The organism is Sphingomonas beigongshangi, from assembly GCF_016820445.1.
Taxonomy (GTDB): Bacteria; Pseudomonadota; Alphaproteobacteria; order Sphingomonadales; family Sphingomonadaceae; genus Sphingomonas; species Sphingomonas beigongshangi.
On the sequence record NZ_JADHDT010000006.1, the window covers coordinates 1 to 52680 of the forward strand.

Annotated in this window: 68 protein-coding genes and 1 tRNA gene (1 of these 69 only partly in view); 47 read left to right on the forward strand and 22 right to left on the reverse strand. The window is 65.6% G+C overall.

Translation table 11 applies throughout. The features are described from left to right. The 3 genes from IQ292_RS17670 to IQ292_RS11420 form a co-directional block, all read left to right on the forward strand. Window positions 1–220, forward strand: a 220-nt coding sequence (locus tag IQ292_RS17670) for a hypothetical protein (RefSeq protein ID WP_238941030.1), incomplete at its 5' end; no start/stop codon positions are given. Window positions 221–855: 635 nt separating this feature from the next. After that, window positions 856–1515 carry a peptidylprolyl isomerase gene (locus tag IQ292_RS11415; protein ID WP_203310454.1) on the forward strand — a complete coding sequence of 220 codons (660 nt, stop codon included), beginning with the start codon at window positions 856–858 and terminating at the stop codon, window positions 1513–1515. Window positions 1516–1598: 83 nt separating this feature from the next. Further along, window positions 1599–1997: a glycine zipper 2TM domain-containing protein gene (locus IQ292_RS11420; protein ID WP_203310455.1), complete on the forward strand. Its 399-nt coding sequence runs from the start codon at window positions 1599–1601 to the stop codon at window positions 1995–1997. A gap of 73 nt (window positions 1998–2070) precedes the next feature. Here the strand turns inward: IQ292_RS11420 and IQ292_RS11425 are convergent, their stop codons facing one another. Then, window positions 2071–2901: an HpcH/HpaI aldolase/citrate lyase family protein gene (locus tag IQ292_RS11425; protein ID WP_203310456.1), complete on the reverse strand. Its 831-nt coding sequence runs from the start codon at window positions 2899–2901 to the stop codon at window positions 2071–2073. A 98-nt stretch (window positions 2902–2999) separates the two neighbouring features. Here IQ292_RS11425 and IQ292_RS11430 point away from each other — a divergent pair, with 98 nt between their 5' ends. Beyond that, complete coding sequence (locus IQ292_RS11430; RefSeq protein WP_203310457.1) at window positions 3000–4178, forward strand: BaiN/RdsA family NAD(P)/FAD-dependent oxidoreductase; 1179 nt, start codon at window positions 3000–3002, stop codon at window positions 4176–4178. On the opposite strand, the gene IQ292_RS11435 is transcribed toward IQ292_RS11430, so the two are convergent. Beyond that, window positions 4124–4309 (reverse strand): hypothetical protein, encoded by a 186-nt coding sequence (locus IQ292_RS11435; RefSeq protein WP_203310458.1) that lies wholly within the window; start codon window positions 4307–4309, stop codon window positions 4124–4126. The two genes, IQ292_RS11430 and IQ292_RS11435, sit on opposite strands and share 55 nt — an antisense overlap. Window positions 4310–4414: 105 nt before the next feature. On the opposite strand from IQ292_RS11435, the gene IQ292_RS11440 reads away from it, so the two are divergent. Further along, window positions 4415–6160: a DEAD/DEAH box helicase gene (locus IQ292_RS11440; protein ID WP_203310459.1), complete on the forward strand. Its 1746-nt coding sequence runs from the start codon at window positions 4415–4417 to the stop codon at window positions 6158–6160. Window positions 6161–6230: 70 nt separating this feature from the next. After that, complete coding sequence (locus tag IQ292_RS11445; RefSeq protein ID WP_203310460.1) at window positions 6231–6461, forward strand: KTSC domain-containing protein; 231 nt, start codon at window positions 6231–6233, stop codon at window positions 6459–6461. An 8-nt stretch (window positions 6462–6469) separates the two neighbouring features. Here the strand turns inward: IQ292_RS11445 and IQ292_RS11450 are convergent, their stop codons facing one another. Continuing rightward, window positions 6470–7585 (reverse strand): GGDEF domain-containing protein, encoded by a 1116-nt coding sequence (locus IQ292_RS11450; protein WP_238941031.1) that lies wholly within the window; start codon window positions 7583–7585, stop codon window positions 6470–6472. Window positions 7586–7749: 164 nt separating this feature from the next. Here IQ292_RS11450 and IQ292_RS11455 point away from each other — a divergent pair, with 164 nt between their 5' ends. Then, entirely contained in the window at window positions 7750–8208 is a 459-nt protein-coding gene (locus IQ292_RS11455; protein WP_203310461.1) for a hypothetical protein, read from the forward strand. 206 nt (window positions 8209–8414) lie between these two features. On the opposite strand, the gene lepA is transcribed toward IQ292_RS11455, so the two are convergent. From lepA to pnuC, 4 genes are all read right to left on the reverse strand, one after another. Further along, window positions 8415–10226: a translation elongation factor 4 gene (gene lepA, locus IQ292_RS11460; RefSeq protein WP_203310462.1), complete on the reverse strand. Its 1812-nt coding sequence runs from the start codon at window positions 10224–10226 to the stop codon at window positions 8415–8417. Between the two features lie 179 nt (window positions 10227–10405). After that, complete coding sequence (locus tag IQ292_RS11465; protein WP_203310463.1) at window positions 10406–10780, reverse strand: hypothetical protein; 375 nt, start codon at window positions 10778–10780, stop codon at window positions 10406–10408. 409 nt (window positions 10781–11189) lie between these two features. Then, window positions 11190–11708 carry an AAA family ATPase gene (locus tag IQ292_RS11470; protein ID WP_203310464.1) on the reverse strand — a complete coding sequence of 173 codons (519 nt, stop codon included), beginning with the start codon at window positions 11706–11708 and terminating at the stop codon, window positions 11190–11192. Further along, window positions 11705–12283 carry a nicotinamide riboside transporter PnuC gene (gene pnuC / locus IQ292_RS11475; RefSeq protein WP_203310465.1) on the reverse strand — a complete coding sequence of 193 codons (579 nt, stop codon included), beginning with the start codon at window positions 12281–12283 and terminating at the stop codon, window positions 11705–11707. The genes IQ292_RS11470 and pnuC overlap by 4 nt, the downstream gene beginning before the upstream one ends. Window positions 12284–12416: 133 nt before the next feature. Between pnuC and IQ292_RS11480 the strand changes: the two genes are divergently transcribed. Then, window positions 12417–12493, forward strand: a tRNA-Pro gene (locus IQ292_RS11480). Between the two features lie 59 nt (window positions 12494–12552). Here IQ292_RS11480 and IQ292_RS11485 read toward each other — a convergent pair. From IQ292_RS11485 to IQ292_RS11530, 10 genes are all read right to left on the reverse strand, one after another. Next, entirely contained in the window at window positions 12553–13824 is a 1272-nt protein-coding gene (locus IQ292_RS11485) for a hypothetical protein (RefSeq protein WP_238941032.1), read from the reverse strand. A 148-nt stretch (window positions 13825–13972) separates the two neighbouring features. After that, on the reverse strand, window positions 13973–14353 hold the full coding sequence (locus tag IQ292_RS11490; RefSeq protein ID WP_203310466.1) for a thermonuclease family protein: 381 nt from the start codon (window positions 14351–14353) through the stop codon (window positions 13973–13975). Window positions 14354–14492: 139 nt separating this feature from the next. After that, entirely contained in the window at window positions 14493–15188 is a 696-nt protein-coding gene (locus IQ292_RS11495; RefSeq protein WP_203310467.1) for a hypothetical protein, read from the reverse strand. Then, window positions 15185–15412, reverse strand: coding sequence for a hypothetical protein (locus IQ292_RS11500; RefSeq protein ID WP_203310468.1), 228 nt, complete (start codon window positions 15410–15412; stop codon window positions 15185–15187). Before IQ292_RS11500 ends, IQ292_RS11495 begins: the two co-directional genes overlap by 4 nt. Continuing rightward, complete coding sequence (locus IQ292_RS11505; protein WP_203310469.1) at window positions 15409–15636, reverse strand: hypothetical protein; 228 nt, start codon at window positions 15634–15636, stop codon at window positions 15409–15411. The genes IQ292_RS11500 and IQ292_RS11505 overlap by 4 nt, the downstream gene beginning before the upstream one ends. Further along, complete coding sequence (locus IQ292_RS11510; protein WP_203310470.1) at window positions 15633–15947, reverse strand: hypothetical protein; 315 nt, start codon at window positions 15945–15947, stop codon at window positions 15633–15635. Before IQ292_RS11510 ends, IQ292_RS11505 begins: the two co-directional genes overlap by 4 nt. 17 nt (window positions 15948–15964) lie before the next feature. After that, the gene (locus IQ292_RS11515) at window positions 15965–16408 is read right to left on the reverse strand and encodes a hypothetical protein (RefSeq protein WP_203310471.1); all 444 of its coding nucleotides are present in this window, start codon (window positions 16406–16408) and stop codon (window positions 15965–15967) included. 406 nt (window positions 16409–16814) lie between these two features. Continuing rightward, the gene (locus tag IQ292_RS11520) at window positions 16815–16958 is read right to left on the reverse strand and encodes a hypothetical protein (protein WP_203310472.1); all 144 of its coding nucleotides are present in this window, start codon (window positions 16956–16958) and stop codon (window positions 16815–16817) included. A gap of 86 nt (window positions 16959–17044) precedes the next feature. Next, window positions 17045–17434: an HIRAN domain-containing protein gene (locus tag IQ292_RS11525; RefSeq protein ID WP_203310473.1), complete on the reverse strand. Its 390-nt coding sequence runs from the start codon at window positions 17432–17434 to the stop codon at window positions 17045–17047. A 9-nt stretch (window positions 17435–17443) separates the two neighbouring features. Beyond that, the gene (locus IQ292_RS11530; RefSeq protein ID WP_203310474.1) at window positions 17444–18184 is read right to left on the reverse strand and encodes a S24 family peptidase; all 741 of its coding nucleotides are present in this window, start codon (window positions 18182–18184) and stop codon (window positions 17444–17446) included. Window positions 18185–18663: 479 nt separating this feature from the next. Between IQ292_RS11530 and IQ292_RS11535 the strand changes: the two genes are divergently transcribed. From IQ292_RS11535 to IQ292_RS11675, 29 genes are all read left to right on the forward strand, one after another. Beyond that, window positions 18664–18855, forward strand: a complete 192-nt coding sequence (locus tag IQ292_RS11535; protein WP_203310475.1) for a hypothetical protein — start codon at window positions 18664–18666, stop codon at window positions 18853–18855. Next, a complete protein-coding gene (locus tag IQ292_RS11540; RefSeq protein ID WP_203310476.1) occupies window positions 18842–19297 on the forward strand; it encodes a hypothetical protein in 456 nt (151 codons plus the stop codon). Before IQ292_RS11535 ends, IQ292_RS11540 begins: the two co-directional genes overlap by 14 nt. Before the next feature lie 322 nt (window positions 19298–19619). Then, window positions 19620–19823 carry a TraR/DksA C4-type zinc finger protein gene (locus IQ292_RS11545; RefSeq protein ID WP_203310477.1) on the forward strand — a complete coding sequence of 68 codons (204 nt, stop codon included), beginning with the start codon at window positions 19620–19622 and terminating at the stop codon, window positions 19821–19823. Continuing rightward, window positions 19820–20674 (forward strand): LexA family protein, encoded by an 855-nt coding sequence (locus IQ292_RS11550; RefSeq protein WP_203310478.1) that lies wholly within the window; start codon window positions 19820–19822, stop codon window positions 20672–20674. The genes IQ292_RS11545 and IQ292_RS11550 overlap by 4 nt, the downstream gene beginning before the upstream one ends. Beyond that, window positions 20671–21849 carry a DNA polymerase III subunit beta gene (locus tag IQ292_RS11555; protein WP_203310479.1) on the forward strand — a complete coding sequence of 393 codons (1179 nt, stop codon included), beginning with the start codon at window positions 20671–20673 and terminating at the stop codon, window positions 21847–21849. The genes IQ292_RS11550 and IQ292_RS11555 overlap by 4 nt, the downstream gene beginning before the upstream one ends. 23 nt (window positions 21850–21872) lie before the next feature. Then, entirely contained in the window at window positions 21873–22142 is a 270-nt protein-coding gene (locus tag IQ292_RS11560) for a hypothetical protein (RefSeq protein WP_203310480.1), read from the forward strand. Next, window positions 22139–22600 carry a hypothetical protein gene (locus IQ292_RS11565; protein WP_203310481.1) on the forward strand — a complete coding sequence of 154 codons (462 nt, stop codon included), beginning with the start codon at window positions 22139–22141 and terminating at the stop codon, window positions 22598–22600. Before IQ292_RS11560 ends, IQ292_RS11565 begins: the two co-directional genes overlap by 4 nt. A gap of 543 nt (window positions 22601–23143) precedes the next feature. Continuing rightward, window positions 23144–23746: a hypothetical protein gene (locus IQ292_RS11570; RefSeq protein WP_203310482.1), complete on the forward strand. Its 603-nt coding sequence runs from the start codon at window positions 23144–23146 to the stop codon at window positions 23744–23746. 217 nt (window positions 23747–23963) lie between these two features. Beyond that, window positions 23964–24593 (forward strand): hypothetical protein, encoded by a 630-nt coding sequence (locus tag IQ292_RS11575; RefSeq protein WP_203310483.1) that lies wholly within the window; start codon window positions 23964–23966, stop codon window positions 24591–24593. Between the two features lie 94 nt (window positions 24594–24687). Next, entirely contained in the window at window positions 24688–25050 is a 363-nt protein-coding gene (locus IQ292_RS11580) for an HNH endonuclease (RefSeq protein WP_203310484.1), read from the forward strand. A gap of 129 nt (window positions 25051–25179) precedes the next feature. Next, entirely contained in the window at window positions 25180–25650 is a 471-nt protein-coding gene (locus tag IQ292_RS11585; protein ID WP_203310485.1) for a hypothetical protein, read from the forward strand. After that, a complete protein-coding gene (locus IQ292_RS11590) occupies window positions 25647–27179 on the forward strand; it encodes a terminase TerL endonuclease subunit (RefSeq protein ID WP_203310486.1) in 1533 nt (510 codons plus the stop codon). Before IQ292_RS11585 ends, IQ292_RS11590 begins: the two co-directional genes overlap by 4 nt. 10 nt (window positions 27180–27189) lie before the next feature. Continuing rightward, the gene (locus IQ292_RS11595) at window positions 27190–28443 is read left to right on the forward strand and encodes a phage portal protein (RefSeq protein ID WP_203310487.1); all 1254 of its coding nucleotides are present in this window, start codon (window positions 27190–27192) and stop codon (window positions 28441–28443) included. After that, window positions 28427–29308, forward strand: coding sequence for a head maturation protease, ClpP-related (locus tag IQ292_RS11600; RefSeq protein ID WP_203310488.1), 882 nt, complete (start codon window positions 28427–28429; stop codon window positions 29306–29308). Before IQ292_RS11595 ends, IQ292_RS11600 begins: the two co-directional genes overlap by 17 nt. Window positions 29309–29318: 10 nt before the next feature. Then, window positions 29319–30572, forward strand: a complete 1254-nt coding sequence (locus IQ292_RS11605; protein ID WP_203310489.1) for a phage major capsid protein — start codon at window positions 29319–29321, stop codon at window positions 30570–30572. Between the two features lie 80 nt (window positions 30573–30652). Beyond that, complete coding sequence (locus IQ292_RS11610; RefSeq protein WP_203310490.1) at window positions 30653–30913, forward strand: hypothetical protein; 261 nt, start codon at window positions 30653–30655, stop codon at window positions 30911–30913. Window positions 30914–30917: 4 nt separating this feature from the next. Further along, window positions 30918–31496 (forward strand): head-tail connector protein, encoded by a 579-nt coding sequence (locus tag IQ292_RS11615; protein WP_203310491.1) that lies wholly within the window; start codon window positions 30918–30920, stop codon window positions 31494–31496. Continuing rightward, window positions 31496–31828 (forward strand): head-tail adaptor protein, encoded by a 333-nt coding sequence (locus tag IQ292_RS11620; RefSeq protein WP_203310492.1) that lies wholly within the window; start codon window positions 31496–31498, stop codon window positions 31826–31828. Before IQ292_RS11615 ends, IQ292_RS11620 begins: the two co-directional genes overlap by 1 nt. A gap of 2 nt (window positions 31829–31830) precedes the next feature. Continuing rightward, window positions 31831–32283 (forward strand): HK97-gp10 family putative phage morphogenesis protein, encoded by a 453-nt coding sequence (locus tag IQ292_RS11625; protein ID WP_203310493.1) that lies wholly within the window; start codon window positions 31831–31833, stop codon window positions 32281–32283. 9 nt (window positions 32284–32292) lie between these two features. Beyond that, the gene (gp17, locus tag IQ292_RS11630) at window positions 32293–32667 is read left to right on the forward strand and encodes a tail completion protein gp17 (RefSeq protein WP_203310494.1); all 375 of its coding nucleotides are present in this window, start codon (window positions 32293–32295) and stop codon (window positions 32665–32667) included. A gap of 13 nt (window positions 32668–32680) precedes the next feature. Next, window positions 32681–33139, forward strand: a complete 459-nt coding sequence (locus tag IQ292_RS11635) for a phage tail tube protein (RefSeq protein WP_203310495.1) — start codon at window positions 32681–32683, stop codon at window positions 33137–33139. Beyond that, a complete protein-coding gene (locus IQ292_RS11640; RefSeq protein ID WP_203310496.1) occupies window positions 33139–33504 on the forward strand; it encodes a hypothetical protein in 366 nt (121 codons plus the stop codon). The genes IQ292_RS11635 and IQ292_RS11640 overlap by 1 nt, the downstream gene beginning before the upstream one ends. 80 nt (window positions 33505–33584) lie before the next feature. Next, window positions 33585–33788 (forward strand): hypothetical protein, encoded by a 204-nt coding sequence (locus tag IQ292_RS11645; protein WP_203310497.1) that lies wholly within the window; start codon window positions 33585–33587, stop codon window positions 33786–33788. Continuing rightward, window positions 33788–36166, forward strand: a complete 2379-nt coding sequence (locus IQ292_RS11650) for a hypothetical protein (protein WP_203310498.1) — start codon at window positions 33788–33790, stop codon at window positions 36164–36166. The genes IQ292_RS11645 and IQ292_RS11650 overlap by 1 nt, the downstream gene beginning before the upstream one ends. Continuing rightward, window positions 36159–36833 (forward strand): hypothetical protein, encoded by a 675-nt coding sequence (locus IQ292_RS11655; protein WP_203310499.1) that lies wholly within the window; start codon window positions 36159–36161, stop codon window positions 36831–36833. The genes IQ292_RS11650 and IQ292_RS11655 overlap by 8 nt, the downstream gene beginning before the upstream one ends. After that, window positions 36830–37399, forward strand: a complete 570-nt coding sequence (locus tag IQ292_RS11660) for a hypothetical protein (RefSeq protein WP_203310500.1) — start codon at window positions 36830–36832, stop codon at window positions 37397–37399. Before IQ292_RS11655 ends, IQ292_RS11660 begins: the two co-directional genes overlap by 4 nt. Beyond that, entirely contained in the window at window positions 37392–37718 is a 327-nt protein-coding gene (locus tag IQ292_RS11665) for a DUF6950 family protein (protein ID WP_203310501.1), read from the forward strand. Before IQ292_RS11660 ends, IQ292_RS11665 begins: the two co-directional genes overlap by 8 nt. Next, entirely contained in the window at window positions 37718–39925 is a 2208-nt protein-coding gene (locus tag IQ292_RS11670) for a Hint domain-containing protein (RefSeq protein WP_203310502.1), read from the forward strand. The genes IQ292_RS11665 and IQ292_RS11670 overlap by 1 nt, the downstream gene beginning before the upstream one ends. A 22-nt stretch (window positions 39926–39947) precedes the next feature. After that, complete coding sequence (locus tag IQ292_RS11675; RefSeq protein WP_203310503.1) at window positions 39948–42452, forward strand: hypothetical protein; 2505 nt, start codon at window positions 39948–39950, stop codon at window positions 42450–42452. Here the strand turns inward: IQ292_RS11675 and IQ292_RS11680 are convergent. Together IQ292_RS11680 and IQ292_RS11685 are read right to left on the reverse strand one after the other, a co-directional pair. Beyond that, complete coding sequence (locus IQ292_RS11680; protein ID WP_238941033.1) at window positions 42406–42957, reverse strand: acyltransferase; 552 nt, start codon at window positions 42955–42957, stop codon at window positions 42406–42408. The two genes, IQ292_RS11675 and IQ292_RS11680, sit on opposite strands and share 47 nt — an antisense overlap. 117 nt (window positions 42958–43074) lie before the next feature. Then, a complete protein-coding gene (locus tag IQ292_RS11685) occupies window positions 43075–43818 on the reverse strand; it encodes a class I SAM-dependent methyltransferase (protein WP_203310504.1) in 744 nt (247 codons plus the stop codon). Window positions 43819–44077: 259 nt separating this feature from the next. Here IQ292_RS11685 and IQ292_RS11690 point away from each other — a divergent pair, with 259 nt between their 5' ends. Beyond that, window positions 44078–44338 (forward strand): hypothetical protein, encoded by a 261-nt coding sequence (locus IQ292_RS11690; RefSeq protein WP_203310505.1) that lies wholly within the window; start codon window positions 44078–44080, stop codon window positions 44336–44338. Window positions 44339–44367: 29 nt separating this feature from the next. On the opposite strand, the gene IQ292_RS11695 is transcribed toward IQ292_RS11690, so the two are convergent. After that, a complete protein-coding gene (locus tag IQ292_RS11695) occupies window positions 44368–44754 on the reverse strand; it encodes a hypothetical protein (RefSeq protein WP_203310506.1) in 387 nt (128 codons plus the stop codon). A gap of 48 nt (window positions 44755–44802) precedes the next feature. On the opposite strand from IQ292_RS11695, the gene IQ292_RS11700 reads away from it, so the two are divergent. From IQ292_RS11700 to IQ292_RS11740, 9 genes are all read left to right on the forward strand, one after another. Further along, window positions 44803–45336, forward strand: coding sequence for a hypothetical protein (locus IQ292_RS11700; RefSeq protein ID WP_203310507.1), 534 nt, complete (start codon window positions 44803–44805; stop codon window positions 45334–45336). Further along, entirely contained in the window at window positions 45333–45743 is a 411-nt protein-coding gene (locus IQ292_RS11705) for a hypothetical protein (protein ID WP_238941034.1), read from the forward strand. Before IQ292_RS11700 ends, IQ292_RS11705 begins: the two co-directional genes overlap by 4 nt. 30 nt (window positions 45744–45773) lie before the next feature. Beyond that, window positions 45774–46367, forward strand: a complete 594-nt coding sequence (locus IQ292_RS11710) for a glycoside hydrolase family 19 protein (protein WP_238941035.1) — start codon at window positions 45774–45776, stop codon at window positions 46365–46367. Window positions 46368–46448: 81 nt separating this feature from the next. Next, the gene (locus tag IQ292_RS11715) at window positions 46449–46670 is read left to right on the forward strand and encodes a hypothetical protein (RefSeq protein ID WP_203310508.1); all 222 of its coding nucleotides are present in this window, start codon (window positions 46449–46451) and stop codon (window positions 46668–46670) included. Then, a complete protein-coding gene (locus tag IQ292_RS11720) occupies window positions 46670–47095 on the forward strand; it encodes a hypothetical protein (protein WP_203310509.1) in 426 nt (141 codons plus the stop codon). The genes IQ292_RS11715 and IQ292_RS11720 overlap by 1 nt, the downstream gene beginning before the upstream one ends. Before the next feature lie 133 nt (window positions 47096–47228). Continuing rightward, entirely contained in the window at window positions 47229–47645 is a 417-nt protein-coding gene (locus IQ292_RS11725; protein WP_203310510.1) for a hypothetical protein, read from the forward strand. Between the two features lie 18 nt (window positions 47646–47663). Further along, the gene (locus tag IQ292_RS11730; RefSeq protein WP_203310511.1) at window positions 47664–48011 is read left to right on the forward strand and encodes a hypothetical protein; all 348 of its coding nucleotides are present in this window, start codon (window positions 47664–47666) and stop codon (window positions 48009–48011) included. Continuing rightward, window positions 48011–50764, forward strand: a complete 2754-nt coding sequence (locus IQ292_RS11735; protein WP_203310512.1) for a hypothetical protein — start codon at window positions 48011–48013, stop codon at window positions 50762–50764. The genes IQ292_RS11730 and IQ292_RS11735 overlap by 1 nt, the downstream gene beginning before the upstream one ends. Next, window positions 50764–51132 (forward strand): helix-turn-helix domain-containing protein, encoded by a 369-nt coding sequence (locus tag IQ292_RS11740; RefSeq protein ID WP_203310513.1) that lies wholly within the window; start codon window positions 50764–50766, stop codon window positions 51130–51132. The genes IQ292_RS11735 and IQ292_RS11740 overlap by 1 nt, the downstream gene beginning before the upstream one ends. Before the next feature lie 94 nt (window positions 51133–51226). Here IQ292_RS11740 and IQ292_RS11745 read toward each other — a convergent pair whose 3' ends face one another. Further along, window positions 51227–51829, reverse strand: coding sequence for a PEPxxWA-CTERM sorting domain-containing protein (locus tag IQ292_RS11745; RefSeq protein ID WP_203310514.1), 603 nt, complete (start codon window positions 51827–51829; stop codon window positions 51227–51229). 206 nt (window positions 51830–52035) lie between these two features. Then, window positions 52036–52680 carry the 3' portion of a PEPxxWA-CTERM sorting domain-containing protein gene (locus IQ292_RS17675; RefSeq protein ID WP_238941036.1) on the reverse strand. 12 nt of this gene lie beyond the right edge of the window, so the window shows 645 of its 657 coding nt (coding positions 13–657); the start codon falls outside the window, past its right edge — the gene reads right to left on this strand; the stop codon is at window positions 52036–52038.

Sequence of the window (52680 nt, forward strand, 5' to 3'; positions counted from 1 at the left end):
GTCAGCGCGCCAGATTTTTCGTGACTGCCTCAGCGACCGTGTCGGCCACCGCTGCGGTGACACCCATCTAGGGAAGGCCTCCGATGCGGTCAACACAAAAATTGCACTTTTTTGGCAGCGCACCAAAAAAGTTGCTCAGCGGCCTCCGTGGGCCGTTCCAGGCGGGGTTGCCGACCCCACCCCGCCCCAACGGTATTACGGCGGTTCGGTTTCGCCATGATGACAGCTATGGTCACGGTGTTCGGGTCCGGCCCGATCGCGCGGCCCAGGGGGTGCGGTACATTGCTTGGCGCGCATGGGGGCGCTGGGTCACTCGTTCGGCAGATGCGAGTGGCCTGTGCAGGATACATGGCATCGGCCGATCGACGTCCTGCCGCTCTTCCCGGCCCGCCGACTCGGCTTCATGCGGAAGGGGTTGGTGCAGCAGCCGCACCCGCCATCGGTCGCCGAACTCGGCTCGACGCGACGAGGCTCATAGAGTCGTTCCCGACTGGCATGCTGGAAAGGCGGGGGAGAGCGGACTGGAAAGGCGGGGGAGAGCGGCGTTCTGAAGGCCGTCGACCGACGGGCGCTCGATCCCCCGACCCGAACCGTACCGATGCCGGTCTTACCGGCGGCTCCGCTCCATATATCGTTATAAGGCGCGGTCTGGGCGACTCACGCCTAGGCACAAAAAAAAGGCCGGTCAACGACCGGCCGGAAAGTTTTTAGGAGAGGATGCCTGAAAGGCCCGCCCCTTGTGCGCTGCAGCACGTATACAATCAAGTGCAAAAAACGCACGCGCGCTTTTGTCAGACGCAATCTACAGGTGCGGGGCGGCTTGTGCAGGCGCGTATCGGCGCCTAGCGCAGGCCTATGATCCGCCGACGCCTCGCTTTCTTCGCGTGTGCAGCGTTGCCGCTGCTTTGCACCAGCCTCGCAACGGCAGCGCCCGCGCGTGGGCGCGCCGCGACGCCCGCCATCGTCCGCGTCCGCCTGACCACCGGCTTCGGCCCGATCGTCCTCGCCCTCGAGGCGCGACGCGCGCCGGCGACGGTCGCGAACTTCCTCGCCTATGTCGACGACGGACGATTCGACGGCGCCAGCTTCTATCGCAGCGCCCGCAGCCGCCTCGCGCCGCGATTCGGCTTCGTCCAGGGCGGCATCCGTACCGACGCGCGGCGCATCCTGCCGCCCTTCCCGCTGGAAACGACGCGGCAGACCGGGCTGCGCCATGTCGACGGCACGATCTCCATGGCCCGTCGGGGCGATCCCAGCTCGGCCGGCGGCAATTTCTTCATCACGGTCGGGCCGATGCCGAGCATGGACGCGACCGCGACCTCTCCGGGCTATGCGGCGTTCGGCCATGTCGAAGCGGGCATGCCCGTGATCCGACGCATCCTCGCGCTGCCGACGGGCGGCGGCATGGGCGGTCAGCTGTTGCTCAAGCCGCTGGCGATCCTGCATGCCGAGCGGATCGGCAGCGCGGCGCGGCCGACCGGCCGGGTCAAGCCATGGCTAGTCAAGACGAAATAGCCGGACGCGGCGATACCGCCGCCTGCGAAACCATTTGGCACCGGACCGGTTTATCGCGGATCGCCCCCCTGAGGAGATTCCCGATGAAGACCAACCTTCTTGCCGCCCTGGCGGCGGTGACGCTCGCCGTGCCGATGACGGCAACCGCCGCCAATGCCCAGCGTGACGACCGCGGCTACCAGCGCGACGACCGCGACTATCAGTGGCACGGCGACCGCCAGGATTGGGACGCCTCGCGCGATTACCGGCCCGGCCGCTATCGCGAGCGCGCGCTGACGCGCGACGACCGCATCTACCGAGGACAGGATGGCCGGACCTATTGCCGCCGCAACGACGGCAGCACCGGCCTCGTCGTCGGCGCGGTGGGCGGTGGCGTGCTGGGCAACGTGCTCGGTGGCGGCACGCTCGGCACTTTGCTCGGTGCGGGCGGCGGCGCGTTGCTGGGCCGCAACATCGACCGCGGCAAGGTGCGCTGCCGCTGATCCGCGAGAAGGATCGCGCCTGATCGCGGCCGGCGCGAGAGGCGCCGGCCGCCTTGTCTTTTTAAGCCCCCCCTCACCCGCCGGCGCGCGCCAACAGGCTGCGCGCCTGCTTCAGGTGGGGTGCGTCGACCATCCGGCCGTCGATCTGCAGGGCGCCCGCGCCGGGATTGGCGGCGAAGGCGTCGACGATCGCCCGGGCCGCCGCGATCGCCTCCGCGGTCGGCGTGAAGGCTGCGTTGATGACGGCCACCTGCGAAGGATGGATCGCCATCATCCCGGTGAATCCGTCGCGCGCCCCGCGCGCGGCATAACTGGCGAGGCCCTCCAGATCGCGGAAGGCCGGGAACACCGTCTCGATCGCCGCAACGCCGGCGGCATGCGCGCCCAGCAGCGCGAGCGTGCGCACGACCTCGTATGGCGGCGTATAGCGCCCGTCCGCCTCGCGCGCGCTCGTCGCGCCGATCGCCGCGGGCAGATCCTCTGCCCCCCAGGTCAGCCCCGCAAGCCGATCCGCGACGCTGCGATAGCTTCCCAGCGCGAAGACCGCGGCGGGCGTCTCGGTGGCGACCGGCAGGATCGGCAACCGATGCGTCCCCATCGCCGCCGCCAGGGCGGCGACGCCCTCGGCGCCCTCCGCCTTTGGCAGCATCACGCCATCGGCCCCGCGGACCGCCGCCAGATCGGCGTCGAGCGCACCTTCTGCCGGCGGATTGATGCGGACGAAGCGCCGAACGCCGGCCGGCGCAGCGAGATAGCGTCCGACCGCCTCGCGCGCCGCCGCCTTCGCATCCGGCGCGACCGAATCCTCGAGATCGAGGATGATCGCATCGGCACCGCTTCCTGCCGCCTTCTCGAAACGCTCCGGCCGGTCGCCCGGTACGAACAACAGCGATCGCAGCCGCATCCCCTTGTCTCCTTCGCGCCACGCCTTTGCGCAGCCGCTCCGTATCCGCAAGCCGCCGCCATCGACGGCGACGCGGCCTTCGGCTAAGCGGCCGCGCCATGCCACCCGACATGTATGACGCCATCATCCTCGGCGCCGGCGCCGCCGGCCTGATGTGCGCGGCCGCCGCCGGCCAGCGCGGCCGTCGGATATTGCTGGTCGACCATGCCGACGCCGCGGGCAAGAAGATCCTCATTTCGGGCGGCGGACGCTGCAATTTCACCAACACCGGCACGGCGCCAGACCGGTTCCTGTCGGCCAATCCGCATTTCGCCAAGTCGGCGCTGGGGCGTTACACGCCCGCCGACTTCCTCGCGCTGGTCGAACGTCATGGCATCGCCTGGCACGAGAAGACACTGGGTCAGCTCTTTTGTGACGGGTCGGCACGGCAGATCGTCGCGATGCTGCTCGGCGAATGCGAGCTGGGCGGGGTGGAATTGGCACTGTCCACCCCCGTCGGCGACGTCGACCACGATGGCACGCACTTCGCGCTTTCCCTGCCGCGGCGAACGGTATCGGCGCCGCGCCTGGTGATCGCGACCGGCGGCCCGTCGATCCCGAAGCTGGGCGCAACCGGTTTTGCCTATGACCTCGCCCGCCGCTTCGGGTTGAAGGTCGTGGAACCGCGCCCTGCGCTGGTGCCGCTTGTCCTCGGCGCGGACGAAGCCTTGTTCCGCACGCTTTCGGGCGTGGCGGCGGAGGTCGTCGCCCGAGCCGGCAAGACACGGTTCCGCGAAGCGGCGCTGTTCACGCATCGCGGCCTGTCCGGCCCGGCGATCCTGCAGGTGTCGAGCTACTGGCGCCCGCGCGAGTCGATCGCCATCGACTTCGCGCCCGACACCGCCACCGGCTGGCTGGCCGCCGCGAAGCGCGCCCACCCGCGCAGCACGTTGCGGCGCCAGCTCGCCCGGCATCTGCCCGATCGCCTCGCAGAGGCGCTGGCCGATAGGCTCGCCCTCCCGGCCGAACTCGCCAATACACCCGATCGCGCGCTCGATCAGGCGGAGCGCCGTCTTGCCGACTGGCCGTTCGCCCCCACCGGGACGGAAGGCTTCGCCAAGGCGGAAGTCACCGTCGGCGGCATCAGCACCGCGGACCTGTCGTCGCAGACGCTGGAGGCTCGGCGCGTCCCTGGCCTGCACGCCATCGGCGAGGCCGTCGACGTCACCGGATGGCTGGGCGGCTACAACTTCCAATGGGCCTGGGCCAGCGGCTGGGCCGCGGGCCAGGCACTCTGACGCACCGCCTGCGTGGCATAAGCCGCGGCGAGCTGCGCGAAGGCCCGCCCCAGCGCGGACGTCGGCGCGCGATCGCTTTCGGCCTGCGCTTCCAGCGGGAGCCGGTGCAGCGTGGGAAGGGATATCGTCATGTCCCCGCCCTGCCATCGCCACATTGCGCCTATATTGCCGAGCGCTTGCCCTTTCCTCCCGCGCCCCTTGCCGCTATGGCGCGCGCCCCCATTTAGGTCCTTCTCATGCCCTTTTCCTCCCTTCCCCCGGTGCTCGCCGAGGCGCTCGTCGCGCGCGGCTATGAAGCGCCCACCGCGGTCCAGGCCGCCGTCATCCAGCCCGAAGCCGCTGGCCGTGACCTCATCGTCTCGGCGCAGACCGGCTCGGGCAAGACCGTCGCCTTCGGCCTTGCCATGGCCGGCGAACTGATCGTCGACGGCGAGCTCGCGCCGCCGTCCGCCCCGCTCGCGCTGGTGATCGCGCCGACGCGCGAACTGGCGCTGCAGGTCAGCCGCGAGCTGCAATGGCTCTATGCCGGCGCGCATGCCCGGATCGCCACCTGCGTCGGTGGGATGGATCCGTCCAAGGAACGCCGCAACCTCAACCACGGCGCGCACATCGTCGTCGGCACGCCCGGCCGCCTGCGCGACCATTTGGAACGGGGCGCCCTCGACCTGTCGGCGCTGCGCGTCGCGGTGCTCGACGAGGCGGACGAGATGCTCGACATGGGCTTCCGCGAGGATCTGGAGCAGATCCTCGACGGCACGCCCGAGGGCCGTCGCACCCTGCTGTTCTCCGCAACGATGCCGAAGCCTATCGTCGCGCTTGCCCGCCGCTATCAGCATGACGCGCTGCGGATCGAGACGATGTCGGAAGAGCGCGGCCATGGCGACATCGCCTATCAGGCGGTGACCGTCGCTCCCGCTGACATCGAGCATGCGGTGATCAACCTGCTGCGGTTCCACGAGGCGGAAACCGCCATCCTGTTCTGCGCGACGCGGGATAACGTCCGTCATCTCCACGCCAGCCTGGTCGAGCGTGGTTTCGCCGCGGTCGCGCTGTCGGGCGAGCATTCGCAGTCGGAGCGCAACCACGCTCTGCAGGCGTTGCGCGACCGGCGCGCGCGGGTCTGCGTCGCGACCGACGTTGCGGCGCGCGGCATCGACCTGCCCAGCCTGACCCTGGTCGTGCACGTCGAACTGCCGCGCGACGCGGAAACGCTGCAGCACCGCTCCGGTCGTACCGGCCGCGCGGGCAAGAAGGGTACGGCGGTGCTCATCGTCCCCTACCCTCGTCGTCGACGTGTCGACATGATGTTGCGCCAGGCGCGTATTCCGGTCGAATGGATCGCTGCGCCCAGCGCCGACGACATTCGCGCGGCGGATCGCGAACGCCTGCTTGGCACCCTGCTCGCCCCCATCGAGCTGGAGGATGAGGATCGCGAGCTCGCGGCGCGCCTGATGGCGGAAAAGTCGCCCGAGGACATCGCCGCGGCGCTCGTGCACGCGCACCGTGCCGCGCTGCCGCAGGCGGAGGAGCTGCTCGATGCCGGTGCGGCACCGCAGACGCCGCGCGACCGCGGACCGCGCCCGGGGTTCGAGGACACGGTCTGGTTCCGGATGGACATCGGCCGCCGCCAGAACGCCGATCCGCGCTGGATCCTGCCCCTGATCTGCCGCCGCGGCCATGTGACGAAGGCGGAGATCGGCGCGATCCGCATCAATCCGAACGACACGCTGTTCGAACTGCCGCGCGGCGTCGCCGACCGCTTCCTCGCCAGCGTGCGCCGCACCGCCAATCCGGAAAGCGATGAGGGCAGCCTGACCATCCTCCCCTTCAGCGGCAATCCGCGCGACGCGATGCGCGAGGGTGGTGGGCGCGGCGGCGGGCAGCGCGGCGGCGACAATGCCGCGCGTCCGCAGCGTCCAGGCAACATGGGCGGCGCGCCGCGCCATCAGGCGAAGCCGTTCCGACCCAAGCGCAAGGGCTGACCGCCCCGCTGCGGCGGGGACGCGCATTGCGCAGCGGAACAACACGAATCGCTCGTCGATTCGGGCCGTCATGCAGCGTGCCCGCCGTCTCGCCTCGTCCATGATCGACCGCGTCGTCCACGACGACGAGGCGCAGACGCTGTCCGTGCGCTTTCGCAACGGTAGGAACTATGTCTACGAAACCGTGCCGCGCGCCACCTATGACGCGCTGGTATCGGCACCCTCGGCAGGCGCCTTCTTCAACGACGCGGTGCGGGGGCATTTTCCATGCAGGCGGGCGTCAAAGCGCTACGCGCCCTGATGCCGTCGTCACGCCGCGGCGACGTGCCGGCGGCTGGTCTGCGTCGCCTTGTGACGCTTGACCGCATACAGCGCCGCGTCCGCCTCGGCGAGCAGCGCATCTGCCCCCGATCCCAATGCGCCGCGGGCGATGCCCGCACTGATGCCCACGCGGACCGACAGGCAGAGCTCCTCGAGCGGGATCGGCTTCGCGACGCGCTCGCCCGCGACCGCCGCGACCGTGTCCGCCATGTCGGCGGCGTCTCCGGTGAGCACGACGACGAATTCATCGCCGCCCAAGCGCGCGACGATCTGCCCCGGCGCGACCTGCCGCAGGCGTGCGCCAATCGCCGTCAGCACCGCATCGCCGGCGGCATGGCCGTGGCGATCATTGATCGACTTGAACCCATCCAGATCGAGGAAGAGGATGGCGGCGTCGATGCGCGGCAGGGCATCGAGCGCGCTGACGAGACCCGTGCGGTTGAGCAGGCCCGTCAACGGATCGGTCTCGGCCAATATCCTGGCCGCACGTTCGGCCCCGATGGTCGTCATCAGCAGGCGATGGTTCTGCAGCGTCAGTGACGCCGCGTGCACGACGAGCAGCGCGAAGAAGCTCGCGACGAACCCGTTCAGTCCGGCGATCGCGACGAGCATCGGCAGCGACGCCGATACCGCGAGGCCGACGCCGAGGCGGGGGAAGGCCGCCCATCGGGGCCCGATACCGGTGACGAGGCCGAGTATGCCGAGCGTCGCCGCGATCCGCAGCGGCTCGATTCCGGTCTTGAAGCTGACCGCGCAGCCGATGCCGAACACGGTGAACATGATCCAGGCGGTCGCCAGGATGACATAGGCGGTCCGCTCGCCCACTCGCCTGCCCGACCGGGTCGCCTGGATCGCGGCCGCCAGGCGTACGGCGGAGACGACGATGTCGAGCAAAAGCCAGGCACCCGCCCATGGCGCGCGTGTCATCCAAAGCGCGGCGGCGCTCATCAGCATCATGCACAGGCTCGCCGTCAGCACGCCGACGGGGCGCAGCATCATCGTGTCGAGCAGGTCTCTGCGCAGGTCGGTATCGTCGAGCGGAATGCCGGCGGCGCGTCCGATCGCCCGTATCGCTGTCCGCCTCGGCCCGTCGTCTTCCACCATGATCCCCCGATTGCGGGATCGGTATGATCGGGATTGTTTAAGAAGGCGTGGAATGAAGCTTCATATCGGAGATGATCGCCGTGCCACGCCGCCGGCCGTCCCTCCGGCGGAACCCCATGGCTCATCGCCCATTATCGCGATTAGTCCAGCGAGGAGTATCCGCCATGATCCGTCTTCTTGTTCTTGGGACCGCGCTCGCGGCCGCCGCGCCTGCCGTCGCGCAGACGCAGACCACCAATCCGGCCGACCAGCCCAGTACGCCGCTGCCCTATGATCCGGGCCACGACAGCACCAGCGCGCGCAGCAATGCGATCGCCGCGGCGAGCGCGCCCGGCGTCGCGGCGGCGAATGCCCAGGTCGCCGCGCAGGCGCAGATGCAGGGCGGTGCGGTCGATGCGGTCAACGCCGCGGACAGCGCGGACTATCGCGCCGACGTCCGCCGCTACCGCGCCGCGATGCGCGCGCGTCGCCAGGTCATCGCGGCCGATGCGGCGCTGCAGGCCGATCGCGAGCGAGCCTATGCCATGGCGATGGCTGACTGGCGCGAACAGGTGCGCGCCTGCAAGCGTGGCCATACCCGCGCCTGCAACATGCCGAGCCCCGATCCGCAGACCTATATGTGACCGACCGCGCGTGATCGCCTGCACGGCGCAGCGGCGCTCGGCTCGCCGCCCGCCGCTTTGCCGTGTGGCGACCTCGTTCGATCCAGCGAGACTGGAACGGGGCGGTTTCGGCCCTCGCCCCCACCGGTAGCCAATCCAGCATGCGCCGCGTGCGAGGCCGGGTGGGGTTGAGGGCCAGCACCGCCTCTGGCCACGGCGATCGGGTCCTAGTTCTCGTCGCCCATCCGCAGGGCGGCGATGAAGGCTTCCTGCGGGATGCTGACGCTGCCGTATTCGCGCATCTTCGCCTTACCTTTCTTCTGCTTTTCCAGGAGCTTGCGCTTGCGCGTTGCGTCGCCGCCATAACATTTCGCGGTGACGTCCTTGCGCATCGCGCTGATCGTTTCGCGCGCGATCACCTTGCCGCCGATCGCCGCCTGGATCGGAATCTTGAACAGGTGACGCGGGATCAGTTCCTTCAGCCGCTCGCACATGCCGCGTCCGCGCACCTCCGCGGTGCCGCGGTGGACGATCATGCTCAGCGCGTCGACCGGCTCCTCGTTGACGAGGATGCTCATCTTCACGAGGTCGCCCTCGCGATAGCCGATCTGGTGATAATCGAAGCTGGCATAGCCTTTCGACAGCGATTTCAGGCGATCGTAGAAGTCGAAAACAACCTCATTCAGCGGCAACTCATACGTCGCCTGCGCACGACCGCCGACATAGGTTAAATTCTTCTGGATGCCGCGCCGGTCCTGGCAAAGCTTCAGGATGGACCCGAGATATTCGTCGGGAACGTAGATGGTCGCCTCGATCCACGGCTCGCTGATGCTTTCGATCTTGTTGGGATCCGGCATGTCGGCGGGATTGTGCAGCTCGATATGGCCGCCGCCGTGCGTCAGCTCGATCTCATAGACCACGGAGGGCGCGGTTGTGATGAGGTCGAGGTCATATTCCCGCGTCAGACGCTCTTGGATGATCTCCAGATGCAACAGACCGAGGAACCCGCAGCGGAAGCCGAAGCCAAGGGCCGCGGAAGTCTCCATTTCGAAACTGAAGCTGGCGTCATTGAGCCGCAGCTTCGAGATGCTCTCACGAAGCTTCTCAAAGTCGTTGGCGTCGACCGGGAACAGGCCACAGAATACGACCGGCTGCACTTCCTTGAAGCCTGGCAGCGCTTCGGCGGCCGGCCTTTTCGCATCCGTCAGCGTATCGCCGACGCGTGCCTGAGCCACGTCCTTGATCTGGGCGGTGATGAAGCCGATCTCACCAGGGCCAAGGTCCGTCAGCTGCTCGATCTTGGGCCGGAAACAGCCGACGCGGTCGACGAGATGCTGCGTGCCGGCCTGCATGAACGTGACCTGCTGCCCCTTGCGCAGCACGCCGTCCATGACACGCACGAGGATGACGACTCCCAGATACGGGTCGTACCAGGAGTCGACCAGCATCGCCTTGAGCGGCGCATCGGGATCTCCCTTCGGCGCCGGGATCTGCGTGACGATTGCCTCCAGGATCTCGTCGATGCCGATGCCGGACTTTGCGCTGGCCAGGACCGCGCCGGATGCGTCCAAGCCGATCACATCCTCGATCTCAGCCCGCACCTTCTCGGGTTCCGCCGCAGGAAGGTCGATCTTGTTGATGACGGGCACGATCTCGTGGTCATGCTCGATAGACTGGTAGACGTTGGCCAGCGTCTGCGCCTCGACGCCCTGCGCCGCGTCGACGACCAGCAGCGCGCCCTCGCACGCGGCGAGGCTGCGACTGACCTCATAGGCGAAGTCGACGTGGCCGGGGGTGTCCATTAGGTTTAGGGTATAGGTTTCGCCGTCCTTCGCGGTGTAGGCGAGACGCACGGTTTGCGCCTTGATCGTGATGCCGCGTTCCTTCTCGATCTCCATATTGTCGAGCACCTGGCTCGACATCTCGCGCTCCGACAGGCCGCCGGTACGCTGGATGAGGCGGTCGGCGAGCGTCGACTTGCCATGATCGATGTGCGCGATGATCGAGAAGTTGCGGATACGGGAAAGCGGGGTGGCCACGGCGTCTGGTTCATTCTGTCTTGAGTAAGCCCGCGCCTCTAGCAGTTAGGATCACCATCGCGAAAGGGGGCTGGCCGACCCATCGCCATCGCGGCGGGCCGATCAGTCCCCTTCCCACGCGAATCGCCGCCGAACCCGCGGCGACCCGCGCCCCGCGCCCCCGCCGTCGGATCCGCGGTTCAGCAGCTGCAGCCGAAGCCCTGCTTGACGACGGTCACACCGGCGACGGTCACGCTCACCTCGACCCCGCAGGGGATGCCCCATTTGGTGCAGATCGAGATGCACGCCTTCGCCACCGTCCCATTCGGAATCCAGCCCGGCACGGGCAGGCACTTCGAGCCGATCCCGAGCGGCAGGTTGATGCAGATCTTCCCCTTGGTCACGGTGACGTCGATACAGCCGCCGGCCAGCTTCAGCGCGCCGTCGGTGAGCGTCAGCTTGCTCGCATCGGTCGTTCGCAACGCCTGCAGATGCTCCTCGTGATGCTCCTGCGCCGAACGAATGGCGGCAGCGATCTTGTCGTTGTCGAACGAAGGCAGTTTGGTTTCGACCATGTCGCAATTCCCCTCAGAAAATGTTGAGCCCGATGGGCGCCGCCACTTCTGATAGTTCCGACATGATTCGACAATTTAGGCCGCCGCCCAATCCTATCCGATTCGGACCCCGCATAATAAAAGCCGTGCAAAGCACCGACGCAAATCGCTCGATTCACGAACTATTGGTGCAACCGATCACATTCACATCGGATCATACTTCGCCAAAACGGGTACGGAACGCGGCCCGATGCTGCCGAGACAAGGACTTCGCACGGGACGACAGTCCATAAGCCGGCGGATATGCAGCCACGGGCCGGGGCGGCGCATGCCCCGCACCGGATCGCAACGGCACCGATTCCACACACGCGCATCAATCCCCGGGTCCGGTGCCGCATCGCGCCGTACCCGCGACGCGCGGCGGCCGTCGTCAACGGCTCAGGGCGTCGATCGCGCGCAACGCGTTCAGATAGCGTTGCGACCCTTGCCCGCCGACCAGCGCCCAGCGGACGCCCCGCCGCTCCAGCTCCGCCCGGCTGAGGTCGAAGAAGCGCTGGCGCTCCTGCCTCGTGCCGAACAGGCGCGTTCCGTCCTCCACCCACGGCAGGTCGATATCGAGCAGCAGATAGATGTCGGCCGGGTTGTGCCAGGTCGCGAACCAGGGATCGCGCCGGCCGAACATCATGTCCGCCCATACCGCGGTCATCAGCGGATCGGTGTCGAGGATGATCGGATAGTCGTGGGCGGCAAGCGCCGCGCGCGTCTTCGCGTCATGGCCCTTACCGATCTCGACCAGGTCGGCCATGGTCAGGTCGGTCCCGAACATCTCGCAATAGGTGCGGCCGAACTCGTCGACGCAGCGCGTGTCGAAATGCTTGGCGAGGCGCGGCGCGAGCGTCGACTTGCCGGTGCTTTCCGGACCATGCAGGCAAATCGAACGCGGCTTCACGCGATGGCGACCTTCTGGCGGCCGTACAGCGCGCGATGCCACTCGAGCAGCCCGGCGACCGCGATGGCGAGCAGCACGCCGTACAGCGCGGCGGTGACCCAAAGCCCCTTCGCAAGGTAGAGCGGCACCGAGCCGACATCGATCGCGATCCACAGCCACCAGCTTTCGATCGCGCGCCGGGCCTGCAACAGCTGCGCGACCACCGACGCGATCGCGAGCGCGGCATCCCACCACGGATAGGCGGCATCGGTGTACAGATGCATCAGCGAGGCCCAGCCCGCCCATATGGCGACGCCGGCGCCCGCCCAGGCCAGCCGCGCGGGTGCGGCCAGCCGCTCGACCACGACCTCGCCCTCCCCCGCCCGGCTGATCGCCCAGTTGCGCCAGCCATAGACGTTGGCCGCGAAGAAGAAGGCTTGCAGCACGGCATCGCTGTACAGCCGCGCGCCGGCGAAGACATAGCCGTAGATCGCCACCGCGAGCAGCGCGACGGGGTAGTTCCACATGCTCCGGCGCGCGACGAGCGCGACGTTGGCGACGACCAGCGCCGCGGCACAGGCTTCGAGGGCATTCACGCGGACACTGCTAGGCGAAGGGCCGGATTGCGCAAGATGCTATCTGGACGCTTGCATCCCGAAAAAACCGTGCGTATAGGCGCGCCTCCAAGCCAACCGGTCGGCTCCCGAAAGCTGAACGACCGGACTCCGTCGGGGAGTAGCTCAGCCTGGTAGAGCACTGTCTTCGGGAGGCAGGGGCCGGAGGTTCGAATCCTCTCTTCCCGACCACTTTCTAACCATCGGAAATCTCCCATTCTTGGGGCCACCCGCACGGCGGGGCCGTTTTCTTATCCCGGTGTTGTTCCGGTGTCCGGTGCGGAACACGCAGCCGTGAACGCGCCGGGGCACAGCTTCTCGATATCCTCGATGATCTGATCGGTCACCGCGAGCGCACGACCCAGATACCCCGAATCGAACGGCGCATAGGTGTCCGACGTCGACGGCCGGCGATGGCCCAGCATGATCTGCCCCTCGACCCAATCGCGCTCGCCGAGGCGCTGGCGCGCCAGATGCGCCATGCTGCGGCGGATCAGCTTCATCCCGCTCTCGCCGTCGCCGGGCAGCCCGATTGCCGCCTGCATCGCCGCGAACGCCTTCTTCACTGACCCGACCGAAACGTAAAAGCCCTGCCCGTTCGCATCGAGCAGCGTGGTCATGCGCTGGCCGATCGGCACGATGGGGCGATGCTTCTTCGTCTGCGCTCGGCCCTTCTGGTTCAGGTTGAGCGCGCGAGCGTTCGAATGCCACTGGTCGCGCTTGCGATCGGTCGAAACGTCGTGCGCGGCATCCGGCCGCGCCCAGGTCGCGACGCTGATGCGGAGGAAACGTAGCAGTTGATCGCGCTCGCGCACCTTGCGCTCAACGACCTTCTCGCTGTCATCAGCTTCGCGTTCCGGTGCCAGGCAATAGCGGAACATCGCGGCCAACGTCTTCACGTCCGCCCTGAACGCGGGGGTGCGGCTGACCTCCTCCGGTGCTTTCGCAGTGAAGCCAGCGGGAAAGAGGGTGTCCTTCCGATCATGTGTGAAGTTCACCGCGGCGGCGAGCTGCCGGACGCTAGCCTCGATCGTGCCTGGCGACCGCTCGCGCTCGTTGCCCCCTGTCGAGACGATCGGACGCGCAGCCATCCACTCACGGAAGTGGTCGATCCAGTCGTCGTCGACATCCTCGCACGCGGTTGCGGCTCGATCCGTTTCGATCAGATAGGCAGTGACGTGCGCCAGGCGCGGTCGGATCGACTTGATGCTCGACCGTGCTTCGCGCGCCACCAGATAATCGGCAATCGCGGCTGTCAGGAGGTGGCGTGCCCCAGCGCGCAGTGGCTGACCGCAGGCGGCGCAGACAGCCTGCCCGCGCTCCCGCTTCAGGTACAGCGCGTCTAGTTCGGACTCCGCCTGCTGGACGTCCTCAGTGCCCGTCGAGCGGCTGCGGTTACGTCGTGCAGCTGCGTCGTACCAGACGATCTGGAGATACGGGCTGCGGAGCGATCCGTCGGCTCGTCTGTCATAGGCGAGGCGATACTTGCCCCGCGTGTAGAGCTCTGGATCCGGCTGTTGCATGCTTCCCTCTGGGCCTTCGCGGCTTGCGTCAGGATAAGCTCCCCGACGCCGATGTGGTTGAGCAGGTCGAGGTCCGCGGCTTCGATGCGGATGCCCTTCCCCTTCTCGGTCTGGCGCGACCAGTGCCGCGCCAGGTCGGCGATACTCGTCACCGGCAATCTCCCATGTGATATTGGCGCCAGTACCGGTTCCAACGGACCGCGGCGCCGGCGGCGATCGCCGCGCAGGAGAGCGACCGGCCGTCTGGCAACGTGCAGCGCGCGACGACCCGCTTGTAGCTGGTACCGACCGGCTGGCAGATCAGCCGACGATTTAGCGTGAGGCGCGAGACGATAAGCCGGGCGCGCTCTGCGGCGACGTCATCGCAGGTATATGCAATACGGCGGGCGGCAGGCCGATGGCACGGCTCCGCACTTTCGAAGTCGGGCGCCTGGATGCCGGCGACGCGGACCTTTTCGCCCGATCGGCACCACAGCGGCCCATCGCCATCGTGAACACGGACGACCTCACAGACAAACGGCGGCATCATCAGGCAATCTCCAGAGCGAAGCCTCGGCCGACTTCGCGATCATTGCATCCTGCACAACCAGAAACCTCGTGCCGCTCGGCGCGCGTGTGCGCGATATTGATAGTGGCGGTGCCTATTGCGGATACGTCGTGGTTCAGGGTCATGCGGCAGACCTCGCATTACAATAGTCGGAAATGCCCAGAACCTTTGCAGGCTCGCGCGTATGCGGCCTGGCGGTTGCGGCGATGCTCAGCAGCAGATCGCGGAACGGCAGCGGTGTCGCATTGCGCTTCCGCGTCTTGTCCTTGCCGCCAATCATGGCGACCACGCCGATCCGCCGCGCTTTTTCGTAGCCATAGCGCTCGATCATCCAAGCCGGCAGACGCTGATCGCCCTCACCCCAGATGAGCTGCGGGAGTTCGATCGTGCCGTTGTAGCCGCCGTGCGCATATAGCCAGGTTGGCTTCCGGCTTTCGTGGCCGTAGAAGCCCTGCTCGACGTAGCACGTCCAGCCGCCCATGAAGTCGGCAGCGATCCAGCCCGCGGCGCCTCGCTCGGGCGTGTTCAGGCCGTAGGTTGTCCATGCCTTGCTGTCGGCTGGATGCTCCAAGACACCGCCGTAGAGCATCACCTGCATCAGCGCTCGGTCGAAGCAGCCGCCATCGTCCCCTAGCCGGTACTGATGCGGCTTCCGGGTGCTGCCGTGCCAGAAACGCCCCCAGCGCTGACACGGCGGGTGACCAACAACCGGATGCGGCCCAGCATATTCGCGAGCTTCGCGAGGCTCGTCCCAGGGATCGACGTCGGGCAGGCCGAAGTAGCAGCCGCCCGTCTCGACGTAGAGGGCCGCTATCATACCCCCTTCTCCTCTGCAGCGCGGCTGACCTTCAGCGGCCGGTCGCCGGGAAAGTACGGCACGGGCGCGGCAGCCTCCCAAGCGGCGGCGGTGATCTCGAACGGCGGCCGATGGGCCTTCTCGACCCGGACATAGCCGGGGCGCTCCGTCTGGACGCGTGAGCGGCGGACGCGGACCTTGTGGCCCTGCGCGATCTGGACGTCGCGATAGACGGACGCCGTCATGCCGGCCACCGCTGCATGCAGATCATCCGCAGGTCCGCATCGACTGCGGCGACCGCGTCATCGTACCGACCGCGAACGGGGTTGCCCCAGAGAGCGGCGCGGATCTGGTCAGCGTGCTCGGCGATCGTCTTGATCATCACGTGGCCAGCGAAGGCGCCAGCGCCAGCGAAGACGCACAGGCTCAGGACGCCCAGCGCGTGGGCAATATGGTCGGTCCAGGTCATGGCATCGGCCTTCCGATTGCGGCGAGGTGCGCCGGCTGTTTCTCAGGGAGATCGCAGTCGAATTCGGCGCCGGCCCAGAGAACCTTCGGCTTGCCGACGATGCGAAGCGTGGTCTCCTTGCGCGCCTTCCGCCCGAGTTGGCCCGGCCCCCAGATGCGGCGATTCTCGACGTGGCCCTTCAGCGTGCAGATGCCGGGGACCTTCACGGACGCGCCGGCGATCACGACCTGGGCGACGGCGTCGAGAACGCGCCGGGCCTGGCCGATCGCCTCATCCTCCGCGAGGCCGGCATGCATCAGCTGGTCGATCAAAGCGCTGTTGACCTTGCTCATGACCGGCTCGCCTCCAGGTAGGTGATGCCGTCGGCCGCCGCCTTCGCGCGGACGCGGGCCGCATGAGCCACGGCCAGCGCAATCTTCGCTTCGGCCTCGGCCTCGACGTGGTCGCGCTCCGCAGCCGAACGGATGATGTCGATATGGCTGCGCACGACGCTGAGGGTTGGCAGCTGATGCTTTCGGGGCGACCGGAGGCGGTTCGCCGTACCGATCAGCATGATCAGCGCGCGCGGCGCGACCGCTAGCTTCTCGGCACGCACGCGGATCGTCTCGAGCAGGTCCGCCCGCTCCGACTTCATCGCTGCGATCCGGCGATAGCCCTCGATCTCGTCTAGCTCGATCAGCTGCTGATCGAGCTGTTCCAGCCGGCGCACGACGTAGTTCAGTTCGTCGATGGCCTGGACGAGGTCAGGATCGTTGATGGCGCCCGCGGTCATCGCGCACCGCCCTGGGCGGCAAGGTCCCGCTCCCATGCGGCGCGGCCGGGCCAAGCCTTCCAATAGTCGCGGGCCAGCTTCTCTGCGTCCCCGCCTGGCAGGGTCATCTCGAATTCCGACCAGCCAATGACATCGGTCTGATGCTGGTGGCAGCCGAGCGACAGCGGGACGCAGAACCTGTCGGCGACTTTGCTGCTCAGTCCCTTCGCGTCAGGCGTGCCCTTCCCGGCGTGGTCGACGTGCGCCGATTGGATCGGTCCTGCGCACCACGGGTTCGCACCCTGGCACGCACACGGCAGCTTCCGCAGCCAGCGCTTGAACTCCTCGGCGCACTTCCACGCCGGGCGGCCGGCACGTTCCGGCTTCCGCGGCTTGAACGCCGATCGCGGGAGCCGACCCGCGCGCATCACGACCGGACCGCCCGTGACAGCACCCCTGCCCCGCCCGCCACCGCGAGCAGCACAGCCGTCTTCTGATCCGGGCTAAGCGCGTCGAAGCGGTCACGATCTTCGCGGTATCGATCGGTGATCCGGGGGGCGGGTGTCGCCACGATTTGCCTCCATGCCGCGGAGAGCGGCGATGACGGCTATGTGTAGGACGTGTCCTACTCTGTCAATAGGGAAAGTGGGACTTGTCCTACTCGTCCTCGTAGATAGGATCTGCGTAGAAACCGCTCTCATCGGGGGGCGGCGGCGCTGGGCGTTGGACTGGCAGGTCGGGGATTTCGCCATCGAAGGCGACCCGTACCCAAGCAGTATTCTGATGCAGCCCCTGAAAAAGGACAGTCAGCTCCCTGCCCTCGCGGATCATCCCGCCTATCCATTGCGCTTTTTCGGCTGACACATATCCGAACTGGACGCCGCGACTGGAGAATGCGGCCACCGCCCAGCGATCGTGCCTGTTGTTCGGCTCTGGACGCAGCTCGACGGCTTCGCCAGGAACGCACATCTGTGCCTCGAACCGTCGATCGACGCCTCGTTTATTCGGGTAAGGCAGCCCCACAATCGCAAGACTGAAAGGTTTCATCGGCGCTGATCAATGCCGCTTGATCGATCCGATAACGCGGCCATGAATCATGATATCTTTGCGACTGACCTCTTGGTCTGCGACATCGGGATTATCGCTGATCACCAGCACCCGATCTGCGCCGACGGCTCTCAAGCGTTTGACCGCCCCAAGGCCGAATAGCCAGAGAGCCCAGATCCTATCTTGCGCGTTCAGGTCGCGCTGGTTGACGTCGACGAAAAGCAAATCGCGGTCGTGCAGGGTCGGCTGCATTGAGTCGCCAATCCCGTCGACAATGCGGATGCGGTCCGGCGCGGTCGTCGTCATCGTGCGGAGGAAGCCGATGTCGAACTCGATAGGCTCTGCTTCCAGGTAGCTATCGTCGAGATCAGTGCCTGGCCCCATGGAATATGACAGGTCAAGCCGAAGCACCGGCGCGGTCTCTCCTCCATCGGCCGTCGATGTCCGCGGCTGTTCAGACCGGTCATTGCGATGCCCGGCTTCTGACGTTGAAGATCGCACGCCCGGTGCTCGCCCCTCGTAAGCGACGTCGACGAAGGTCTCCGAGGGCAGGCCCATAACCTCGGCGATCTTCCGCAGGGTCTCAGGCTGAGGACGCCGACTTTCGCCTCGCATAATATCGTAGATCGGCTTTCCGGACTTGCCTGTCATCCGCTGGTACGCACGATCGTAAAACTCTCGCGCCTCCGGGGCGGCATCCAAGGCATCGGCAATCGCAGCCTGCAGGGGCGTCTTGGCGGGGTCCGACATGTAGGACGCTTCCCACAAAGGTCCGATCGCTCCAACCCTAGGACGTGTCCTATTTTTTTGACTTGACGGTAGGACGCGTCCTACATATTGATGAGCTATGGACACCGAAGCGCCTCCTCTTCTCGATGCCGTGGACGAGTTCATCGAGCGACATGCAATGTCGGCGGTGACTTTTGGTAGGGCCGCACTTCGCGACCCTCACTTTGTACGCGATCTCCGTGCCGGCCGTCGCGTTTGGCCAGAGACGGAGAGCAAGGTTCGCCATTTCATGGTCAACTATCGCGCCCCGGCGGAGGCAGCATGACCTGCGCCGCCTGTGGCAGCGCGATCTGCCCTCACCCCGATCCGGTCTATACCGGCGTCATCCTCTCCCCAGCGGCGATCGTTCCCAAGGCGATCAGCCGCCCCCTCGCCGGTGGCTCTGCCCCCAGGGCCACCGGCAGCTTTGTCGGTCACCGCGATCACGAGAGGATCCCGGCATGATCGGCATCATGGCTGCAGCGGCGCTCGGCACGATCACTGGCGCGACCGCTGCTGCGATCGCCTTCGGTGCGATCCTGTCTGGCAAGCGCGAGGACCAGCGCGCGGGCGACCGCGAGGCGGATGCTCTTCGGAGCGAAGTGCAGGGAGTCGCTGTTCATACGGCGGAGGTAACCGATGGGACCGCGTAACGTCCTTCCGAAGCGCGTCGGACCTGATGAAGCGTCTTTCGGGAACCTCTTCGTCGCAGGCCTGGCGCGCGTCGCGGCCAAGATCGGCAAGGGCGCCTTGGCGGACCGCATGGGCCGTACCACGCGATCGCTCGACAACATCCTCGGCGGCGGCTCGACGACGGGCAAAGCAATGTTCGACGCGCTGCTCGCCGACGAGACGGCGCTGGACGAGGTCTTCGCGGCTTACGGGTATCGGCTTTGCCCGCTCCACTGCGAAGCGGCCAACGACTTGAACGTCGCGGCTGGGGTTATCGACGCCATGGGCGAGCTGGTGAAGGCCAGAGCCGACGGCCACCGCGACCACAACGAAACACTGGCTGTAGCCGCGCTGCTGCGCCCTCACCTCCCGGCGATGCAGGCCATCGTTCATGAGGCGGACGAACTGCGCGGAGCAGCCTGACGGGGACCTGAAAGCCGGCGCGACCGGCAGGAGTACGAAAAGATGACGATGCGTGAAGCGTCGGATGCAGCGAGGGCTGCCCCGGCGGCGGGAAAAGCGTGCGCGGCTAACGCAGGTGTGTTGCTGAAACAAGACACGTGCGGTATGAAGGCCGAGCCAGCAGCGAGCCAGGGGCATCCCTCGCTTTCCTGCCACGCTGCTGGTTCGCCTTCCGGCCGCGCGCCGGTCATGCCTCGCGCGGCCGGCCTTTTCCGGCTCCTACCGATTGCCCTTCCCGCTCTGCCTGAGTGGAACGAGCGCATCGAGCGCTGGGCCGTCGCCAATGGCTGATCAGATCGACCAGGCGAACGACATCGCCGAGGCGCACACGCGCCGCGCTGTTCGCGCCGCAATCTCGCGTGTCGACTATTCCCCGCTCGTCGACGGAGACTGTGACGTCTGCGGAGACGAGGCCGTCAAGGTTCGCCGCGTCGGCGGCAAGGACCGCTGCACGCCGTGCCGCGCCAAGCTGGAGAAAAGCCGGTGAGCCATACCCAGTTCAATCTGGCGCGGATGCTCTCGTGGATCGAGCTGACCGTCGAGACTGGCGATCCCGCACCATCGGACGCCGAGATCTGCGAGCTGTTCAACTTCACGTCGACCGAGAAGGCCCGCACGCTGCTCGCCGAGCTGGCCGACCAGGGGAAGATCCGGATCGACTGGAAGGCGGAGCCGCGCGCGATCACGCTGGGCGGCAAGGCAGCATCGGCGTTCGCACTCGCGAGGCCTCTCGCCGGCACCGTCGTCCGCCGCGACTACGAAGGCAAGCCGGTGCAGGTCCACCCCGAGACCGTTCTCGCGAAGCCGCACACCATCCACGTCGCCCAGGAGCGCCATCGATTGGCACCCGACCAGCCGAGCCGGGTGGATCAGATCCGCGCGGCGGCTGCGCGCCTGGCCTCGCGCGACAGGGCGCCCGCCCCAGCGCCAACCCGGATCCCCGCGCCAGTCGCCCCGCCAGCGACGAAGCCGGCACCTGCGGCAGAGCCGGTAAAGCGGCTCACGTCACCGGGCAAAGGCATGGGCAAAGGGTGGAAGCCTGCGACCGTCGCGCGCCGTCAGGATCGCCGGCAGCTGAACGTGCACTTCCCCTCCGACCGCTACGACGAGATCGTTCGAATCACGACGGCGACGGGTTCAACGCCCAGCGCTTGGGCGCGCGACGTGTTCATGGCCGCGCTCGGCGACCCGACCTTCGACAAGGGCCGCAAGCCTTTCATCCCCGCTGACGTGATCAGAGCGGCCGCCGACGCCGGCCAGCCGCTCGACGTCTTCGTGACCTCCCTCATCGCCCGCGGCTTCGCCGCATTCACTGCCAGCAATGGAGCATCAGCATGACCGTCCAGACGTCCTCCGCCGATTTCCGCCGCGCCATCTTCCTTGCCGGCAAGGTCGTCGGGCGCCGTAGTGCCATTCCGATCCTCAGCATGATCCGATGTCATGCGAACGGATCGTTCGAGGCCACGGGCACCGACCTCGACATGACGCTGACCGCGAAAGTCGCGCGCGAGCCCGGTGCGGACGCCGACTTCTGCATGCAGGCGCCGCAACAGGTGATCGCGGCCATCGCAGCGGCCGGCGGGAAGACGGTCTCGATGAAAACGAACGGCGGCAAGCTCCGCGTCTCATCGGACGCGCTCGACGTCACGGTCGACACCGTGCCCAGCGACGATTTCCCGATGGAGCACCTGCGACCAATCCAAGAGCAGTTTTCGGCCACCTTCTCGGCCGGCGACATCGCAGCGCTTGCGCGCGTCGCGGGCGCCATGTCGAGCGAGGAAACGCGTTACTATCTCAACGGCGTGCGCCTCAAGTCGATCGGCGCCACCACCATCCAGGCTCAGGCAACGGATGGCCACCGCCTCTACCTCTGCGACATCCAGCTGCCTGACGCGAAGGGGAAGCTGGGCGACAACGTCATCATCCCGCGCAAAGCAATTCGCCTTCTGATCGAACTCTCCAAGTCGGCGCAGAATGGAGTGAGCCTGACGATCGGCACGCCAGCCGCAGCAAATCGGCTCGAAGGAACGGCGCCGGAGCAGCCCGGCGCATCCCGCCTGCGGTTCAGCTTCGCAGACCGTTCGGCTGAGGTCTGCTTCACCAGCAAGTTGATCGACACGAGCCACTATCCCGATGTCGAGCGGGTGATCCCTGCCGGCGGCGACAAGCAGGCCCTGTTCAAGGTGGCTGACCTCCGCCGGGCCTTGGCGGCCGTCTCGGGCCATTCCCGCGAGATACGCGCCACCAAGATCGCCTTCGGCGCAGATGGCGTCGCAACCGTCTCCGCCGCGTACCTCGGCATCGGCCTTGCGGCCTCTATCAAGGTCGCCTGCGACCACTCGGCGCGTGACCTCACGATAGGGTTCAACGGCGGCTACCTGTCGTCGATCCTCAACGCAGCGCGCGGTGACGAGGTGCTCTTCACCATGACCGATCTGGCGGCGCCTGTGCTGGTGCGCAATCCGGCTGACACCGCGTGGACCGGCGTCCTGATGCCGATGCGCGTCGACTGACCGAACACGGATCGGGGGCAATCATGACCAGCATCACCAGCGCCGCAAAAGCGGCTCACTCGCTCAGCGTCGTGCGCATGATGGGGCTGACCACCGCCGCAACCATGCTTGGCGGTCAGGTCGAGTTAGCCGAGGCAATGGGCATCCAGCCGCGCAGCCTGCGCGCCAAATTCTCGGCCGATCGCGGCATCAGCAACGACGATCTCACTGCGGCGGCTGCTGCGCTTGAGGCGCGCGCCGCGCGGCTGACCGACCACGCTCGCAAGCTGCGTGAGGAAGCGGGGGAGCGATGAAGCTAGGCGCCCTCCTCGACAGCGATCCGTTCGATTTCCACGGCCGACAGCCGCTTGCCGTCAGTCAGTTCCGCGAAGAAGCAGTCACGCCCATTTTCCGGCTCATCCCGCAGGTATTGAGCACATTCCAGGACTGTGCCCTCCAGGGCGCTCTCCTGCTGCGGCTCACCGTCTTCGCCGTCCGGCAGGCGGCGGTAAAGCATCGCGCGATCGTGCAGCAGTCCGGGCATTTGGTCGTCTCCGTGAAGCTGCGGCTTAACGGATCAAAGCCTTGGAAGTGTCCGGCGTTCGAGAGCCGGTCAGCGGCCGGCGCGAAGCTCATAGGCGATGACGCCAAGGTTCGCTGCGATGAAAGCGGACATGCTCATGTAGAAGGCCATCGGTCGTCTCCCGCGTGTGCCGGCGATGCGGCTGGTCGTCGCATGTTCGATGGCTTTGCGAAGGTTTACGGCTGGTGAGCATTGCCGTGCTCATCCGCGATCTTGCGGCAGCCGGTGCTTCGCCTGAGGCGATCGCCATTGCCGTCGAGGCGATCGAGCGCGCGCATGCGGCCGCCGACGCGCCGCGCGCGGCCGCGCGAGCGCGAAAGCAGCGCCAGCGGCAGCGCGAGCGTGACATGTCACGTGACGGTCACGGGACAGTCACGGCCATGGAGCGTGACGTCACGGACGAACCCGCCCCCGCCCCCTCTCCCCTTCCTTCCCCCTGCACCCCCAACCAACCCCACGCCCCCACCCCCACCCGGGAAGATACTCCCGCGAGGACGCGCAAGGCGGCCGCATGGCCCTGCCCTGACGGGGTGAGCCCGGTGCACTGGGCAGATCTGATCGCCAATCGGAAGTCGAAGCGGCTGGCGAACACACCGACGGCATTGGCTGGCATCCTCCGGGACATCGCCAAACACGCTGACGACGAATGGCCGCCTGGCCGGATCGTCCAGCACGCCGCCGAGCGCGGCTGGGGCGCAATCTTCGATCCACGACCGAACACCGGAACCCGCAATGGCCAACGACCTCACCACGACCGATCACGCAGCCGCGGCCTTCTCGGCGCTGTCATTGACGCAGAGCACGAGAGCCGTGCTGGACAAGGCATTTGAGCCGACGGCGACCTTCACCGCCGCCGAGCTGGCGCTGATTGAGCCTGTGGCCGGCGCCGTAGCGACGGTGCAGGTGGCCGAGGAGCGGGTCATTCGGCAGTCGATCGGAGCCCTCGCCGCAGCGCTACCCGCGCAGGACATTGGCGACGCGGGCTCGAAGCTGAAGCTCAACACGTACATGGCGATGCTGGCCGGGTGTGACGAACGCGCCCTAGCGCATGCGTGCCGGCGCTGCCTCGACGAACTCGACTGGATGCCGACCATCCACCAGTTGAAGGAGCGGCTCCGTAATTGGACGAGCCCCGAGGCCGTCGCGATCAGCCGCGCGCGCGCCATCATACGCGCGGGCCGCCGCGCACCTACCCAGGGCGAGGATCGCGCCGATCTGCCAGAGGACGAGCGCCAGCGGGTGAACGCCTTCCTACGCACGCATGGCGTCGCGACGCGGTTCGCCGCCGACGGTTCGACCTATCAAGAAGCGCCGCTCGACGCGGAGGCCGCATGAGGTGGCGTGGCATGACAGCCGCACCTTCTACGCCTGCCTCTGCGGCGCGCGTGACGAGCGTACCGGCGATGCTCCGGGGTCGCTGCCATGCTGGGGATGCGGGACGCGCACCATGCGGCAGTGGGTGCCGCCTGTCGTCGCCCACGAGCGCACAGCGGCACCGCGGTGACGACGTTCTCACATTGTTCTATATTCGATAAGGCGAGCGGGGTTCATAATGGTTGAGGAAGCGGGGGCGCGGCGCTGGTGCATGCTGCGGATGAGCGGGCAGCGAACGCTGGCGGTATGCCGTGCGCTGACGACGCTGGGTTATGACGCCTGGACGCCTCAGATCATCGTGCGTCGCCGCCGGCCACGCAGCAAGAAGACGATCGAAATTGACGCCGCGATCCTGCCGACGTTCGTCTTCCTCCGCGCAGACCTGCTGCACGACCTATATCGGCTGATGGCCCAGCCTGGTCCAGGCCTGCCCGCTTTCTCGATCTTCACCTATGCCGGGCGGGTACCGTTGGTTGGCGACGCAGCCATGCGCGCGTTGCGTGATGAGGAAGCGCGTGCCGCCGCTGCTCACGAGGCCGTGCGCCAGCGCGAGAAGCTGTTGGCCGATCGTACCGCCGAACAGCGCCAGCGGGCAGCGCTTCGCGCCGGCGCACGCACGTATCAGACAGGCGAGCGGGTCACCATCGCTCAGCCGGCATTCGCAGGCATGACGGGCATCGTGGAGCGAGGCATGGGCAAGGCAGCTATCGTCAATCTTGGCGGATCGATCAGTGTGACGATTGAGGCTTGGCTTCTCGAACCGGCTGGGGTAAATAGAGAACACGCCCTGGTGGGCGCCGCTGCATGAGCAGCCTGCGACGAGCTAATAGGACTGGCCAACCGGCTGCCCTCGTCCCCACCGATCACCGCGCTGAGGCGCGTATGAGCGGACAAGCGAAGCTATGACTGAACGGAAGCGAGGCAGGGCTGGCCAAGCACAGCGAGCGCGTCGCCTTGCCGCTGAGCCTCTGTGTCGCATCTGTTCTGAGCACGGTGTCATCACGCCTTCGACGGTGCCCGACCACATCATCCCACTAGCCAAGGGCGGCACCGACGACGACGCCAACATCCGCTGCCTCTGCGATCGCTGCCACCGCGCAGTGACCGCAGAGCAGTTCGGCCACGAGCGTCGGGCGAGCCTCGGGGCCTGCGATGCCAACGGGTTACCGACCGACCCAGCCCACCCGTGGGCAATTGCGACCGCCTCGCATTCCTGTTCCGACCTAGACGGCGTCCCGTATACCATCCGATCAGGACAGGCTTAGGTCCGGAGCGGACCTGCATCAGACCGAAACGGGCGCGACGACGCCGGGGGGGGCGGGTCAAAAGTCCAGATCAGACAGGCCGGACACCGGCGCCCCCTCGATTTTGATCGCTAATACAGGATTTGCTCCATGGCCCGTCGCCAGCGCATCGACAGCGCGGCGGGAGCGGTGGCGACGATGGCCGCAGCCGCGCGCGACCTCTCCCCGCCGGCGCATATCAAGATCCGGAAGGGCGACCTTCCATTCTGGGACGTCGTGATCGCCGAGAAGCCGAAGTCCGAATGGACCGACAGTGACCTCGTCGTGGCCGCGAACCTCGCGCGCGCAATGGCGGACGCTGAGCGGGTCGCGGGCTATACGGTCGTCGGCGGGGGAAACATCAATCAGCGCAAGCTGCTGGAGACGATCGAGGTCAGTGACAAGCTGGCGCGCAGAATTGTGACGCTCCGTCGAGCCCTCGGCCTCGACAACCGCGCGAAGAATGGTGAGCAGCGCGACGTCAACCGACGGCGCGAGCACGCGGCCGGGATCGAAGGCGGCCATAATCCCATGGTCGATGACAGGGACGGCCTGCTGGCGAGGCCGCAAGGCAGCGCGTGACCCGGGGCGAGCGCGTCATCGCGTTCATCCATCGGTATTGCGTCGTGCCGGAAGGAAAGCTGGTCGGGAAGCCGATGCGGCTCGAACCGTTCCAGCAGAAGTTCATCCTCGACGTCTACGACAATCCGGCGGGCACCACTGAGGGTATCCTCTCCATCGCTCGCAAGAACGGCAAATCTGGCCTGATCGCCGCGATCCTTCTCGCGCACATCGCGGGACCGGAGGCGCGGCTCAATAGCCAGATCGTCAGCGGTGCCCGATCTCGCGATCAGGCGGCATTGGTGTTCAATCTCGCTGCCAAGATGGTCTCGCTCTCGCGCGAGCTGGGGGGTGTCGAGGGCCGTGGCGCGCTGGTCAAGATCGTACCATCCGGGAAGCGGCTGATCGGCATCGCCAAAAACGTCGAGTACCGGGCACTGGCCGCGGAGGGATCGACATCGCACGGCCTATCGCCCGTCCTGGCAATCCTCGACGAACTCGGCCAGGTTCGCGGCGATCACGACGATTTTGTCGAGGCGATCGAGACGGCGAGCGGCGCCTATGACGACGCGCTCCGACTGATCATTTCGACGCAGGCGCCTACCGACGCTGATATGCTGTCGGTCAAGATCGACGATGCTAGGCGATCGGGCGATCCGAAGATCGTCTGCCACGTCTACGAGGCGCCGGCAGGCTGTGACGTTCTCGACCCGGAGGGACACCGAGCCGCAAATCCGGCTCTGGGCACTTTCCGGTCGGAGGTGGAATTGCTGGCGGCGGCGGAAAAGGCCAGCCGCATGCCGTCGGCGGAGAATGGGTTCCGCAACCTATACCTCAACCAACGGGTCAACCGGTTCTCGCCGTTCATCGCACCGGGCGTCTGGCTGGCCTGCAATAGTGCGGTCGACGATGAGGCCTTCCGCCAAGGGCTGGTTTTCGGCGGCCTGGATCTCGCCGAAACGACCGACCTTTGCGCGTTCGTGCTGATTGCCTTCTGGCAGGGCAAGTGGCACGTCAAAGCGTGGTTCTGGAAGCCGGAACAGACCGTCGCCGATCACGCCAAGCGCGACCGGGTGCCCTACGATCGCTGGGTCAAGGACGGGCTGATCGAGACGACGCCGGGTGTCGCGGTCGATTACGAGTTCGTGGCCACTAAGATCGGCCAGATCACCAATGGGATGAACGTCGGCCGCATCGGGTTCGACCGATACCGCTTCAAGACGCTCGACGCGCAGATGAGCAAGCTGGGGATCATCCTCCCCTTTGAGCCCTTCGGCCAGGGCCACGTCAGCATGGCGCCGGCGATGGATACGACCGAGATCGCATTTCTCAACGAGCAGGTCGCCCACGGCGGCCACCCGGTCATGACGATGTGTGCGGCGAACGCCGTGGTCGAGAAGAACGCCGCGGGCGATCGGAAGCTAAACAAGGCGAAGAGCACCGGCCGCATCGACGGGATGGTCGCACTGGTCATGGCAATGGGGGTGGCGGCAGCTCAGACGGCGGAGGGTCCCTCCGTCTACGAGAACCGCGGCTTGCTATCGTTTTGAGGGAGGTCGGATGAAGCTGTTCGGCCTGACGATCACGCGCGAAACGGCGGCGATGAACCTGCCCCGCATCGCCGCGCTCGGCAATACACCCTATTCATGGGACCTGAGCGATCCTCGCACCGCTGACTATCTGCGCGGCGGTCGGATGACGGCATCCGGAAAGACCGTCACCGAGAAGTCGGCACTCAGCAATTCGACGTTCTTCCGTGCGGTCAACCTGATCACCGGCGCGATCGGCATGCTGCCGGTCAATCTGCTGAAGAAAACGGAGGCTGGCGCCGAAAAGGCCGATGGGCACCCGGTGCAACGCCTCCTTCGGACGCGGCCGAACGATTGGCAGACGCCTCTCCAGTTCAAGGCGTACATGCAAGGTAGGGCGCTGCTCCACGGCAATGCCTATGCGTTCAAAGTGCGATCGGGCGCGCGGGTCATCTCGCTCATTCCGCTCGACCCAAGACGGGTGACGGTGAAGCTAGGCGCCGACTGGCGCCGAGAATATTGCTGGACGAAGCCGGACGGCAAGCAGGTGACCCTGTCGCAGGACGATGTTCTGCATCTCGCCGCGCCATTCTCCTCTGACGGCATCACCGGGGATGCGCTGCTCAACGTCGCGGCGGAAGCCTTGGGGCTGGCAGAGACGGCCGACGAGGCGGCCGCCCGACTGCTGCGCAATGGCGCCTATGTCGGAGGCGTGCTGAAGCACCCGAAACAGCTGTCGCGCGAGGCTATCCTCAACCTGCGCCAGCAATTCGAAGAGCGGTACGCTGGCGCTGAAAATGCCGGAAAATGGCTGGTCGCCGAAGAGGGCATGGAGCCCTCGCCCTTCGGCATGAACGGTCAGCAGGCACAAGGATTGGAACAGCGGCAACACCAAGCCGAAGAGGTCTCACGATTCACGGGCGTACCGCGGCCTCTACTCATGTTCGACGAGACCAGCTGGGGCAGCGGTATCGAGGTCCTCGGCATCTTCCTCGTGACGTATTGCCTCCAGCCTTGGTTCACCGCTTGGGAAGAGGCAATTGAACGCTCCCTGCTGACGGACGCCGAGCAGGCAACGCACGACGTCAAGTTCAATGCCGGCGCGCTGCTCCGCGGTTCGCTGAAGGATCAAGCGGAGATCCTGTCGAAGATGATCGGCGGGCCCGGTGCGGCCGGTTGGGGCGTGCCGAACGAGGCTCGCGAGATGATGGACATGAACCACCAGCCCTGGGGTGACGCCCCGGCCTGGATGACACCCGAGGTGGACAATGCGCCGCAGCCCTGAACTTCGCGTGTTTGCCCGCGAGCGCCCCGGCGCCCTGCCCGTCCCGGGCAGCCGCGACATCTCTGCGCTCGCGAAGCCGAACGTGCTGGATCGCTGGAACGACGACGGCGCCGGCATCCGAGCTGTCGCGACCGGCGATAACGTCATCACCATGTTTGGCGCGATCGGCGAGGATTATTGGTCGGATAATCCGATCACGGCGAAGAAGGTTGCTGCGCAGCTGCGCGCAATCGGCGACCGCCCCGTCGAGGTTCAGATCAACAGCCCCGGCGGCGACATGTTCGAAGGCATCGCCATCTACAACGTCCTGCGCGAGCATCCGCAAGACATCACCGTGAAGGTGATGGGGATGGCGGCCTCGGCGGCGTCGATTATCGCCATGGCAGGCAACACGGTGGAGATCGGCGCGGCCAGCTTCATCATGATCCACAACTGCTGGGTCCTCGCGATCGGCAACCGCCATGATATGGCGGAGACCGCGACCTTCCTCGCACCATTCGATCAGGCAATGGCTGACCTTTACGCTCAGCGTACGGGCAGTGATGTCGCTGACGTCCAGAAGTGGATGGACGCTGAGACGTTCATGTCCGGCAGCATGGCCATCGAGCGCGGCTTCGCAGATGCGATGCTCTCCGCCGATCAGGTGGCTGTCGACGAGGAAGCGAAAGCGGCCGATCGCCACGTCAACGAGCTCCGGGCGATGGAACTGTCGCTTGTCGCATCCGGGCACACCCGCACCGAAGCGCGGGCTCGCATCAACAAGATCAAGGGCACGCCAGGCGCTGCCCTCGAACCCGCTGCCACGCCGGGCGCTGGCGGCATCGCAACCGACGATCTCGTCGGCCTTCTTGCCAAGTTTCACTGAGAGGTACATCATGAAGACCCCTGCGATGCTCGCCCTTGCCGCGAGCAGCGCGCTGGCCATGCCGCGCGCCATTACCGCTTCGCCGATCCGCATGGACGGTGCCGACCCCAAGACGCTGATCGAAGAGATCGGGCGTCAAGTCACCGCCATGCGCGAGAAGCAGGACGCCTTGTCCGCCAAGGTCGATCCGCTCGACACCGCCCAGATCGCCGCGATGAACGAGTCGATCGGCACGATGCAGTCGACACTCGACGGCTTCGCAGCGCAGATGGCGGCAGCGAAGCTCGGTCAGGGCACCGGCCCGAAGCAGCCGGAGGACCCCGAATATTCGGCAGCGTTTAACGCGCATATCCGCAAGAACGAGATCAGTGCCGCCATGTCGGTGGGCTCGAACCCCGACGGCGGTTACACCGCCCCGGTGGAATGGGATCGCACCATTCAGGGCCGCCTGAAGCTGATCTCGCCGATGCGCCAGTATTCGACCGTCGAGACGGTCGGCACTGCCGGGTTCGTCAAGCTGTTCAACGATCGCGCGGTCGGCTCCGGCTGGGTCGGCGAGACGGCGAGCCGCCCCGCAACCTCGACGCCGCAGCTGTCGCCGCTCACCTTCGGCAACGGCGAAATCTATGCCTTCCCGTTCGTCACCCAGCAGCTGCTCGACGACAGCCAGATCGACATTGAGGGATGGCTATCGGGCGAGGTCGCGACCGAGTTCGATCGCCAGGAGGCGATCGCATTCCTGTCCGGCAACGGCGTGAACAAGCCGCAGGGTCTGCTGAACTATATCACCGGCGGCAGCGCGGCGGCGATCCACCCGTGGGGCGACATCAAGTCGCTGAACAGCGGCACCGCTGCCGCGGTCGACAAGCCGGACAACATCGTCAAGCTCGTCTACTCTCTCCCGACGCAGTATCAGGGCAACGCCCGGTTCTTCGCCAACCTTAACACGCACGGCACGTTGCGCCTGCTGAAGGATGGCCAGGGCAACTATCTCTGGCAGCCGAGCTACCAGGCCGGCGAACCGGCAACCTTGATGGGCCGCCCGCTCGTCGAGATGCCAGACCTGCCGGACATCGCCGCAGGCTCGTTCTCGCTGCTCTATGGCGACATGGCCGAGACGTACCTGATCATGGATCGCATCGGCGTGCGGGTCATCCGCGACGCGCTGACCAACAAGCCGTTCATCGGCTTCTACACCACCAAGCGCGTCGGCGGCGGGGTCAAGAATCCCGATGCCATGAAGGCGCTCAAGACTTCTGCCTGATCTCTGCCGGGCTAGCGTGAGCTGGCCCGGTTCTTCGAAGCCGCGGTGCGCCACGGTTTCGGCGAACCCAGGAGACCACCATGAAGACCGAAAAGACCCCGGTCCACGCGACCACGCAGGCCGATCTTGATACCTCGGGTGCGGCCAACATTGCAGCGGCCGACGCCTTCGACGCGGCAGGCGCGCCGCAGCAGATCGTTCCCGACGTCGATCCGGACCACCCGGCCGTCGACAACGATCCCCGTGCAAACACCACGGTTCAGCAGAACGCCATCGACTTCAACGATCCGACGCTGACGGGCGCCGAGGCAGTGGCGCAGAACCTCGAGGCCAACAAGTAAGACCATGCGCGTCTTCGTCGTCACCCCTCCCGAGCCGGTGGTGTCCCTTGCGGATGCCAAGCGCCATCTGCGCGTGGATGGGAACGACGAAGATGCCCTGATCGAGGCGATGATCGCCGCGGCCACGGGGCATATCGACGGCCCTGACGGCTGGCTTGGCCGCGCGCTCGGCGTTCAGATCCTCGAGGCGCGCACCGACTTCAGCTGCGGCAGCAGCATCCGCTTGCCTTTCCGGCCGGTCGTCGAATTGGTCAGCGTGTCGTGGTTCGACCGCGGCAACGTCGAGCAGATGGTCGACCTTGAGGATCTGGAGCTGCTCGGCTCCGATCTCATCGCCGCGGGCACCGCCTGGCCGTGGTCGGCCGGCTCGACTCGGCGCGAGGCCATCCGCATCCGGTACCGGGCCGGCTATCCGAATTACGGCAACGGCTCGACCCTACCCGCCCCGATCCGCGCCGCAATCCTGCTCATGGTCGGCGACCTCTACCGCAATCGCGACACCACGGCGGTCGGCACAATCAGCAAGATCGATATGTCGACGACGGTCGAGAACCTGCTCGCCCCCTTCCGGGTCTTCGCCTGATGGATGCCGGATCGCTCGACCGCCGCGTCACGTTGCACCGTGCCGGCGTCGTTGAGAATGAGCATGGCGATATGGTGCAGGGCTGGTCTGAGCTGGCCACGGTATGGGCGTCGGTCCGCCCGTCGCCCGGGTCTGAGCGGCTCGCCAGCGCCGAGGCTGCCGCCAACGCGCCGACGGTCGTCACCATCCGGTGGTCATCGATGGTCGCCGCCCTCAGCCCTGCCGATCGTCTCGAATATCCGGTCGGGTCCGGCCGGTTCTTCAACATCGTCAGCGTCGTCGAGCTTGGCCGCCGGGACGGCCTGCAAGTCGCCGCCATCGGCCGGGCATAGCCGTGAAGGTCACGATCAAGGTCGAGGGCCTGGCGCAGCTGGAGAGCGCGCTGCTCGAATTGCCGAAGAGCACGAACAAGGCGGTGCTGCGGCGCGTGGCGAAAAAGGCCCTTGCCCCTTTCGATGCCGCCTGGCGCGCGAAGGCGCCGCGACTGACCGGCGCGCTGGAGGGGTCAGGGGGCGTGGGCACCAAGCTGACCAGCCGCCAGGCGCGTATGAACCGGAAGCGCGACGACAAGTCGTATATCGAGATGTACGCCGGCCCGAACAATCCGGCAGCGGTGCCGCAGGAGTTCGGTACGGTCGACCAGAAGGCCCAGCCCTTCGCCCGCCCCGCCTGGGATGAAACGCAGGACGAGACGCTTGCAATCGTCCGCGAAGAGCTTGGCGGCGAGATCGACAAGGCCGCCGAGCGCCTCGCCCGCAAGGCGGCGCGCGCAGCTGGGAGGGGGTAGCCGATGGCGATGAGCGCCGATTTGCGCGACCGCCTCACCGCCGCTGGCCTCGCCGCATACCGTGACGAGGCGCCGCAGGGGTCGCCCCGCCCGTTCGTCATCATCCTTGTCGTGTCCGATCCTCGGCCGAGCACCTACGACGGCCGCACCCAGCTGCGCGAGACGCGTACCCAGCTCGACTGCCAGGCACTCAGCCGCGGCGATGCCGATGCGCTGGCCGAGCAGGTCATCGCGATTGCAGAAGTCGCCGGCGTCGTCGGCACCACCCGCTTCGCCCGTTCCTTCGTCGATTCCTCTCGCGCCTATTCAGAGCGGCAGGACACCGGCGAGACCATCTTCGTCACCTCGCTCGATCTCATGATCTGGCACGCACCGGCCGAATAGGAGGGCCTATCCCATGTCTGACGCGCTGATCGGGTATGGCACCCGATTTCTGATGGCGGCCACAGCGGCGGCCACCACCCTGACCAAGCTCGCCGAAGTCACCAGCGTGACCCTGCCGAACGAGCAGATCGCCGAGGTCGAGGTCACGCACTACGAGAGCCCGAACCGCACCCGCGAGTTCATCGCGGGTCTCAACGATGCCGGCGAAATCACCATTGAGATCAACTGGATTCCGGGTAGCGCCACCGATGATCTGATCGCCGCTGCCAAGGCGGACGCCAAGGTTCGCACCATGCGCATTGTCACCCCGCCCGATGACACGTCGCAGATGTACACCTTCCCCGGCTTCGTCCGCGGTTTCGAGCCTGCTGCACCGATCGACGGCCGAATGACGGCCAGCATCACCATTCGCGTTGCCGGCGCCGTCGTGCGCGCGGATGCTGCCGCCGATCCGACGGTGATCGGCGCGTAATGGCGACCCCGGCAGGAAGGGTCTTCTTCGAGGCCCGTGGCGCCAGCATGGCGCTGCAGTTCACCACCAACAGCCTATGCGCGCTGGAGGAGAAGACGGGCCTGACAACGCTGGAGGTCGCGCACGAGCTTGCGCTCGGCAAAGCTCAGCCGATCGGCGTCAGCAAGAAGACGCTGCGCGCGCTGTTCTGGGCTGGCGCTGGGGGCGGCAGCTTGTCCATGGCGGACGCAGGCGACCTCGTCGATGAGGTCGGCCACTTCCGGGCTGTTGCGCTTGCAATCGACGCCTTCGACGCTGCCTTCCCCGATGCGGAGGCGGAGAAAACTGAGGATGGCGACCGCCCTCCCGTGGCGGCGGCTGGCTGACGGCACATCAGGATTGGTGCTCCCTCGGGCTCGATCCTGACCTGTTCTGGAACCAGACGCCGCGGGTCAACCTGTCGGCGATGAAGGGGCGCGCGGCGCTGATCCGGCGCGAGGCTGAGGCCTCCATCCGGCTCGCCAGCTGGACCGGCATCTTCGCCCAGGTCGCGCCCAAGACGCATGACAAGCTCGTCCGGAACATCATCGGCGGCAAAAAGGTCACGCGGGCCATGACGGGCCGTGAGATTGGCAGCGTGATGCGCGCCCTAGCCGCAAGGAGCAGCTGATGCCATCCAGCGTGATCGGTGCGCTCCGCGTCACCCTTGGTCTCGACACCGCCGAGTTCACGAGCAGCGCTGTCAAGGCGGAGACGCGCGCCGAGCAGCTGGGCAAGCGCATCGGCGACTCGCTCAAGCGGCCCATCAGCGCGGCCGTGTCGCTGAAGGGCGCCCTTGCTGGCCTGGCAGGCGCAATCGCTATCGATGCGGTGGCCGATGCCACCAAGCGGGCGCTCGACTATGCCGACGCGATCTCTGACCTATCAGACCGGACTGGCGCCAGCACGACGACGATCCAGGAGTTTCGCTATGCGGCGCAGCTCAGCGGGTCGAGCATTGAGCAGGCAGACACGGCGCTGGAGAAGTTTTCGCGAACGCAGGGACTTGCGCAGGCGGGCAGCGATGCGCAGGTGAAGCTGTTCCGCCAGCTCGGCGTCACCTCGACCGATTTCGATACCGCGCTCCGCCAGACGATGGATGGCCTGGCAAAGCTGCCGACCGTCCAGCAGCAGAATGCCGCAGCACTGCAGCTGTTCGGCAAATCGGCCGCCTCACTCGTCCCTCTGCTCGCCCAGGGTAGCGACGGCTTCAACGAACTCGCCCGCCGCGCGAATGATCTCGGCATCGTTCTTCGCGACGATGTCGTGCGCAACGCCGGCTCGGTGAACGACCAGCTTGATACCATGCGCATGATCCTCAACGCGCAGTTCGCCAACCTGATCGCCCAGAACGCCACAACGCTCACGGCACTCGCGCAGAGCATCACCGACGTCGCCGGGTCGATCATCAAGTTCCTGGCGTCGAACCCGCGCACCGCGCTTGCCATCATGGGCGCAATCGCCGGCGCACGCGGCGGCGCGCTGGGATCCGGCCTTGGTGCCGCAGCAGGCTTCATCGCGGGCGACAAGCTCGCGCAGAACTCCGACGATGCGAACAATGACCTTGCGTTCCGCCGCAAGCAATTCCGCGCTGCGATCGCGAACCGCCGCGCCCGCCAGGCGGCGGCATCGTCTGGCGGCCTATTCAGCATCCGCCGTGCCGAGGGCGACGGCTCTGCACAATCCGGCACCTCGGCGGAGGTCGTGCGGCAGGGTAACCTTTACATGCGCGCGATCCGCCTCGCGCAGCAGGGCAATGCGCCGAAGCCCAGTGGTCGGGTACCGCTGGAAGGCAACAGCGAGGCTGCGGCAGCGGCGCGGCGTGCGGCAGCGGCCGACAAGGCCGCCGCGCGCAAGCGGGAACACGACGAGAAGCAGGCGCGGGAAAACGATCGCCGCTATCAGAACGAGCTGTCGCGCGCCGAGGAGGAGCGGCTGTCTGCGATCAGCGATCTCACCGTCAACCAGGAAGACCGAGTCCAAATCGATCGCGCGCTCAACGATCAGGAGCGCAAGGGCCGCCTCGAGCAAATCGCCACCGACGAGCACCTGTCCGAAGCACAGAAGAAGAAGCTGAGCGAGGTGACCGAGGAGGTCTATGGCCTGCGTCAGAACCTCATCAACCAGCGTGCCGAACAAGAAATGGCGCGCGAGCGTCTCGCCCTCGCGTCCGCGCGCAACGAGAACGAGCAGGACATCCTGACTGCGCAGACGAACCTCGCGACGACGGCGAAGGGCCGGCAGGAGCTGGAGTTGAAGATTCTCGACCTCCAATTCGCGCAGCTGCGCGCGACACAGGAGGCGGTGCTCGCATCGGAGACATCGACCGACAGCGAGAAGCAGATCGCGCGCGAACGCCTGAACGTGCTTGGCACGCTGCGGGACCTGGGGCGGCAGCGGATCAAGAAGGAAAACCAAGGGCCGCTGGCGCAGTATCTCGACGGCATACCCAAGACCGCCGACGAGATGAACCAGGCCCTCGAGGGAATCCAGACGCAGGGGCTCGACGCGCTGATCGACGGGATCGCCAAGGCGCGTGGCAGCTTCAAGGATCTCGCCGCGACTGTTCAGAGCGTCGCAAACGACATCATCTCCTCACTGCTCAAGATCGGCCTGCAGAAAGGCATCGCGGCGCTGTTTGGCAGCCTTCTCGGCGGCTCGCGCGGCGGTGGGGTTGGCGCGCTAGCCGACGGCATCAACTGGAACCCCTTCGTTGCGGATAGCAGCGGCCTCAACTTGTCTGGCGCGCGCGCGGGCGGCGGCCCGGTGGTGGGCGGCAAGAATTACATCGTAGGCGAGATGGGTCCGGAAATCTTCACTGCGCCGCACAGCGGCCAGATCGTCGCCAATGACGACATTGGCATGGGAGGCGGCCGGGTGGTCAACCAGACGATCAACTTCACCGGAGCCATAGATCTGGCTACCAGGACTGAGGTGTACCGGGTCGCAGATGCCGCGCGGGCCGCGGCGATGAAGGGCATTGCGGAGCAGGGCCGCAGGCGTGGCTGAGATCGTCTGGCCCGCTGACCTCGCTCCGTTCCGAGTCGCATTCTATCTGCAGGCGCACGCGGGAGGAAGCGAAAGCCCGCTGACGCGAGTCCGTAAGGTCTACGGCCTTTCGGCACCGCGATGGATTGCCCGACTCACTTTCCGAGCGGCCTATGAAGGGGCGCCTAGGTTCGGTGACGCAGCCGGGTTCGGGGCGCGGCTCGACAGCCTGATCGCCGATCTGCAGGGCGGATTGGTCAAGGCGCGCTTCCACGATTATCGACGCCCGCTGCCGATCGCGGGGCAGGCTCGCGTTGATCGGCTGACGGCAGATGCCGCGCCGGCCGGGTCGACATTCCTCCGCGTCCGCGGCTTTGCATCCCACGGGCTCGCGATGGGTGTCGGCGATTACATCGGCGGCGACACGCGGCCGCACCTCGTATCCGCAGCGGCGACGATCGCTGCGGGGGGCGTCATTACGGGTGCAGGCAGCATCTACGCCGATGCCTCCGGTGTCGCGCTGATCGGCATCAACCCACCGCTGGCCCAGCCGGTGGCCGCGGGATCGGTGCTGACCTGGCCTGTCACCGGTCGCTTCGCACTCACCAGCGACGATGCCGGGCAGAACGAGACGACGGTGGGCGAGGCGGCGGAGATCTCACTCGACTTCGTGGAGGATCTGGATTGAGCCGGAACCTGCCACAGGCGCTGGCGGATGCGATCGCGGATCGTGTTGTTCGGCCCTTCCTCGCCGTCCACATCGACTTTCCCGACCCTATATTCGCGTGGACAGGTCGTGGCACGATCCGCTTCAACGACGAGGACTGGACGGGCATTCACAGCATCGGCGCGATCGACACTATCGGCGAAGACACGGACGGATCGGCGACCGGCGTCAAGGCCACCTTGTCGGAGGTGCCGGCGAACTTCCGCGACGACATCGCCGACCAAGCGGTGCGCGGCTGCCTCTATGAATTGTTCGTCGGCGCGCTGGACGAGACATATCAGCAGGTCGTCGGCTATAAGCTGATCTGGAAGGGCCGGCTCGGCTCCTACGAAATCGTCGACGGCGGTGAGACCCTGACGGTGACCGCTGGCGGCGAGAGCCGGCAGATCGATCAGCGCCGGCCGTCCATCAAGCGCTTCACCGATGAACGGCAGCAGCGGCAATACCCGGGCGACCGGTTCTTCGAATATCTCCCCCGGATGACGGAAATTCCCATCCTCTGGGCCAAGACGAACCAGAGTGGCTGATCCCGATTGGGCGCATCACTGCGGAGATCAGTGGCGCGCCCACGTGCTGACGATGACTGGGCAGGACATCTGCGACGTCGTCGGCCCGTCGCCGCGACGTCCGCGCGATTGGGTGGCCCTGATGCGCCGTCAGGGGGTGCGTGACATGGCGGGCGTCATCAGCGCCGTTCACGGGCCGCCCTGCCCGCCCCGCGCCGCGCGGCGCGGCGACATCGTCCGGTGCGGTTGGGCGATCGGCATCTGCCGCGGCGAGCTCGCCGAATTCTACGGAGGCGACATGGTCCCGATGCGCCGCGTTGAGCAGGCCTGGCACGTCTGATGGGGAAGGTCGTCAAGGCCATCGCCGCGGTGGCCATTGCCGTCGCGATCGCAGTCGCCGCCCCTGCCCTCGCCCCAGGGTTGGTTGCCGTCCTCGGCTCGGTCGGGGTCACGGTTACCACGGCCGTCGCGACTGCAATCATTGGCGCGACCTTGTCACTGGCAGCTGGTGCCCTGCTCAGCATCGTCGCCGGCAAGCCCACCACATCGGGCGGCGGCGCAAGTCCGACCACCTTCCGGCAGTCGATCGTCAACGCGCGGATCATCTATGGCATGCGCCGCGCCGGGGGCGTCATCACGTTCTTCCACCCCAAGAAGGTCGGCAAGACGCACTACCGCTATTTCGTCGTGGCGGTCACTGGTCACCGCTGCGCAGGCGCCAACCGCTTCTTCCTGAATGACCAAGTCGCGCCGGTCGACGGCAGCGGCAAGGTGATCTCAGGCCCTTATGCTGGGGCGGCGTGGCTGTGGTTTGATCGAGGCGATGCTGATGCAGTCGCGAACCCCGTCTTCGTCGCAGAGTGTGACGGCAAGTGGACCACCGCGCACCGCGGACGCGGTGTTTCGAAGCTCTATGCCAAGTTCGAGATGACGGACGCGATCGTCGAGGCCGGGTTTCCGAACATGACCGTTGAGGTCCTCGGGAAGGACGACATCCGCGACCCCCGCACCGGCGCGCGCGGGTATCTGCGCAACGCTGTAGCGATATTCTACGACTGGATGGCCATGCCGCGTGAAGACGGCGGCTTCGGGTCCTATCCCGACGAAATACCAGACGACGATTGGCTGAGCGCCATGTGCAACGTCGCCGACGAGGCCGTGCCGCTGCGCGCTGGGGGCACTGAGGAGCGCTATGCCTTCGACAGCGTCATCGAGGTCGGCGCCGCGCCGAGCGAGGTTCGCTCGACCTTCGTGACCTGCTGTGCTGGCAGCTACACCTATTCCGGCGGCAAGCACCTGATGCGGCCCGGCTATTGGGTGCCGATCTCCGCGCGCATGGACGAGGATGATCTTGCCGGCCCGATCAGCATCCCGCTGCTGTCCGACGAGCAGGATCTCGCCAACGAGGTGTCGGGCACCTTCATCGATCCGACTGCCCTCTATCAGCCGCAGCCGATTCCCACCCGCTCCATCCCGTCAACCGATCTGCGCCAGGGCGACTATGAGCTGCCGCACATCACCAGCCACCCGCGAGGCCAGCGCATCCTCGAGATCATGCTGCGCCGCTCGAATGCGGAGAAGCGCGTCAGCTGGCCGATGAACATCATGGGGTTGGGTGTCGCTGCGATGGACACCGTCCAGCTGGGCACGGCGCGCTACGGCCTGTCCAACTATGCCTGGACGGTGAAGAGCTGGGGGCTCGCAGCCGACTTCTCGGTGGTGCTCGGTCTCCGGGAGGAGAACGAGGGCATCTACCACTGGAGCACGGCTATGGAGCTTCTGCCCGGTGAGGTGCCCACGATTGCGCGCGCCGACCCCATCGGTACGGACCGAGCCGCATACGCCATTGTGCGTCAGTCGGTCGCCTATCCGCTCGACAGCACGAAGGACACGATCACCGCCCAGGCGTTCGAGGCGACAATCGATGACGGCCGAGTGCTCTCTTTTCCGGGGCAGACGATCACCGGCCTGGCGAGCGGCACCACGTACATCGTGCTCTGGGACTTGACGGCGTCCACGTTCGTCGCCTTCCCCTCGCCCGCCCTAGAGCAGGTGGCATCTTCGAATTACGTGCTGGTTCGCGAGATGACGACGGCGAATGCCGATGGCACCTATCCCTCAACGCCGACGGCGCCAGGTGGAGACGGAGGCGGCGGCTATGGCGGCGGGTATTGCGTCACCACCGACACGCTGATCCTGATGGCAGACGGCAGCTGGCGGCGCGCCGGCGACCTGTGCGCGGGCGATCGGGTGCGGACCCGTCATGAGCATACCTTCGAATGGGGCGTCTGGGAGGTCACGGCCGTGGGCATCGTCCGGGCCGAGGTTATGGGCGCACGGGGCTACCCGACTGCGACGCCTGACCATCGCTTCTGGACCGAGCAGGACGGATGGTTCCGCATGGCGCAGATCGGCACCGCGGCAGGCTTGGCTGATGTCGTGAAGATCACGGTGGCCGGCGCCCACACCTACGTCTCGCGCCATCCAGACGTGCCCGAAGGCGTGTTGTCTCACAACATCAAGCAGATCCAGCAGAACGACGCATGAGCGTCGGATCCTCGGAGCCCCTATGACCGCTGTCGCCTACCTGCCAATCGTCGCTGATCGCTATACCCCATGCGTGCGGACCATCGCATTCAAGGGTCTCGACCTGCGCGGTCTGACGCTGCGTATGCAGCTGCGGATAGCCGTCGATACACCGGGCGTCGCCCTTGTCGATCTCGGCTCAGTCGCAAACGCGCAGGCGCAAGGTCTCGCCTTGCTGACCGTGGACGATGATGGCGGTTTGATTACGAGCACGCTCCAGATCCGGATCAGCGAACTGACGATGGAGGGGCTGCCGTACGTTGGCGAGCTCGGATCTCCGACGCAGCTGGCGTATGACCTGATCACGACGATCGGTGGCGATAAGCGCGTCCTGACGCGGGGGCCCTTTGTGATTGAAGGGGGCGTAACGGGCGCTGACAACGCGCCGGCCAGTCGGCCATATGGATATGGAGCACGGGGCGGCTCGATTAGCGGTATGCGGACGGGTGCGACGCTGACGTTCGGCGAGAACAGGGTTGAGATCGTACTCGACAGCGCCGACTTGGTGGCGCCGATCGCGAAACGCGCAGAAGACGCGGCGGCGGCGGCAGAGAACGATCGAGCATCGGCCGCAGCGGAGCGCGTCGCTGCTGAGCAGGCGCGAGACCAGGCAAATATATCCCGCGATGTCGCCACGACGGCGCAGCCGACCTATGCCACCCAGGCCGCGGGCGAATCCGCAACGGCTGTCGGCGCGCTTTTCGCCGTCGCGCCTGGCGATGGGACGGCTCAGATGCGACGTCGCACGCCCGGCGGCTCCGACTATCTCTACGACTTTCAGACGACCAAATTCAGAAGCGCGCGAGGCGGAAACCCTCGGCTAATCCCGCTGGCGCAACGGCTGGGTGCGCAGGCGTTCATCACCGAGTATGTAGTAGGCGATGGCAACGCTGACGACAGCGATGCATATCAGGCGGCGCAGGAAAACGGAAATGTTCGAGAGTGGCTTTACCCTGAAGGCTGTTCAATTGCGCTAACTCGCACCGTTAATTGGCTAGGCGAACGGACGCACCGCTTTGCTAATAACGCGCGGATAGTCGCCGAAGTCGAAGGGTATGGCGTTCGTGGTCTCGGCTACCCCGATCAGATCGCAGCAATCGTACAAAATCCCATCCCGCGGGACTCGATGTCTTTCGTTGCCACGAATGCCAGCGATCTCTCTGCCGGCGACGACTTCTACCTATATGACGTGTCTCGCGAAGAGTATGACATAAACGTGGTTCGTAAAAAGGTAGGCGACACGGTTTACACCAAGCGGCCCATTAATTTTTTCTTTGAAAATCCGAGCGATGTTCGGGTCTACAAGCTGGTAAACGCTTGTAGAAACATTAACGTTTTTGGCGGGGAGTTCCGCAACGTCCTTAACTCACTGAACGCGAACGGCCTTGGATTCTTGGCCGCAACGGATATTTTTATCCGTGACTCCGTAGCGGCTAAGACTGGTGGTATCGGCATCGGGTTCGAGGTTTCGATGCGTTTTGCCACAGACACGGTTGCAGCAATCGAAACCGGCGCCGTGGGAATGGGTCATCGCAATGTTAAGGACTTCACGCATCGGTTTTTCATCGGGCGCAGACCGCAACGCGACGAAAGCCTTACATTCTTCAAAAGCTGCACTAACGGCGAGATAGTCGGGCCTGACATTGAGCAGTATCTCATCGGCGAAGCTCCGGCAGGAAATACTGGATTGAGCGGGAATTGCATCTTGTTGGACGAACGTTGCGATTTTATTACGATTCGTGATGCACGTCTTAGTATGTCAACTACTTACCCCATCTTCATCAATAATGGGTCGCGCAGAAATAAAATTATTAATCCAGATATTCAGCTCGCAAATCTTGGGGGAGTTCGCATCGCTCTCAACTCCCATGACAATGTTGTCGAGGGCGGTCATATCCGTGACATCATCGATGAATATGACGCCGAGGTTGCGCCTGCGCCTGGCCTTCGCACCGCCGCAATACAGGATGACGCCACCTGTTCCGGCAATGTTCTCGGCGAGGGCACACGCGTTTCGCGGATCGCTGGCGGGGTAGCGGTTCGCCAAGCAGGGGTTCGCGGCCTTATCATTCATAACGGCGACGCTGATTATCGCGGTGGCAAGCTCGCTATCTCCACCAGTGACTGGGACGCAACGGCCAGGATCGGCACGCGCCTGGTCGCCCAGCCAGCCGTGAGCGGAGCGAATGCGTATCTTCGGGTTTTTGGCGAATCCAAGGGGGGTACTGATTATGCCGCCGTTTCGATCTCTGCCGCCGCAGCATCTCCAGCGGATCTAGTGGGCGTAGGCGATGTCGTCGTCGCAATCCCTGACGGTCAACCGTATGTCACGTACAGGGGCTTCGACGGCGTCACGAAGACTATGCCGGCGCCCCTTGGAGCCCAGTTGGCTGCCCAGGAGCCATCGACAGCGGCTACGGTGGAAGGCCTACGAGCAGACTTCAACGCGCTGCTCGCGAATATGCGAACGGCAAAACTTCTAGGTTGAGGTCTTCAGTGCTCAATTCTTTGATGCGCCGTGCTGGGACGCCAGCGTAAACGCCGTTCGCCTCAGTATTGCCAGCGACTACGGCACCAGCCGCGATAATGCACCCTGAAGCCACACTGACGCCTGGAAGGATAGTAGCGCGGGCGCCGATCCAGCTCCCCTCACCGATGCGGATGCCATCGTATCGAATATCACCGGCCCGTTCACTTGCGGGACCGACCGCATGGGTCGTCGTCACCAACATAACCTCGCATGCGATGCGAACGCCTTCACCGATTTCGATCGGGGCATTGGCATCGATGAAGCACCTCGCGTTGATGGATATGCTGCCCATTGTTCGAAGCCCATCGCCTGACAGGAAAATGCCTTCAGACAGGTAGGTCTGATCAGAAAGTCTGTGCCCAAGTCGCCGTACGATGCGGCGACGGAACCCCGCAGGGATCATTCCTGAGCGCTGGACCGCGTTCAGCGTCGCGTAGCGCAATCTACCGAGCCACACTTTCATGCGCCGATGCTGCGCTCGAACCCATAAGCAAGCAAGCGGCATTACGATCGCTTGTCGGGCTGGCTTCACGGGCAGCCTACCCCTTCTCTATCTGGCAACGGCCGGTCTGATGGCACCTCAGTTATCGCGCCGCTGAGCCATTACGGTAACGCTATGAACGCGACCTTCGATCCCCTGCTCGATAATTGGGGCGCCCATTCCGTGGAGAGAAAACAGGGCCAACACATGAGCTAGATCGTATTCATTCATTTCGACAAGTGGTTCGCCCAGCGCCCGCCCCTTGACGGCGTTGGTCAGCATCTGGACGCCCGGAATAAAGCGTTGCGCCCAGTAAAGCAAAGCCTGATGCCGACGGTCGCCCCGATGCACGGTGAATTGCAGCGATATAACGCCGCTCGGAGCGACGACGGAAAGTAGGCGCTCAATAATCCGATAGCCCCGGTCAACTGGGATGTGTTGCAGGACGATATAGCTGTTCACAAAGTCGAAGCTGCCAGCAGTTTCGGACAAGGCGTCATCGGACTGGACCAGTATTGCGTTCGTTAGGCCGCGAGCGTCGAGATTGCGCTGGCATTCCGCACGCATCGATTGGGAAATGTCGACTCCTACCGCCTGCTCAAAATGGCGAGTTAGAGGTATCAACAACCGGCCTACGCCGCAGCCGAAGTCGAGCGCTCGGCTGCGGTTGAATTGACCGAAAGCGACTGTCGCCTCTTCGAGCCGATCGCGGATGAAGGCGTCCCCACTCTCAAAGAAACCTTCGGCTGTACTGCTGCTCGCGCCGCGAAATTTCGGCACAGACAGAACGCCATAATAAGGATCGGTTCGACCCCATCGTTCCCACGCGGTATCAGTATCCATGCGACGATGCTGCGCTCGAACCCATTGGCAAGCAAGCAGCATTACGATTGATATCGGGGGTGGCCGTCACGGGCAGCCTAGGCCCTTCTGTACCTCTTAACGGTCGCTCGTACCTGCAAACTTTCTAACGGCGACAACAGAGCGCAGGAAAATAATGTGCAACGGCGATCTCGAGAGCCGATTCGCAGATGAACCTGGCCAAACGCCGTGGCGTTATGAAGTCAGAGGCCAGCGTTTCGCCGGCACCGGGAGCCCCGCTTTGTCCGATACCCCTTTCATCGTGATCGCCATCCTGATCATCCTCGCCTCGATCGTCACGCTGCTCTCGACGCCCCTGCTTGGTCGGATATCAGCGCTGCAATCGGGCGTTGTCCGCGCAGTCGCCTATGCGGTGGTCTTCGTGATTGTGCTGATCGTTGCCTATGGCGGGTGGCGCGTGCTTTCGGAAGCAGGCGGTACAACCATTGCTTTCCATCAAAAGCAGGCGAAGCAGCTGGAAGAGCCTATCCTGCTTCGCTGACCTTCGGCTAGGGATCGAGCGCCACTACGCTATCTCGGATCCGCATCGGCGGGGGTGGTCTGATTCTGCTGCTGGCGATCCGTTGCTGCGGACGCAGTTGCTTCCCGACTCGCATCGCTTGCAGTCTCGTACGCGGAGGTAGCGCTCTTCTGCGGCTCGCGGGCGGCGGCGAGCGGATCGGCCTCTGCCCCAACGCGATATCGCTCGATCCGCAGCGATAATCGATTGCTGATCCGGTTATCAAGTCTGTTGTTTACGCGCCTTTGGTTGAGAGGCTTGGTCGGGTCGCCTGGCGTCGTCAGTCGGGCGCCGTAAGCTGTGGCAGTATCCCGCGCGGTGCGTGTCGTCTGCGCTGCTGCCGGTATCACGCAAAGCGTCGAAAGCAAAAAGATTGATGCGCGGGCTGTGCTGCTCATGGCGCTCCCTACCACATTCTGTCGCCTAGAGACCATCTGGAGATACCGATGACCAACATCAGCTTCGCGGCCCAGGCGGTCGCGAAAGGACCGATGACGGCCGCCCCGCCCTCATTCGACGGGCATGGGTGGCTCGTCGTAATCAACCTCGCGGGGATGACCTTCGCTTGCATCGTTGCCTTCATGTTCGCCTATGATGCGCTATCCGCGATGAGGCGCAACAGGGGGCGGGACCTACCGAACCATCCGGTGACGATCTGGCGCCGCGCGGGGCTTTGCTTCGCTGCCGGGATCGGCATCCGCACCTTGTTCGCCGCCGTCGCCCTGTGGAACTGGGACCCGCGCGACCCGGCCGGCACAGGCTGGTTCCTGACCCTTCAACGCTTCGGCGATCCCGTTGCCCTAGCCTTTGGGCTCGCCGGGCTGACGCTGCTCTACCTGTCGGCGCCCGGTATGGTCGCGCACCTACGCCGCAAGCCGTTCCCTATCGCCATGTGGGCATCGCTCCCCATGCTTCGTCGGCCAGCCGCCATTGCGCTGCTGAGCTTCATTGCGGCCGTCGGCGTGGTGTCGACCCGATGATCTACAAAGGGGCGGCAACCATGGGGGCTCTTCTTCCTGTCGCAGCGGCTGCGATCGCAGGCGACAAGGGCGCGACGGTTGCCACGAGTCAGCCGCTTATCTGGAATTTCGTCGGCTATCCGTTCGAAGCGGGCAGCATGATCGCCGGTATCTGCGCATGCCTAGCGGTGCGCTTCTACGTCACCGCCAAGGCGGGCAAGGAACATCGCTGGACGCTCGACTGGCCGGTGAGTGCGCTCGCGCTGCTATTCACGGCCGGCGCGATCATGCGGCTCCGGCCCGACCCTGCGCTGGCCCTGATCTACGGGACCGGCCTTGGCGCGATGGGCGTCACGATCATCACCGTAGCGCTGAATTTCGTGCAGTCCCGCATTCCTGGTGCTGACGAGAGCAAGCCACCGGCCTGAGCCGGCACCTCCATCCAAAGGACAACCGACATGATGGACGTTGCAGGATTGCAGCGGCGCCTGGGCGTGCGCGTCGACGGCGACTTGGGGCCGATCACGCTTGCCGCGCTCTTCGTCCGCTGCGGAGCTAGACCGGACACCGCTGCCGCGCTGGCGTCGACCGGCGAGATGGCGCTCGACGGCGCCCTGATCCTCGCAACGCCGCTGCGGCTCGCGCACTTCCTCGCGCAGGTCGGCCACGAAAGCGCGGGATTTCGCCAATTCGTCGAGATCTGGGGACCGACACCGGCACAGCGCCGCTACGAGGGTCGAACTGATCTCGGCAACGTCAAGCCGGGCGACGGTTTCCGCTTTCGCGGCCGCGGGCCGATCCAGATCACCGGCCGGACCAATTACCGACGCTTCGGTACTATCATAGGCGTAGACCTGATCGCCGATCCCGATGCAGCCGCGCGTCCGCCGATCGGCATCAAGCTCGCCTGCGCCTTCTGGACCGCGCACCGCATCAATGCAGCGGCTGATCGCGACGACGTCGAGGCGGTCACGCGCATCATCAACGGTGGCACCAATGGCCTCGCTGATCGCGCCGCCCGATTGGCGGTCGCGAAGGCCCTGCTCGCCTGACCCCATCGCCCAGCCATAGCGATCCTTCCGCGTCACCGCCGCAGGCTGGGCGGCGCGCGCCTCAACGAAAGGGGTAACCCCATGTCCGACACCAAGAACTGGTGGCAGAGCCGTACCATCTGGCTGCAGATCGTTGCTGCCGTCTTCGCGCTGCTGAGCGCCTTCGACCTTCTGCCGGCCGATCTCGATCAGGAGCAGGTCGTCAGCGTCATCATGGCGATCGTCGCCGGCGTGACGATCATCCTGCGCTTCAAGGCGAGCCACGCGATCGCGCCGACGCCGACCAACACCAGCCCCGGCTGATGTGGCTGAAGTTGCTGGCGGGCGCGGGCTCTCTCGCGTTCGCCGTCTTCCTGATCCTGGCCTACGGCAACGCGCGCGAGGCGCAGGGCCGGCTGACGGAACAGGTTGCCGCTGCGAAACGCCAGGCGTTGGCGGATCGCAAGGCGGGCGATGCGGCCCTGGAGGCCGAGCGCCGGGTGACCGCGGCGGTGGACGGCTATGCCGCCCGCGCCGCGGCGCTGCGCCCCATCGTCCTCACCAACACCAAAGAGGTCATGACCTATGCAGCGACACCTGCCGGTGCTGCTCTGTGCCGCGCTGCTGAGCGCGTGCGGCTCGTCGACGGGCTCGACGCGGCCCTCTTTCCTCCCGCCGCCCCCGTCTCCGCCGACGGCCGCACTGCAGCCGTGCCTGCCGACGCCACAGGCGCGCCAGCCGGACGGTAGCGCGTCCGCGGCCGATGACGACGCGACGATCCGTCAGGGCCGCCTCGATCTGCGCTCCTGCGACGACAAGCGCCGCCTGCTGCTCGACGCCTGGCCTCGCTGACCCCCTGTTCAACAACGAAGGACCACCATCATGGCGAATAAGTTGTATCCCAAATACAAGCAGGCGCTGCTTACCGCAGGCGTCAACCTTGTCACCGGCACCGTGAAGGCGCAGCTGGTCGACACCAGCGCCTACACCTATTCCGACACGCACCAGTTCCTGTCCGACGTGCCTGCGGCCGCCCGCTACGGCACCGCCGCGACGCTCGCGAACAAGACCGTCGTCAACGGTGTGTTCGACGCGGACGACGCGCTGTTCACGTCCGTACCGGCCGGCTCCACCGGCACGACCGACAAGGAAGAGGCAATCGTCCTCTACCTCGACACCGGCACGGCCGGCACGTCGCAGCTGATCTACTACATCGACAGCGCGACCGGTCTCCCGGTCACCCCCAACGGCGGCAATATCGTTGCCTCCTGGGACGCGAACGGCATCTTCGCCCTCTAAGATCGGGAGACGTCGGCGATGCCGATCCAGAGCGTGCCCCCGATCGCGGCGGGCTATGCATATCGCGTGCGCCTGCAGGTGACCGGCGAGGACCCCGTGTTCCCTGTCGGCTGCCGCCTGCGGGCGCAGGTGCGTCCATTCGTCGGCTCGACGCATGTCGCGGGCACGCTCACCACCGAGAACGGCGGGATCACCCGCATCGATGATCAGACGGTGGAGCTGGAGCTTCCCGAGGCGCTGACCGCGAACATCGACAACGACGCCGCCTGGCTCGATCTCGCGCGCGCCGACCTCGATCCCGACGAATGGATCCCAGTGCAGATCAAGCTGCCGGTCATCACGCCCGTGACGGAGCCGGAAGCCTGATGCGCACGATCATCGTCGACCGGCTGATCATGCCGGCGCTGATCAGCGCGAGCAGCGGCCTGACGGCTCTCCTGCTGCCGGCCCCGCCCCGCGACGTCGGCGGTCGGCTGACGATCCGACCGCCGTTCCTCCTCGGCAACGGCCAACTCTACCCGCCGGCGATGGCGCCGGGATCCGTGGCGATCGCGCCTGCTATGCTCGGCACCGCGGTCGTTGCGTTTGCACCCCGCATCATCGTCGCGCCGACTGCGGTGACGCCGCCTGTCCTGCTCTCCACGGTCGCCCTTTTTCCGCCATCGGTGCAACCGGGCGGCGTCGCCGTCGCGCCCGCAATGCAAGCCAGCACGGCCGCACCCTTCGCGCCCGACGTTCGATCTGCCGCAGCCGGAACCATCCTGCCGCCCTTCGTAGCTTCGTCAGGTTTTGCGAACGCGCCTGCTGTCCAGCCGGGTACGGTCGCCGTCCAGCCTGCGGCGCTGCCCAGCGCGGCCGCCCCATTCGCGCCGACGATCCAGGCCATCGCGGCAGGGTCAATCGCACCTGCGCTCTTGGCCTCGTCTGTGGTTCTGTCGGCGCCGACGGTTCAACCGGGCGCGGTTTCCGTCCTCCCCGGGCTTCTTGCGTCGGCATCGGCGCTCTATGCGCCAATGGTCCAGTCGATCGCCGCGAACAGCGTGCAGCCCGCCCTGCTCCCCTCGGCGGCTGTATCGTACGCACCAACGATCGCCGCAGGTCTCGTGACCATCACGCCAGCCGCACTCGTCTCGGGCGCACAGATGTATGCCCCGATGATCCAGCCCAGCGCCGCTACAGTCGCGCCGCCTGCGCTCGCAACGACGGCCAGCTTCTATGCGCTGTCCGTGCTGCCGGGGGTCGTTGCGGTCGCCCCACCCCTCCGCGCGAGCGGTGCATCGCTCTTCGGCCCGGTGCTCCTGCCCGGCAGCGTCGTCGTCATGCCGCCGCAGCTCGCTTCGACTGCGCTGACCTATCCGCCTTCGGTTACCGCTGCAGCGGCGGCGCCGACCGCTCTGATCTATATCGGCCTCGGCGATTCCAAGGGCGTCGGCGTCAATCCGCGCGAAGCGCAGGACACCCGCGCGCCCAACACGTACAATGCTCGCAGCCGATCGCCGGCGGGCATCAGCACCAGCCTTCCTTATGACCAGGCGATCGCGCCGGACGGCAACAGCTACCTCTCGCCCTACGAATATTTCGCCAAGCAGGTCGCGGCGGACACCGGCCTGCCGGTGATCATCATCCCGCATAACTGGAACGGCACCAGCATCTTCAAGCCCGGCGGCACTCAGGGCGAATGGGGTGTCGGCGCTACTTTGCACGAGAGCCTGATCGATCGCTGCAACGGTACCGGCGCCTATGCCGGCGCTGGCCTGGTCAAGGCGGCGATGGATGCCTTCCCGGGCGCAGCGGTGGCGGGCATGATCCGAATCGAAGGCACGAACGACGCGGGGTTGAGCGGTTCGGACACGGTGACGCAGGCGGCGTTCTTCAACGCCACGGTCAACGGGGATGCAGACTTCAAGGCGCGCATCTTCGCCAATGGCGTCAGCGGGGCGACGATCGGCAACGTGCCGACCTACATCCTCGGCCTTCTGCCCGAAACGATCGCAGCACGACGTACGCAGAGCGGCCTGAACGTCGAGCTTGGCCTGCGCCAGGCAGCAGCGGCAATCCCGAACGGCGTGTTCTACAAGTCGCCGGAAGGCGTGGCGATCACGGATAACCTGCACGAGACGCTGCCTGGCGTGCGCAACTCCGGCACGCAGCTGGCACTCCTGCGCTCCAGCACCACCCCGGTGACGATCCTCAATGCCTCGACCTTCGCCGTATACGAGGGGCAGAAGGTCGGGTGGGAGCTGCTCACCGACCAATATGCCTACCTCAGCCTGACCGGGCCGGATGCGGCGAAGTTCATGATCGATGCCGTCACCGATACGACGGACGCCAGCATCACGTCCGGCCGGATCCGCTATATCCTGCGCTTTGCTGGCGACGTGACGAAGACCTATGCTTCGCCCGACGACGCCGACGGCGACCACGTCTACCAGTTCACGATCAACGCCCTCAGCGGGGGGCGTATCCTGACGACGAAGGCCGTCAGCCTGTCGGTGGTGCAGGCGTATGGTCAGGTCGGCACTGTCGCAGCGTCTGCCCCAATGGCGCCGTTCAACGTGGCGCTGACCGGCAACACCGGCCGCGACATCGCCAACTTCTCCGTCGGCGCGGGCATGAACCAGATCGTCTTCCGCAAGGCGAATGGACCGGCGGTCATTCAGGGCATCTGGATCGACGGCATCTACTTCCCGCGGCATGCGAGCAGCACCAACGAGTTCGCGATCATCTACGCTGCCATCGCCAGCGCGCGTACGGTCACCGCGCGCATCGCCACCGACGCGGCGGGGTCGCTGTCGCTCGCTGGCTACGTCGAGACGGTCACCGGCACCACTGCGACGCCGACCGAAGTAGTGCTGGTGCCGACGCAGCAGCAGGGCTCGCCCCACGCCGCCAACGTCACCACCCCGGTCAACGGCCTGTCGATCGCGGCCGGCCTGACCTATCAGGCTTCCGTCAACGGGCCGGTCAGCGGTAGCCGCCAGGATGCGCTGACCAACATCGGCGACGGCAACATCTATTGGGCGGCAGCGCGCTTCACTGCCGGCGCCGGACAGATCGGCTTCAACGTCGGCGGCACAGCGTACATGTACGTTGTCGCCTCGTCCTGGGCAAAGGCGTAGTGTCCGTCATCTGTCCCTGCTGCGGCTATAACCTGCGGCGGGAGCAAGCGATCGTCGTCGGTCCCTTCTCCTACGACCCGACGCTCCCCGCCTTCTGCATCGACGGGGAGCCGGTGCGATGCCGCCCCCAAGTGCGCGAGATGCTCGGCAGCGTCATGCAGGCGCGCGGGCGTACGCTATCGTTCGATGTGCTGGCTGATCGGGTTGGGTCGGACGCGGCCAAGTCGGCGCGGCTGATCGACGTCGCACTCTATGAAGCACGGCGCATCTTCGGGGCCACGCCCTATCTCTGCCCTATTGAGCGCGTCCGCGGCGCGGGGCTCCGGTGGACGTTTTCCGAGTCAAAGCACGAACATCGGACGGCATGATCTGCCTTAGATCCTATGCGGTCCTCCGGGCGTGAAAAGCCGCCGTCAGGGCGAACCAAACGGCGGCTTCCTTCGCCTATAGAAGGTTGATTGTTCAGGCGAAATGGACAGTCACGTTAGTGTTCGCTCTCGCGCGGCGACGCATTGCGAAGCCGATTGCACCCATGCCAAGAATCATCAACGCCCATGTCGCAGGCTCTGGCACCGCGCCGGCGACATTCACTGAGAGGTTATCAAACGCGACTGGCAGCGGATAGTTGGCGAGATCGACGAAGGTCACTTTACTCAAATCAGACCAATTGAAGCTATAAAAGGTTGGCGAACTATTTATAGCCGACACGATCGCGCTATAAGTCGGCACGTCTGCCACATAGCCTATGAAGAGCACCTGCTGTGAGGGCTGAAGCGGTGAACCAAAATACGCGCTATTGAGCGTGAACGGGTTCGTAGAAGAAAAACTGGCAACCGTGCCGAACGCGTTATAAGCAACGTTTCTTGACGAAACCAACGCGCTCGAGTAGCCCCCTTGAGGTGTGTTGATGGTGTCAAATACATAAACATTCGACCAGTTAAGGCCACCATAACCGTTTGGAACGGGTACAGAGCTTCGTAGATTGTCGAAAGTCAGGACCTCTGCACTTGCGGGCCCGGCGGTTGAAAGCAATGCCACGACGGCTGCTGCTAACCAAAGTCGCATTTTTATCTCCCTGATTTGCCATCTTCATAGGCGTCCAAGCGCAGCAATGTCGAGCCGTTCAATCGATCAATTGATTAGAACAGAAAGAAACGAATTTCCTAGCGCATACCCCGCCTGATGCTTCTATGTGGCTCGTCAGGCACGAAAAAGCCGCCGTCAGGGGCGAACCAAACGGCGGCTTTCTTCACCTATCGAAGGGTGGGCCTTCAGGCGTAACGGACAGTAACGTTCGTGTTCGCTTTCTTGCGGCGACGCATTGCGAAGCCGACTGCACCCATGCCGAGAATCATCAGTGCCCAGCTTGCGGGTTCGGGGACAGCTGCGGTCGAAGCAATCGACAGATTGCGAATGCCCACATACTCGTTGCTGAACCTGATGCTCGAGATCACGTTTCCGGCCTCTTGGAACCCATAAGTCCCAGGCGTAACGAGATTACCTGGGCCCTCGAACGTCAGACTGCCAAGCGAATTTCCTTGGACGTCGAATGCCTCCATCATCGCATTTGCAGACGCATTCTCAGTGGTCCAATTCAAATCCGCTAAAAAGCCGCTGATTGCCGTCGCGAACGACAGCGTGAAGCTCGCGTTCATCGCGTTAAGGCCAATCATGGGCGTGCCGGACCACGTTCCGTTGGTGGCGAACGCATATCCGCCGGTCCAACCAAAGACCGAACCGAAGCTCGAACGGAATGTGATGCCAGGACCGAATGTCTCCGGACCCGCATCGTTGCGCTTGTTCAATGAGGGTATGGTAACGGCCGAGCCATTGGGAAGAGCGGTTATGACTGCTGCCGAAGCCGGCGCGCTCACGGCAATAATTGCAAATGCGGTGGCGGCAAGCGTTGCGACATT

What these genes read in the sequence shown, in the direction of transcription:
- IQ292_RS11490 (WP_203310466.1), bottom strand. Translation starts at nt 14,353, where the DNA reads ATGATGCCGCCGTTTGTCTGTGAGGTCGTCCGTGTTCACGATGGCGAT.
- IQ292_RS11650 (WP_203310498.1), top strand. Translation starts at nt 33,788, where the DNA reads ATGCCATCCAGCGTGATCGGTGCGCTCCGCGTCACCCTTGGTCTCGAC.
- IQ292_RS11505 (WP_203310469.1), bottom strand. Translation starts at nt 15,636, where the DNA reads ATGACCTGGACCGACCATATTGCCCACGCGCTGGGCGTCCTGAGCCTG.
- IQ292_RS11555 (WP_203310479.1), top strand. Translation starts at nt 20,671, where the DNA reads ATGACCGTCCAGACGTCCTCCGCCGATTTCCGCCGCGCCATCTTCCTT.
- IQ292_RS11440 (WP_203310459.1), top strand. Translation starts at nt 4,415, where the DNA reads ATGCCCTTTTCCTCCCTTCCCCCGGTGCTCGCCGAGGCGCTCGTCGCG.
- IQ292_RS11495 (WP_203310467.1), bottom strand. Translation starts at nt 15,188, where the DNA reads ATGATAGCGGCCCTCTACGTCGAGACGGGCGGCTGCTACTTCGGCCTG.
- IQ292_RS11685 (WP_203310504.1), bottom strand. Translation starts at nt 43,818, where the DNA reads ATGGATACTGATACCGCGTGGGAACGATGGGGTCGAACCGATCCTTAT.
- IQ292_RS11640 (WP_203310496.1), top strand. Translation starts at nt 33,139, where the DNA reads ATGGCGACCCCGGCAGGAAGGGTCTTCTTCGAGGCCCGTGGCGCCAGC.
- IQ292_RS11710 (WP_238941035.1), top strand. Translation starts at nt 45,774, where the DNA reads ATGATGGACGTTGCAGGATTGCAGCGGCGCCTGGGCGTGCGCGTCGAC.
- IQ292_RS11465 (WP_203310463.1), bottom strand. Translation starts at nt 10,780, where the DNA reads ATGGTCGAAACCAAACTGCCTTCGTTCGACAACGACAAGATCGCTGCC.
- IQ292_RS11735 (WP_203310512.1), top strand. Translation starts at nt 48,011, where the DNA reads ATGCGCACGATCATCGTCGACCGGCTGATCATGCCGGCGCTGATCAGC.
- IQ292_RS11435 (WP_203310458.1), bottom strand. Translation starts at nt 4,309, where the DNA reads ATGACGATATCCCTTCCCACGCTGCACCGGCTCCCGCTGGAAGCGCAG.
- IQ292_RS11530 (WP_203310474.1), bottom strand. Translation starts at nt 18,184, where the DNA reads ATGTCGGACCCCGCCAAGACGCCCCTGCAGGCTGCGATTGCCGATGCC.
- IQ292_RS11595 (WP_203310487.1), top strand. Translation starts at nt 27,190, where the DNA reads ATGAAGCTGTTCGGCCTGACGATCACGCGCGAAACGGCGGCGATGAAC.
- IQ292_RS11635 (WP_203310495.1), top strand. Translation starts at nt 32,681, where the DNA reads ATGTCTGACGCGCTGATCGGGTATGGCACCCGATTTCTGATGGCGGCC.
- IQ292_RS11450 (WP_238941031.1), bottom strand. Translation starts at nt 7,585, where the DNA reads ATGGTGGAAGACGACGGGCCGAGGCGGACAGCGATACGGGCGATCGGA.
- IQ292_RS11730 (WP_203310511.1), top strand. Translation starts at nt 47,664, where the DNA reads ATGCCGATCCAGAGCGTGCCCCCGATCGCGGCGGGCTATGCATATCGC.
- IQ292_RS11585 (WP_203310485.1), top strand. Translation starts at nt 25,180, where the DNA reads ATGGCCCGTCGCCAGCGCATCGACAGCGCGGCGGGAGCGGTGGCGACG.
- IQ292_RS11485 (WP_238941032.1), bottom strand. Translation starts at nt 13,824, where the DNA reads ATGCAACAGCCGGATCCAGAGCTCTACACGCGGGGCAAGTATCGCCTC.
- IQ292_RS11525 (WP_203310473.1), bottom strand. Translation starts at nt 17,434, where the DNA reads ATGAAACCTTTCAGTCTTGCGATTGTGGGGCTGCCTTACCCGAATAAA.
- IQ292_RS11645 (WP_203310497.1), top strand. Translation starts at nt 33,585, where the DNA reads ATGAAGGGGCGCGCGGCGCTGATCCGGCGCGAGGCTGAGGCCTCCATC.
- IQ292_RS11745 (WP_203310514.1), bottom strand. Translation starts at nt 51,829, where the DNA reads ATGCGACTTTGGTTAGCAGCAGCCGTCGTGGCATTGCTTTCAACCGCC.
- IQ292_RS11700 (WP_203310507.1), top strand. Translation starts at nt 44,803, where the DNA reads ATGACCAACATCAGCTTCGCGGCCCAGGCGGTCGCGAAAGGACCGATG.
- IQ292_RS11715 (WP_203310508.1), top strand. Translation starts at nt 46,449, where the DNA reads ATGTCCGACACCAAGAACTGGTGGCAGAGCCGTACCATCTGGCTGCAG.
- IQ292_RS11455 (WP_203310461.1), top strand. Translation starts at nt 7,750, where the DNA reads ATGATCCGTCTTCTTGTTCTTGGGACCGCGCTCGCGGCCGCCGCGCCT.
- gp17 (WP_203310494.1), top strand. Translation starts at nt 32,293, where the DNA reads ATGAGCGCCGATTTGCGCGACCGCCTCACCGCCGCTGGCCTCGCCGCA.
- IQ292_RS11425 (WP_203310456.1), bottom strand. Translation starts at nt 2,901, where the DNA reads ATGCGGCTGCGATCGCTGTTGTTCGTACCGGGCGACCGGCCGGAGCGT.
- IQ292_RS11445 (WP_203310460.1), top strand. Translation starts at nt 6,231, where the DNA reads ATGCAGCGTGCCCGCCGTCTCGCCTCGTCCATGATCGACCGCGTCGTC.
- IQ292_RS11560 (WP_203310480.1), top strand. Translation starts at nt 21,873, where the DNA reads ATGACCAGCATCACCAGCGCCGCAAAAGCGGCTCACTCGCTCAGCGTC.
- IQ292_RS11430 (WP_203310457.1), top strand. Translation starts at nt 3,000, where the DNA reads ATGCCACCCGACATGTATGACGCCATCATCCTCGGCGCCGGCGCCGCC.
- IQ292_RS11620 (WP_203310492.1), top strand. Translation starts at nt 31,496, where the DNA reads ATGGATGCCGGATCGCTCGACCGCCGCGTCACGTTGCACCGTGCCGGC.
- IQ292_RS11725 (WP_203310510.1), top strand. Translation starts at nt 47,229, where the DNA reads ATGGCGAATAAGTTGTATCCCAAATACAAGCAGGCGCTGCTTACCGCA.
- IQ292_RS11565 (WP_203310481.1), top strand. Translation starts at nt 22,139, where the DNA reads ATGAAGCTAGGCGCCCTCCTCGACAGCGATCCGTTCGATTTCCACGGC.
- IQ292_RS11580 (WP_203310484.1), top strand. Translation starts at nt 24,688, where the DNA reads ATGACTGAACGGAAGCGAGGCAGGGCTGGCCAAGCACAGCGAGCGCGT.
- IQ292_RS11540 (WP_203310476.1), top strand. Translation starts at nt 18,842, where the DNA reads ATGGGACCGCGTAACGTCCTTCCGAAGCGCGTCGGACCTGATGAAGCG.
- IQ292_RS11600 (WP_203310488.1), top strand. Translation starts at nt 28,427, where the DNA reads ATGCGCCGCAGCCCTGAACTTCGCGTGTTTGCCCGCGAGCGCCCCGGC.
- IQ292_RS11670 (WP_203310502.1), top strand. Translation starts at nt 37,718, where the DNA reads ATGGGGAAGGTCGTCAAGGCCATCGCCGCGGTGGCCATTGCCGTCGCG.
- IQ292_RS11720 (WP_203310509.1), top strand. Translation starts at nt 46,670, where the DNA reads ATGTGGCTGAAGTTGCTGGCGGGCGCGGGCTCTCTCGCGTTCGCCGTC.
- IQ292_RS11615 (WP_203310491.1), top strand. Translation starts at nt 30,918, where the DNA reads ATGCGCGTCTTCGTCGTCACCCCTCCCGAGCCGGTGGTGTCCCTTGCG.
- IQ292_RS11415 (WP_203310454.1), top strand. Translation starts at nt 856, where the DNA reads ATGATCCGCCGACGCCTCGCTTTCTTCGCGTGTGCAGCGTTGCCGCTG.
- IQ292_RS11695 (WP_203310506.1), bottom strand. Translation starts at nt 44,754, where the DNA reads ATGAGCAGCACAGCCCGCGCATCAATCTTTTTGCTTTCGACGCTTTGC.
- IQ292_RS11705 (WP_238941034.1), top strand. Translation starts at nt 45,333, where the DNA reads ATGATCTACAAAGGGGCGGCAACCATGGGGGCTCTTCTTCCTGTCGCA.
- IQ292_RS11500 (WP_203310468.1), bottom strand. Translation starts at nt 15,412, where the DNA reads ATGACGGCGTCCGTCTATCGCGACGTCCAGATCGCGCAGGGCCACAAG.
- IQ292_RS11675 (WP_203310503.1), top strand. Translation starts at nt 39,948, where the DNA reads ATGACCGCTGTCGCCTACCTGCCAATCGTCGCTGATCGCTATACCCCA.
- IQ292_RS11575 (WP_203310483.1), top strand. Translation starts at nt 23,964, where the DNA reads ATGGTTGAGGAAGCGGGGGCGCGGCGCTGGTGCATGCTGCGGATGAGC.
- IQ292_RS11605 (WP_203310489.1), top strand. Translation starts at nt 29,319, where the DNA reads ATGAAGACCCCTGCGATGCTCGCCCTTGCCGCGAGCAGCGCGCTGGCC.
- IQ292_RS11680 (WP_238941033.1), bottom strand. Translation starts at nt 42,957, where the DNA reads ATGAAAGTGTGGCTCGGTAGATTGCGCTACGCGACGCTGAACGCGGTC.
- IQ292_RS11515 (WP_203310471.1), bottom strand. Translation starts at nt 16,408, where the DNA reads ATGACCGCGGGCGCCATCAACGATCCTGACCTCGTCCAGGCCATCGAC.
- IQ292_RS11610 (WP_203310490.1), top strand. Translation starts at nt 30,653, where the DNA reads ATGAAGACCGAAAAGACCCCGGTCCACGCGACCACGCAGGCCGATCTT.
- IQ292_RS11545 (WP_203310477.1), top strand. Translation starts at nt 19,620, where the DNA reads ATGGCTGATCAGATCGACCAGGCGAACGACATCGCCGAGGCGCACACG.
- IQ292_RS11535 (WP_203310475.1), top strand. Translation starts at nt 18,664, where the DNA reads ATGATCGGCATCATGGCTGCAGCGGCGCTCGGCACGATCACTGGCGCG.
- IQ292_RS11420 (WP_203310455.1), top strand. Translation starts at nt 1,599, where the DNA reads ATGAAGACCAACCTTCTTGCCGCCCTGGCGGCGGTGACGCTCGCCGTG.
- IQ292_RS11570 (WP_203310482.1), top strand. Translation starts at nt 23,144, where the DNA reads ATGGCCAACGACCTCACCACGACCGATCACGCAGCCGCGGCCTTCTCG.